Genomic DNA, 51629 nt, shown 5'->3' with positions numbered 1-51629 from the left:
TGGCAATCCGTTTCCCCGGCAAAAGGGACGGATTCCCACGAAAAACGGCCGCCCGGTGGGCGGCCGTTTTTCTCGGAATGACGGGTCTTTGTACGAGCTGCACATTTTGCAACAGCCCCATAAAATTTTTCCTCTTTTGGGGAACCTTTTTCAAAAAGTCCCGTCTATCCTTGTGACAACAAACTTGCAAGGAGGACCTTACCGATGAAAAAATTCGGCGCCGCCGCGCTGGCCCTGACTCTGGCCGGTTCCATGACCCTCCCCGCCCTGGCTGTGGAGACCCCCGTGCTTATCTCCGCCAAGGTGGGCTACTCCACCGCCATCACCCTCAACGGTGAGAAGCTGGATACCGCCGCTCTCCCCGCCGCCTCCGACTCCATGCTGCCCCTGCGCCTGGTGGCCGAGTCCGACCACGGCAACGTGTACTGGGACCAGGAGGGCAACGAGGCCTGGTTCAACTTCGGCCAGGACCGGATCACCGTGCAATTTGCCGATAACACCATTCTGGTCAACGACGAGCAGGTGAAGGGTCAGGCTGAGGTCACCGCCGGCGTGACCTATGTGCCCGCCAGCGTGCTGGCCATGCTGGACGGCTACACCGTCACCTGGGCCGACCCCACCGCTGTGGACATCACCACCCCCAACAACGACCCCATGGTCAAGCTGGCCTACTCCATCATGGAGAGCAGCGAGATGTTCGGCTCCCGCACCTATGAGGATATGCTGGCCGATGCCTACAAGATCCCTGTGGATGAATTTGAGCAGATCGTGGCCTTCTTCCCCATGATCACTTCCCCCGACACCGTCATCATCGGCAAGCTGGCGGATGGCGCCGACGAGAAGGCGGTCACCGACGCCCTGGAGGCCTACCGCAAGAGCCAGGAGGACACCTTCTCCTGGTACCTGTCTCAGCACCTGCCCAAGGTGCAGGACGCCCGCACCGTGATCGAGGACGGCTATGTGTTCTTCTTCATTGGTGAGAACGCCGATCAGGCCGAGCAGCTCTTCCACGACTTCGTGGCTGCTCAGGGCTGAACCTTCCAAGCACGAAACAAGGTCCCGGCTATGGCCGGGACCTTGTTTTTTGCACCGGCAGCGACTATAATGTGGAAAAAAGGAGGGATCCCCATGGAAGAACACACCCCCGTATCCGCCCCCCAGGCTCTGGAGGACCTGGAGGTCTGCTACCGGGATTTCATCGAGAAGCTGAAAAAGAGCAAGGCCTCCAGTGTGGGGGAGGTCATGGGCAATTTTTTCCGGTCCCAGGGCAATCCCCGGGTGTCCTATGCGGTGGAGGAGTTTGACGCCGCCATGACAGAGCGCCTGACCACCCTGACCGCCGTGCTGGAGACCTGTCCGGCGGAGGAGGCCTGCCGTCTGGCGGTCCAGGCCCTGGAGCTGATGCTCTTCTATCCCGTCCCCAAAGACAACACCGTGGCCTTTTCCCTGTCTGCCTTTGAAGGGCGGGCCATGGCCCTGCTGCCCTTCCTCCCCCCCGACAAGCAGCGGGAGATCGCCAGCCGCTATGCCAGGCGCACCACACCCCGGCAGATGCTGCCCAATCAGAAGAAGCTGTGGAAGGCCCTCTCCCAGTTCTGAGCAGTCGGAATATCTTCCAAAATTGAATTCATACAAGCCGCGCAAAATGCAGAAAAGCCCACTGCTTTGCGCGGTTTTTTCTGTTTCTCCCTGGATATCTTTCCACAAACACTATGCAGCCAGCAAATTGTTTTACCTTAAAAAAGAGTATATAGTTGTGATTGGAAAGAAGGTCCAGCAGGGCAGGGCGAGGAGGCGCCCCGCCCTGTTTGGCCTGAGCGCACCCTGAAGAGGAGGAAGAGATTGTATGAAAAAACGCATCTTGTCCCTGGCGCTGACCCTGGGGCTGGTGATGGCCCTCTGTCCCACTGCTCTGGCCGCAGGCAAGGGTCTGTCCAACTTCCAGAAGAGCGCCGCCTACACCGCCGGTACCTTTACCGACGTGCCTGCCAGCACCTGGTACACGGAAAACGTCAAGACCGCCTATGAGCTGGGTCTGATGAAGGGCACCAGCTCCGTTGCCTTCTCCCCCGACGGCAACATTACCGTGGGCTCCGCCATTGCTCTGGCCTGCCGGCTCCACAGCATCTATGAGACCGGCGGCGCCAACTTCATCCAGGGCAACCCCTGGTATCAGGTCTATGTGGACTATGCCCTCAAAAACGGCATCATCACCCAGGGCCAGTTTACCAACTATGACGCGGTGGCCACCCGCCGGCAGTTTGCCGCCATTCTGGCCAAGGCCCTGCCTGAGGAGGCTCTGGAGGAGAAAAACACGGTGGAGGACGGCACTATCCCCGATCTGACCGCCGGTTCCGCCAACTATGACGACATCTATCTTCTCTATCGGGCGGGCATCCTCACCGGCAGCGACTCCAAGGGCACCTTCGTCCCCGAGTCCACCATCACCCGCTCGTCGGTGGCCGCCATCGTCTCCCGCATGGCCATGCCCCAGCTGCGGCAGTCCGTCACCATGAAGGTGGTCCCCGCCACCAAGCTGACCATGAACCAGACCAGCCTGACGCTGGAGGAGGGCAAGACCTCCACCCTTACCGTTACCCCCTCCCCCGCTGATGCCACTGTCACCAACGTGACCTGGAAGTCCTCCAACACCAGCGTGGCTACTGTGGACAACGGCAAGGTCACCGCCGTGAAGAAGGGTTCCGCCACCATCACCGCCACCACCGCCAACGGGGTCAAGGCCACCTGCAAGGTCACCGTCACCCCCGCCCCCGTGGAGGTCACCGGCGTCTCCCTGAACAAGTCCACCATGAGTCTGGCGGAGGGCACCACCGGCCGCCTGACCGCCACGGTGAAGCCCAGCGACGCCACCAATGACAGCGTCACCTGGTCCTCCTCCAACACCAGCGTGGCCACCGTCAGCAGCGGCGGCACCGTCACCGCCAAGCGGGAGGGCACCGCCACCATCACCGTCACCACCTACAACGGAAAGACCGCCACCTGCAAGGTCACCGTCACCCCTGAGATCAAGGTCTCCAGCGTCACCGTGGACCCCAGCAGCCTGACGCTGGAGGTTGGGGACAGCGAGTACCTCAGCGCCTCGGTGTATCCCGCCAACGCCACCGACGACAGCGTGGAGTGGGAGTCCTCCGACACCAGCGTGGCCACCGTCAACTCCAGCGGCAAGGTCACCGCTGTGGCGCCCGGCTCCGCCCGGATCACCGCCACCTCCGAAAACGGCCGGTACGACTACTGCCGCCTGACCGTCAAGGCCTCCACCAAGCTGGACTTCTCCGTGCCTGAGCTGAACCACAACTACGGCCCCATGACCATCGTCTATCGTTCCGGCGGTACGGTCACCAACTTCCTGGTGAATGACTTCACCTTCACCAGCGGCAAGCTGCAGTTCGGCAAGGCCCGTCTGGAGGCCACCGCTCAGGGCAGCGTGGGCAGCGGCTCCCAGTACTTCTACGTCCGCATCAATCTGTACGACGCCAGCGGCAAGCTGCTGGACACCGACTACAGCTCCAAGAGCGTGGGCAACAATCAGGACTTCGCGGTAGAGATGACCTTCGATGTGGACCCCACCGCTCTGTCCCAGGCCGCCTCCATCGAGTTTGTCAGCTACTCCGGCGACAAGGCCGTGCCCGGCCTGGTGGAGCCCGAGACCCCCGATCCCGAGCCCGAGGTGGACCCGGAGAAGGAGGAGGCCATGGAGATCGGCGAGCGGATGGAGGGCTATTTCCAGAGCGGTATGAACCATCTGACTCCGGTGCAGGAGTACATGAGCAAGGTTCCCGCCTATTCGGAAAACCCCTACGGCGACTCCCAGTACGTCAAGTTCTCCATTGACGGCATCACCAGCTTCCAGTCCGACGTGGAGAAGGTCATCGAAAACTGCGGCGACAATTCCTATTGGTCCGGCGTCAAAACCCTGGCTGAAAATCTGTTGGAGGATGTGGAGGAGGCCGTCGCCCTGTTTGACCGGGTGGGCAACAGCTCCTCTCCCACCAGCACCGATATCTCCCAGGCCCGCAACTCCTACCTCTACATTCTCAAAGCCTGGAGCGGGGTCATGGACGCCTCCTCCAGCGTGGTCAGAGGTCTGTAATTTCAACATTTACTGAAAGGAGCTCTCTCCCATGAAAAAACGCATTCTGTCCCTGTTCCTGGCTGTGGGCCTGTCGGTATCCCTGCTGACCACCGGCGCCCTGGCCGCCGACGACGGTCTTTCCAACTTCAAGTCCGTCAACACCTACACCACCGGCACCTTTACCGACGTGCCCGCCGACACCTGGTACACCAGCAACGTCAAGACCGCCTATGAGATGGACCTGATGAAGGGCACCAGCGGCACCGCCTTCTCCCCCGACGGCAACATCACCGTGGGCTCCACCATTGCCTTGGCCTGCCGTCTCCACAGCATCTACAACACCGGCGCCGCCAACTTTGTCCAGGGTGATCCCTGGTACCAGGTCTATGTGGACTACGCCGTGAAGAACGGCATCATCTCCCAGGGCCAGTTCACCGACTACAACGCCGTGGCCACCCGCCGTCAGTTTGCCGCCATCCTGGCCCGTGCCCTGCCCGCCGAGGCCCTGGAGGCCAAGAACACCGTGGACGACGGCATGATCCCCGACGTGGCCGCCGGCTCCGACAACTACAACGACATCTACCTGCTCTACCGGGCGGGCATCCTCACCGGCAGCGACTCCAAGGGCACCTTCCAGCCCGAGACCACCATCACCCGCTCCTCCGTGGCCGCCATTGTCTCCCGTATGGCCAACCCCGCCCTGCGGCAGAACATCTCCCTCACCTATGTGAACCTGACCGGCCTGACCCTCACCGGCCTGAGCCTGGAGGCCGGCAAGACCGGCGCCATCTCCGTACAGACGGCCCCCTCCAATGCCACCGTCAAGTCCCTGACCTGGAGTTCCTCCGACGCCAGCGTGGCCAGCGTCAGCAACGGCACCGTCACCGCCCATAAGGCGGGCACCGCCACCATCACCGCCGTGGCCGACAACGGCGTCAGCGGCTCCTGCACCGTCACCGTTACCGCCGCCCCCGTGGCCGTCTCCTCTGTCACCCTGAACCAGACTACCATGACCCTGGACGTGGGCAAGACCGGCACCCTCACCGCCACCGTCCAGCCCGCCGACGCCGTCAACAAGAACATCACCTGGACCTCCTCCAACACCGCTGTGGCCACCGTGTGGAGCGGCACCGTCACCGCCGTGGCCCCCGGTACCGTTACCATCACCGCCTCCACCCCCAACGGCAAGAGCGCTTCCTGCACCGTCACCGTGAAGAAGCCCGCCAGCTCCGGTTACCAGTCCTACTCCCGGTTCGCCGGCGTGCCTGACTTCGGTCTGGTGATGGGCACCTACGCCATGGACAGCACCTATGATCCCTCCGACAACTCCGGCGGCTTCTTCTACTCCTACACCAGCATCAAGAACGCCGGTCATGGCGAGGACTTCGCCGAGCGTTATGACGCCGCCCTGGTGGCCAGCGGCTTCCGGTACATGGACAGCTTCGTCAATGACGACGGCGGCACCACCCTGATTTACACCAACGGCACCTACTTTGTTATGATGGGCGCCAGCGTGGCCGGCGGTGTTCCCGGCATTCTGATCGTAGTTACTCCCTAAGTTTACAATTCCATGCAAAAAGGCCCCGCTGCCAACGGCAGCGGGGCCTTTTGTGATTCATTACTTCATCAGGGAGCACACCAGCTCGGTGTAGCCCGCGGGGTCGGCCAGAGGCAGACCGGCAATGAGCTGGGCCTGGGCATACAGCAGCTGGGCGTACTTGGCGGCCAGGTCCTTGTCCTCGGCCACCGCCCGCTTCAGGGCGGCAAAGGCGTCCGAATCGGGGTTGAGCTCCAGCACCCGCTGGGCCTTCATGTTGTCGGCGTTGTCCGGGTCCATCCGCTGGAAGTACTTCTCCATCTCCAGAGTGATGGGGCCGTCGGTGGTGAGGCACACGGCGCCGCTCTTCAGGATCTTGGACAGGCGGGCTTCGTGGATGTCGCCCCCCAGGGTCTCCTTCAGGAAGTCCAGCACCGGCTTGTTCTCCTCCGCCTTCTGCTCCAGGGCGGCCTTCTCCTCGTCGGTCTCAGGCAGGGCGTCGTCGTCGTCCACCGACTTGAAGGCCTTGCCGTCCACCGCGCCCAGCACGTTGATCACGAACTGGTCGGCCTCGGCGGTGAGGTAGAGGATCTCGTAGCCCTTGTCCCGGATGCGCTCGGCCTGGGGCAGCTTGTCCAGCTTGGCGGTATCCTCGCCGCAGGCAAAGTAGACGTACTGCTGGTCCTCGGGCATCCGCTCCTTGTACTCGGCCAGGGTGGTCAGCTTGCCCTCCCTGGAGGACCAGAACAGCAGCAGGTCGCTGAGCAGGTCCTTGTGGACGCCGTAGTCGGCCACCACACCCATCTTGATCTGGGGACCGAAGGCCTTCCAGAAGGTCTCGTACTTCTCCCGGTCCTCCTTCTGGAGGCGGAGCAGCTCGGCCTTGATCTTCTTCTCCAGGTTGTTGGCAATAACCTTCAGCTGGCGGGTGTGCTGGAGCATCTCGCGGCTGATGTTCAGGGAGAAGTCCTGGGAGTCCACCACGCCCTTGACGAAGCGGAAGTGCTCGGGCAGCAGGTCGGCGCACTTGTCCATGATGAGCACGCCGGAGGAGTAGAGCTGCAGGCCCTTCTCATATTCCCGGGTGTAGAAGTCGTAGGGGGCGTGGGAGGGGATGTAGAGCATGGCCTTGTACTCCACGGTACCCTCGGCGGAGACGTGGATCACGCTCAGGGGGTCCTCCCAGTCGCCGTATTTCTCCTTGTAGAACTGGTTGTATTCCTCAGCCTTGACCTCGCTCTTGGGCCGCTGCCACAGGGGCACCATGGAGTTGAGGGTCTCCCACTCGTCATAGTCCTCCCACTCGGGCTTGTAGTCGTCGCCGGCGTCCTCCGGGCGAGGCTTCTAGCGGGACTTGTGCATGAGCATGACGATGGGGTAGTGGATATAGTCGGAGTACTTCTTCACCAGATCGGCGATGCGGTACTGCTCCAGATACTCGTCGTAGTGGTCGTCGTCGGTGTTGGCCTTGATGTGGAGCACGATGTCGGTGCCCACCTTGTCCTTCTCGCAGGGCTCGATGGTGTAGCCGTCGGCACCGTCAGACTCCCACTTCCAGGCCTGGCCGGCGCCGTAGGCCTTGCTGGTGACGGTAACATGGTCGGCCACCATGAAGGCGGAATAGAAGCCCACGCCGAACTGACCGATGATGTCGGTGGTATCCCCCTCGGCCTTCTCCTGCCTGGCCATCTCCTGCTTAAACTGGAGGGAGCCGCTGCGGGCGATGGTGCCCAGGTTCTGCTCCAGCTCCTCCTTGGTCATACCGATGCCGTTGTCGCTGATGGTGAGGGTACGGGCGATCTGGTCGGGGGTGAGGGTAATCTTCAGCTCCGACCGGTCCAGGCCCACCTTGTCGTCGGTGAGGGCCTTATAGGCCAGCTTGTCCATGGCGTCGCTGGCGTTGGAGATGATCTCCCGCAGGAAGATCTCCTTGTGGGTATAGATGGAGTTGATCATCAGGTCCAGCAGTCGCTTGGATTCCGCCTGAAATTCTTTCTTTTCCACGATGAATGCCTCCTGTATATGAAAGTGTTTTTAAAAACATAGCGTTAGCACTCAACTATCTTGAGTGCTAACGCTATCATAATCCTTCGTATGAAAAATTGCAAGGGGGTTCAAGAAATGTTTACAATTCCTCTCCCGGCGTCCACAGGGCGGCCCGGAGGGTCTCCACGCTGTCAAAGTGGCTCAGGGGGCCGTCGTCCGTCGGCTCTCCCAGCCAGAGCACTCCGGCGGGCTGGCCGCCGATGGTCACCAGATAGGTGGCCTGCCAGTCCAGGCCGTGGACCCGCAACTGGCTGTCCACATAGGCACCCCCGGCCAGCAGTTGGGGAGCCCGCTCGGGCGGATCGGTGCGGAAGGCCGCACCGATGGTGTAGGCCTTGGCATCCAGAGCAGAAGCCTGGTCCTCCTCCCGGAAGCAGGTCAGCTCCCAACTCACGAAGCCGCCTTCGCCGCCCACCTGCGCCAGTCGGGCATCGTAGTAGGCGTCGGTCAGTTCCCGGCAGGCGGCGTAGGCCTCCTGGTCGATGTCGTCCGGGGTATCACAGCTGGTGCGAATGAGCTGGTAGAGGGACTCATCCTCCAGGTGGACCTTGCTCCGGGGCAAATTGCTCCCGCCGAAGACCTCCACCACGTTTTCCTCCAGCTCCACCTGGAGATGGAGCGCATCATCCTCGGAGTAGGCCCCCTGATCCTTTGGGGCCAGGTAGCAATCCAGGGTCCATATGATGTCGGTGTCCGAACCATTGAGGGTGAGATCAGGATGGTCCACCGGGTGGGCCGCCGCGGCCCGGATAAGGTCGGCCAGCTGCTCCGCCTCCAGGGGATCGTTGGGCCCATACCAGCTCACAGAGCCGATATGCTCCCCCTCCAGCCCGGCCAGCAGCTCCAGCAGCTTGTCGGAGGCAGTATTCCGGTGGGACCGGATGTGCCAGTTCTCCCCGTCCTTTCCCAGGGCCAGTTCAATACGGGAGCCGTCCTCCCCCTCGTCAGTCCACAGCAGAGCGGTTCCGGCAGCCTCGTCCACCTGGCCTCCGGCGCACACAAAACAGCCAGGGCCAAAATCGCTGGTGAAGGTATACCAGGCGTCGAACTCCTCTAGATAGGGCACGCCGGAGGTGTCCAGATCGGCGGAGGTGATGCCGGCGTAGCGCTCCAGGGCCTGGTCCACCGAAGCGCGGAGGATGCGGTGGGTGGGCACGGAACCCGGCGAATTCCCCCAGGGGTAGCCGGGCAGGGCTTTCAGGGCATCGGACTCCGCCTCATCTTCGGCGCTCAATGTGCCGTCGCCGGGGAAGTAGTACAAAAAGTCAGCAAAGTCCAGATTTTTCACATCGTCATAATAACAGGTAAAGAAGCAGCTCACCGGGGCAACGTAGGTCACGCCGTCTTGCTCCACCAAGGGTGAGAAGGCCTCGTTGACCCGGTCAATCTCCTCCTGGGTTAGGGGGCGCGGCTCCGCCGCCGGAGAGGGGGATGCAGGGGGCGGTGTCTGTGCCGCGCAGCCGCACAGGGCAAGGGCCAGCAGCAGGGCAGGCAATACCGTGTGTTTCATAACAGTAACCTCCTTTTCTGCCTCCATCCTATCATGTTCCGTGGTACAGAGGGTTACAGGGCCGGTGCCAATGTGGAGACAAGGGGTTACAAAGCGCAAAAACGGAGCGGCCAAAGGCCGCCCCTATTTTCCAACACAGAACCGCTCGAAGATGCGGGCGGTGATGTCCTCCCGGATGTTGGCTCCGGTGAGCTCACCCAGGGCGGACAGGGCCTCCTCCACGTCGGTAAGGAGGGCGTCGGGGGTGATCCCCGCCTCCAGGCTCTCCTCCGCCCGGGCCACGCCCTCCAGAGCCCGCCGGGCGGCCTCCGCCTGCCGGGCGTTGGTGAGCAGTTCTCCCGCCCCTCCCACGCCCACCGTGGGGAAGAGTCCTTCCACCAGCTCTCCCAGCTTGTCCAGCCCCTGGCCGGTCTTGGCGGATACCGACACCACCGGTGGCATCTCCTCCACCCCCAGCACCGGCATGGGCTTGGAGGGCAGGTCGGCCTTGGTGCGCACCAGGATCACCGGCGCGTGGGCTCTGGCATCGGCCAGCAGGTCCCAATCCTCCTCCCCCAGGGCCGTGGAGCCGTCCCACAGCACCAGGGCCAGGGCGGCCTCCTCCAGAGCGGCACGGCTGCGTTCCACGCCGATGCGCTCCACGGTGTCCTCGGTCTCCCGGATGCCGGCGGTATCGATGAGCCGCAGGGTCACGCCTCCCAGCACGCACTTGGCCTCCACCGTGTCCCGGGTGGTGCCGGGGATGTCGGTGACGATGGCCCGGTCGTAGCCCACCAGGGCGTTGAGCAGGGAGGACTTGCCCGCGTTGGGCCGCCCCACCAGCACACAGGGCACGCCCCCGGCAATGTACTTGCCCCGCTGGTAGGTGGCCAGCAGGTCCTCCAGGGCGGTTCTGGCCCCGGTCAATCCGGCCTGGATGGTGTCCGCCCGGAAGGGGTCGATGTCCTCGTCAGGATAGTCCAGCACAGCGTGGAAGTGGGCCAGCAGGTCGGTAAGGCCGTCATAGATGGCCCCCACCCGGCGGCCCAGAGCGCCGGAGAGCTGACCGGCGGCCTGATGCACGGCGGCGGGGGTCTCGGCGTCAATGAGGTCGGCCACCGCCTCCGCCTGAGTCAGGTCCAGCTGCCCGTTGAGGAAGGCCCGGCGGGTAAACTCCCCCGGCCCCGCCTGCCGCACCCCCTGGGCAAAGAGGGCCTCCAGCCCCAGAGAGAGCACCGCCGGGGAGCCGTGGCACTGCACCTCCGCCGTGTCCTCCCCGGTATAGCTGTGGGGGCCGTGAGAGATGGTGGCCAGGGCCTGATCGATGACCTCGCCCCCCGGCCCCAGCAGCTCCCCCAGCACCAGATGCCGGTCCTCATATGCCGTCAGAGGTTTGCCCCCCAGGGGCCGAAACACCGCAGAGACCGCGGCAATGGCCTCCGGCCCGCTGAGACGGAGGATGCCGATGGCACTGGGAACGGCTGGTGTGGCGATGGCTGCGATGGTGTCGGACATGGTCTTTCCTTCCCGTCTCCCGCTGTGTGGAAACTTTGGCAATTCTGCCGTGGATTTTTCCCTTGACTACTTTTATGTCTACCGGAATATGCATAACGGTTGTTTTCCACCAGTGTGGACAAGTGTGGAAAACCCTGTGGATAATGTGGAAAACCCTGTGGGGCAACGCGCCTCCGCTTGCTTACCGTTTTTTTACATTGCATACCCGTCTGTATATGCCGTGTCAAAAGATTTTATGGCCCCATATTTTTTGTCAGGTTGTCAAAAAAATTGATTGGTTTTTGGGCAAGTCGGCACTTGCGCCGGGCAGGCGGGCATGATACCATTACCATATAGTAACCGTCTGCCGCGCATGGCCCCAGCCCTTGTGCGGCAGATCTTTTACGGTCTTTTTCCCACCAGACGGCGGGCCCGCTCCAGCAGCTTGGTGTACACCTCATCCATCTGCCATTCGTTGGTGATGGACAGCAGCTTGTCCGCCGGCAACCAGGCCACCCCTGTATTCTCCCCCTCCCGGTAATGGAGGGGGTCTGTCTCGTCTGCGGTCAACAGATAGGTGAGATTCAGGTGCTGATGGGAGGGCACCCACGCCCCCCGCTTCACATGGCCCCACACCGGCAGGATCTCCAGGGAGGCCAGCGCCGTGCTCAGGGGCCGGATGTGCTCCACCCCCGTCTCCTCCCGGGCCTCCCGCAGGGCCACCGACAGCAGGTCGGCTTCCCCGTCGGCATGGCCGCCGGTCCAGGCCCATACCTGATAGAGGTTGTGGTGAGCCATGAGCACCTTACTGGCGTCGGCGTTGACCACAAAGCCGGAGGCGGTAAAGTGGGCGATCCTGTTCTGCCGGGTCAGAAGGTCATCGGGGAACAAGCGCAGGTACTCCAGCATCATTTCCTTATCTCCAAGTTCCTGCTGGTTTTGTGGCACATAGGCCGCTATCTCCTCCCGGTACATCACTTCACCCTCTCATAGGTCACATAGCGGAAGGCCAGGCCCTCGTGGTCCTGCCACTCTCCCTCCTCGGTCACCTGCCACGCTGGGTCGGCGTCCAGGTCGGGGAAGAAGGCATCGGCGGGCCAGGCCCTGTCGATCTTGGTGATATAGGCCTTGTCACAGTAGGGCAGCAGAGCCTTGTACACGCTCTCCCCGCCGATGACGAAGGCATCCGCCGGGGCCGCCTCCAACAGGCTGTCCACATCGGCAAAGACCTCCGCCCCCTCGGGAGCGAAGGCGGCATTGCGGGACAAAATCAAGTTGCGCCGGTTCTTCAGGGGCCGGCCGCCGGGGAAAGTGGCCAGGGTCTTGCGGCCCAAAATCACGGCGTGGCCGGTGGTGAGGGCCTGGAACCGCTTCAGGTCGGCGGGGATGTAGCACAGCTGATCCCCGTCCTTGCCGATGGCCCAGTTCTGGTCCACCGCTGCAATGAGATTCATGGCATATCCTCCTTACACCGCCACCGGGATGGGCTGGTCCAGGGTGTGGAACTGGTAGCCCTCCAGCTTGAAGCTGTCCTTGGTGAAGGCATAGAAGTCGGTGACGGAGGGGTCCATCCACAGCTTGGGCGCCTGGTAGGGGGTGCGGGCGATGATCTCCTCCACCACCGGCACATGGCGGTCGTAGATGTGGGCGTCGGCAATGACGTGGACCAGCTCGCCGGCCTCCAGGCCGGACACCTGGGCCATCATGTGGACCAGGGCGGCGTACTGCATCACGTTCCAGCCGTTGGCGGTGAGCATATCCTGGCTGCGCTGGTTGAGGATGGCGTTTAGGGTCTTGCCGCTGACGTTGAAGGTCATGGAGTAGGCGCAGGGATAGAGGGCCATCTCGTGGAGGTCGTGGTGGTTATAGAGGTTGGTCATGATCCGCCGGGAGGCCGGGTTGTGCTTCAGGTCATAGAGCACCCGGTCCACCTGGTCAAACATCCCCTCGGTGTACTGGTGCTTCACCCCCAGCTGATAGCCGTAGGCCTTGCCGATGGAGCCGTTTTCATCGGCCCAGGCGTCCCAGATATGGCTGTTCAGGTCGTGGATGTTGTTGGACTTCTTCTGCCAGATCCACAACAGCTCGTCCACCGCGCTCTTGAAGGCCATTTTCCGGATGGTCTGGACGGGAAACTCCTCCCGCAGGTCATAGCGGTTGACGATACAAAATTTCTTCACGGTGTGGGCGGGGGTACCGTCCTCCCACCGGGGGCGCACCTCCTGATCGGTATCCCATACCCCATGGGCAAGAATGTCCTTGCAATTTTGAATAAACAGCTCGTCTGCTCTGCTCATCGCGTACCTCCCGTTTTTCAAAAACCTCGACTGATCTCAAAATCAAACATCAGGAGTGTGACCTCATCATGAAAGACGCCCCCGCCTCCGGCTCCGCCACCACAACCCACCATCTGCATCTGCACATCGGCCTGCGCAATCTGAAAACCGCCCTCTCCGCCTCTCTGTGCGCCCTGATCTACCACTTCTTTCTCAGTGAGCGCAACCCCACCTTCGCCTGCATCGGCGCCATCTTCGGCATGGGGGCCAATATGGACCACTCCAAACTCCACGGCGGCAACCGGCTCTTCGGCACCATCATCGGCGGCCTGCTGGGCATGGGGCTGTTCCGCATCTACCTGATCTTCTACCCCGACGGGGAGAACCGGCTGCTGCTGGTGCCTCTACTCTTTGTGGGCGTCATCATCCTGATCCTGCTGGCCCAGACCTTCTGGGTGGGAGCGGTACAGCCCGGCGGCGTGGTACTGTGCATCGTCCTGTTCAACACGCCGGTGGACACCTATGTGTCCTACGCCCTGGACCGGATGTTTGACACCGGCATGGGCGTGGCCATGTCCCTGCTCATCAACTATCTTCTTCCCCGGGAGCGTCTGGAGCCCTGGGTGGAGAAGTTCAAGACAAAGTTTCATCGCAACAAGTAACGCAGAGCGGGAGGCCAGCCCCCGCCCCGCAGTCCCCGTTACAGCACAAGCTCACCCAACAGGCCTTCTCCATGAAGGCCTGTTATTTTTACGTCTTGTATCACATTGTGTAATCCCTGGCCCGAAACAAAGACCTCGGTATAGTTGGGGGCGTGGCCCCGCCACAGGCCGTCCTTCTCCTCCTCGAAGAGAACGGGCAGAGTCTGGCCCACCCAGCTCTCCAGCCAGGCCTGGCGGAGCCCACGGGCCACCTCACCCGCCCGGTGGGCCCGCTCCTCCTTCACCGCGTTGGAGCACTGGCCGGCCATGGCGGCGGCAGGGGTGCCGGAGCGGCGGGAGTAGGGGAAGATGTGCATGGCGGAAAAGGCGCACTTTTGCACAAAGTCCAGAGTCTGGACAAACTCCTCCTCGGTCTCGCCGGGGAAGCCCACAATGAGATCTGTGGTGATTCCGGGCCGGTCAAAGTATTCCCGCAGGAATCTGACGCTCTCATAATACCGCGCGGTATCATATTTCCGGTTCATCCGCTTCAAAACGCTGTCGCACCCCGACTGCATGGACAGGTGGAAGTGGGGGCACAGGTTGGGGATAGCCGCCCCCCGACGGCAGAAATCGGCGGTAATGGTGCGGGGCTCCAGAGAGCCCAGCCGCACCCGGCACTCCGGCGCGGCGGCGCACACCGCCTCAATCAGGTCCATCAGCTCCGGCTTGCCCTCCAGATCCCGGCCCCAAGAGGAGATCTCGATGCCGGTAAGCACCAGCTCTTTGTAGCCCTCCTCTGCCAGCTTGGCGGCCTGGGCGGCGGCCTCGGCAGCGGGCAGGGAGCGGATGGGGCCCCGGGCGTAGGGGATGATGCAGTAGGTGCAGAAGTTGACGCAGCCGTCCTCCACCTTCAGCATGGCCCGGGTGCGGCCCTCCAGGCCGCCGGCGGGCAGCCGCTCGAAGGCGCGGCGGCGGAGGGCGTCGTCCACGTCCACCACCTGGCCCCCGTCTGGGCTCAGGGCCTCCAGCCGGTCCAGAAAGCCCATGCGGTCGTTGGTGCCCATCACCAGGTCCACCTCCAGAGCCTCCACCGCCTCGGGGTCGGTCTGGGCGTAGCAGCCACACACCGCCACAATGGCGTGGGGGGAGCGCTTACGGGCCTGCCGGATCATCTGGCGGGACTTCTTGTCGCTCACCGCCGTAACGGTGCAGGTGTTGATGATATAGGCGTCGGCCTCCCCGTCAAAGGGCACCAGAGTGTGGCCCCGGCGGGTGAGCTCGGCCTCCATGGCCTGGGTCTCGTACTGGTTCACCTTACAGCCCAGGGTATAGATCGCTGTACGCATACGCTTTCCTCTCTTTACAGGCGTTTTCCTGTTGAAAAACATCTGACTTGTCAGTATAATAAACAGGACAGAGTTTCGATATCCCCTATTATAATGCGTACTGAACAAAGTCACAAGCCTTGAAAACCAAGGTTTTCAAGGCCAAATGGCTTTGTTCAAGTGCAAGGGTTTTGGACGATCTGGTCCAAAAAACCTCGCACTTTCCGTTGGTGCGTTGAGACGCGCCAACGGAAATACGCATTGTAACAATGGCTGAATTTCATAAAAACAGCCACTTTGAGCTGTTTTTATGAAATTGCGCGGCTACCTTCGCGCGAATAAACCGCATCGCGGTTTATTCAGCAGACATTATTATACGGAATTCCAGTTTGATTGCAAGGATAATATTCGTTCAGGAGGTGCCCCATGTCTGAATTCCAGGTCTCTCTGGCCTCCATCGAGGAGGTCCGCCAGTTTGTCAACGCCGCCACCCGCTCTCCCTGCGAGGTGGACATTCTGTCCGGCCGCTATGTGGTGGACGGTAAGTCCATTATGGGGCTGTTTTCTCTGGACCTGTCTCACCCGGTGACAGTCCGCCTCCACGGCAGCGACGGCGATCAGGCCGCCTTCCGTCAGGCGGTAGCCGCCTTTGTCAAGTAAAGGAAAACAAGCTGGGGCGCTGCTGTTGCAGCGCCCCAGCTGTTTTTAATCCTCGATATAGGCCCGGATACGGAGGGTGACCCCCAGCTCCTCCGTGATGGCCCGGCAGCGGTCGATCTCCGCCGGGGTCTTGTCCTTGTCCACGATGGTCATCACCACATGGGGCACATGGGCCTTGGCCTTCCTGGCGAAGTCCAGCATGGCCTCCCAGGCCTTGACCCCGTCCCTGGGCTGGGTGACGGCACAGTATTCCTCCGGCGTGGAGCCGTTGAGGGAGATGGATACGGTGTCGATGCGGCCGGACAGCTCAGGCGTCACGTCCCGGCCCAGGATCAGGTTGGCGTGGCCGTTGGTATTGATGCGGATGGGAGGCAGGTTGGGCACCTTCTCCTTCAGCTGGTCCACCAGCCACAGGATGTCGTCGGTGCGGTACATGGGCTCGCCGAAGCCGCAGAACACCAGCTCCCGGTACTTGGAGTAGTCCCGGGCCAGCAGGTCGTCCAGGGCCTCCTGCCGGGTGGGCTCGTGGTCCAGCCACAGATCATCGGCATAGATGGAGCCCTTATGGCCGTTGTGTCGCAGGCAGAACACGCACCGGCAGTCGCACCGGTTGGTCAGGTTCACATAGAGGGCGCCTTCGTACTCATAGGAAATGGTCTCCATAAAAATACCTCCTTACTCACAGGCCGAAAAACCGTTTTCCATTCTCCAGGGTAATCTGTAATACTTCTTCGGTGGTCAGTCCCTTCAGCTGGGCCACCGTCTGGGCCATCAGGGGGATGAGGGAGGAGTCGCACCGGCGGCCCCGGTAGGGCTCGGGGGCCATGTAGGGGGCGTCGGTCTCCAGCATAATCCGGTCCATGGGCAGCCAGCGGATCACCTCAGGGGCCCGGCGGGCGTTCTTGAAGGTGATATTGCCGGTGAAGGAGAGCATCCACCCCTTGTCCACCAGCACCTTGGCGTCCTCAATGCTGCCGGCGTAGCAGTGGAACACGCCCCGGGCGTTGGGATGGGCACGGACCATGTCCACACAGTCCTTGTGGGCGTCCCGGTCGTGGACGATGGCGGGCAGGTCCAGCTCCTCCGCCAGGGAGAGCTGGGCGTCAAAAAAGTCCCGGGAGTTGGCCCGGTCCTCGGGGGTCTTGACCCAGTAGTAGTCCAGGCCGATCTCCCCCACCGCCACACATTTCTTGTGGGCACACAGGGCGCGGATCTCATCCAGCTGACCCATGGTCACACCCTCCAGGTTCTCCGGATGGAACCCGGCGGCAAAGTAGAGATAGTCGTAGCGCTCGGCCAGGGCCATGGACTGCCGGGAGGACTCCAGGTCGCAGCCGGGGCACACCACCAGGTCCACCCCCTTGTCCGGCAGCTGGGCCAGCAGGGCATCCCGGTCGGCGTCAAAGGCGTCGTCATAGTAATGGGCGTGGGTATCGAAGATCATAAAGGCCTCCTGTGGTCTTGTTTTTTTCATCATAATGTCTGCTGAATCAACCGCAACGCGGTTGATTGGCGCGGCAGGGCCGCGCAATTTCACAAAACGGCGTACTTCGCTGTTTTGTGAAATTGCGACATTGTGACAATGCGTATGTTCGCCGGAACGAAACACGTCCCGGCGAACGGCGCAAGGGGTTGGGGCAGTATCGCACAAGCCCCTTGCGCCGCAAAACCGAACGCCTTGGCCTGCTGTGCGTTCGGTTTTGCTCTGTACGCATTATCATACTCCCTTTTCCCACAGTTGACAAGGGGATCAGCCTGTGGTATACTGCCACCGAAATACGGGGATGAGGTCCGCCCGGGGCATTTGCCCGAACCGCCGTTTGGCTGATGACTTCTGCAATTTGTTGCAGGGGGCATTGGCTTTTTTGTTGCGCAAAAACGCAACAAAAAAGAGAGATGTGCCATTTCCTCGCCCCGTTGGGGCAACCGGAAATGATGCACAACCCTTCCTGTGCGGCAATGCCGCGCAGGAAGGGTGACGCCCTCTGGGAAGGATGATGTGTGTATGTTAACAAGTTTAGGCTTTGTGCTGCTGCTGGGCCTGGCCCTGGGCACCCTGGCCACCAGGCTGCGGCTGCCCTCCCTGGTGGGTATGCTGCTGGCGGGCATTCTGCTGGGGCCCTGCGTCCTCAATCTGCTCTCCCCCTCCCTGCTGGGGATTTCCGCCGACCTGCGGCAGCTGGCCCTGGTCATTATCCTCACCCGGGCGGGTCTGAGTCTGGATGTGGAGGATCTGCGCCGGGCGGGACGGCCCGCCATCCTCATGTGCTTCCTGCCCGCCGCCTTTGAGGTGCTGGGCATGGTGGTACTGGCCCCCCGGCTGCTGGAGGTGAGCACCCTGGACGCCGCCATCATGGGCGCGGTGGTGGGGGCGGTCTCCCCCGCCGTCATTGTGCCCCGGATGCTCAAACTGATGGAGGAGGGCTACGGCACCACCAAGGGCATTCCCCAGATGGTGCTGGCAGGGGCCTCGGTGGACGACGTGTTCGTCATCGTCCTCTTTACCTCCTTCACCGGCATGGCCCAGGGGGGCTCCTTCTCCCCCGCCGCCCTGGCCGGGGTGCCGGTGTCCATTGTACTGGGTGCGGCCTTCGGCCTGCTCATCGGCTTTGTGCTGGCAAAGTTCTTTGCCCGGTTCCATATGCGGGACTCGGTGAAGGTGGTCATTCTGCTCTCCCTGGCCTTCCTGCTGGTGGCCCTGGAGGATGCGGTGGAAGCCTGGGTGCCCTTCTCCGGCCTGCTGGCGGTGCTGGGGGCCGGTCTGGGCCTGCGGCGCTGGCGGCTGGTGGTGGCCCAGCGGCTCACCGCCAAGTTCGGCAAGCTGTGGGTGGGCGCTGAGATCATGCTCTTCGTGCTGGTGGGCGCCGAGGTCAACCTGCCCTATGCCGCAGCCGCCGGTCTGGCCGCCGTGGCCACGGTGCTGGGGGTGCTGTGCTTCCGGGCCCTGGGCGTGCTGCTGTGCATGGCAGGCAGCCGCCTCAACAAAAAGGAGCGGATCTTTGCGGTGCTGGCCTATCTGCCCAAGGCCACCGTCCAGGCTGCCATCGGCGGCGTGCCTCTGGCCATGGGCCTGGGGTGCGGGCAGATCGTGCTCACCGTGGCGGTCATTGCCATCCTGGTCACCGCCCCCCTGGGCGCTTTCGCCATCGACTTCACCTACAAACGGCTGCTCTCCAAAGACAAGTAGGGGCGACCTTTATGGTCGCCCGCAAAAAACCGCCTGCCAAATGGCAGGCGGTTTTTTCAGGGCTTCTTGCCCAGCTTGTGCTTGGTGCCGTCGGGCTCCACAATATAGGTGTTCTCCAGCTGGGCCACCAGATTGTTCCGGTAGGCGGCAATGTACTCCTGCCGCAGCAGGTCCCGCTCCACCATCTCTTCGGGGGTCAGGCCCTCCTCGCTCTTGGCCTTCTTGGCCAGCTCGTTGATACGGGCAATCTTTTTGTCATCCATTATACATATCGCTCCAATAAAATCATAATTCGCCCCTTTTTGGACGGGCCGCCCACCTCTTTCAGGACACATTTGCCCAGGCCCCGGCAGCTCATCACGTCTCCCGCCGCCACGGGGCGGTCGGGCTTGAGGCACTCCCGGTGGTTGAGCTGGAACTTTCCCGAGGCAATGAGATCGGCCGCCTTGCCCCGGGACAGGGAAAATCCGGAGGCGGCCACCGCGTCCAGCCGCAGGGAGCTGACGGTGTCCCGGATGGGCTTCACCTTCACCTCGGGGGGCTTCAGGTCGGCCAGCTCCATGGGGGCTGTCTTGAGGCGCACCCGGCCCGCCTGGTCCAGATTCATGGCCAGAAAGTCGGCCACGTCCTCCAGGGCCAGGATGTGGCACTCCCCGTCCCCCACCAGCAGGTCCCCGATCTTCTCCCGGTCCAGCCCCAGGCCCAGAATGGAACCCAGAAAATCCCGGTGGCTTAGAGTACCATTGGACCAGGTGCAGCGGACGGCCTTGATGGGGCAGTCGCTGTCCAGCCACACGTCCTCCTCCTGCCAGTCGGGGAGGAAGGCGCACACCGTCCGCTCCGCCCCCTCAAACCCGCCGTAGAACAGGCGCCGGGGATGGCCGCAGGCATTGAGCAGGTTTTCCACACTGGCCCGCTCCTGTGGGGATAAAAAGCCGGTATGGCCGGGCACCGACCGGGTACGGGCCAGCTCCAGCTTGTCCATAGCCCGGGCCAGCAGCAGCCGCTCCTCCCCGTCCCGGGCCAGCTTATTCAGCAGTTCGGTCTTGGTCATATCCTTCCTCCTGTTGTTCTCTACAGGATAACACAGTTTTTCTCCCCTGGCAACTGCCGCCGCCTTGACAGGAATGCTATACTGGTCATAACCATTACAAAAAGGGGGTGGGCGGATGCCCACATTCATTCTTCACCCGGAGCGGCTGGATCTGACCGGCCCCGACGGCACCGTGACCCACGGGGCGGATCAGGACTGGTTCCCCGATCTCTGGCAGCAGCGGGCGGGGTGCGGCCCCAACACCGCCGCCCTCATCTTCCACTATCTTGCCCAGCAGCGGCCCGAGTTTTCCCCATTGCGAGCCAAAATGGGGACAGACCGGGCGGGCTTTCTGGAGCATATGTGTCGGGTGTGGGAGTATATCACCCCCCGGAGCCACGGTCTCAACCGGCCGGAGTACATGGTGGAAGGCATGACGGACTACGGCAAAGCCGTAGGGGTACCTCTGGCCCCCTCCCTTTTTGCCTTCCCCACCCCCCGCACCAAGCGTCCCCCCTGGGAACAGCTGCGTTCCTTTGTGACCGCCAGTCTGGAGGCGGACTGTCCGGTGGCCTTTCTCAACCTGGACAACGGCAAGGTCAAGCAGCTCCACCGGTGGCACTGGGTGACCCTCATCGGGCTGGACGGCGACACTGCCTCCATTGTGGACAACGGCGAGGCCTTCACTATGGACCTGCACCTGTGGTACGACACCACCAAGACCCGGGGCGGCTTTGTGTCCGCCCTGGGCGCCGGGGAGGAATTTGCCTCATGCTGAAGTGGATCGCGCTGTGGGTGCTCTTCTGGAGCATCCTGGACTTTGTCCTCATGGGTGTGGACAAACGGAAAGCCAAAAAGCACCGCTGGCGGGTACCGGAAAAGGCCTTTTTCCTCATCGCCCTGGTGGGTGGCTCCCCCGGAGCCATTCTGGGTATGTACGCCTTCCGCCACAAGACCCGCCACTGGTACTTCAAGTGGGGCCTGCCCGCCATCCTCATCGCCCAGCTGGCCCTGGGCGGCTGGCTGTACTGGCGGTTTTTTCTGCCATAACCAAAACTACCGGGCTGCCGATAAGGCAGCCCGGTAGTTTGTTCAGCGCTGGTACTCGAACTCCAGGTTGTACAGGGACACGATATCCCCATCCTTGATGCCCATCTCCTCCAGCCGGTCGAAGAGGCCGGACTGGCGGAGCATCTTGTCGAACCAGTTGCGGGACTCGTAGTCGCCGAAGTTGACGTTGGCCATGAGCCGCTGGAGCCAGGGGCCCTCCACGATCCAGGTATCGTCCTCGTGGATGATGTTGAGGGGCTCGGAGGTATCCACCTCCGGGGGCCGCTCCACATAGGTGGGCTCGTACACCGTGATGGGGGGCAGGTGCTCCAGCTCCCGGGCGGCGGCGAACATCAGCTCCCGGGTGCCCAGCTGGGCGGCGGCGGAGATCTCGTAGAAGGGCATACCCAGCCCCTCCACATAGGCCTTCAGGGCCTCCAGACCGGTGCGGTGGTTGGCGATATCCACCTTGTTGCCCGCCACGATCATGGGCCGGGAGGCCAGATCGGGGCCGTACTGTTTCAGCTCCTCCTGGATGGCCTTGAAGTCCTCCACCGGATCCCGGCCCTCGCAGCCGGACACGTCCACCACATGGATGAGCAGCCGGCAGCGGTCGATGTGCCGCAGGAAGTCGTGGCCCAGACCGGCGCCGTCGGAGGCGCCCTCAATGATGCCGGGGATGTCGGCCAGCACGAAGGACACCCCCTCGTCCACATAGACCACGCCCAGGTTGGGGAAGAGGGTGGTAAAGTGGTAGTTGGCGATCTTGGGCCGAGCCTTGGACACCACGGAGAGCAGGGTGGACTTGCCCACGTTGGGGAAGCCTACCAGGCCCACGTCGGCCAGCAGCTTCAGCTCCAGGATGACCTGCCGGTCCTGACCGGGCAGGCCCGCCTTGGCAAAGCGGGGCACCTGACGGGTGGGGGTGGCGAAGTGCTTGTTGCCCCAGCCGCCGTTGCCGCCCCTGGCCAGCACGAAGCGGTCGGTCTCCGACATATCGCAGATGATCTCATTGGTCTCGGCATCCCGGACCACGGTGCCCCGGGGCACCTTGATGACCAGGTCCTCCCCGTCCTTGCCGGAGCAGCGCTTGCCCTGGCCGTCCATGCCGTTGCCCGCCACATACTTGCGCTTGTAGCGGAAGTCCATCAGGGTGGACATATGGGGGTTGATCTCCAGGATCACGTTGCCCCCCCGGCCGCCGTCGCCGCCGTCGGGGCCGCCGGCGGCCACGTACTTCTCCCGGTGGAAGGCCACCGCGCCGTTGCCGCCATTGCCCGCCTTAACGGTGATGCGGGCGGTATCTACAAAGGGTGCTGCCATATAAACCTCCTTGCCAAGGGGTGATTTGTCTCGTAGGGGCGACCCTTGTGGTCGCCCGGCCGTTCCCCTCATCCGTCTGGCCTTACGGCCAGCCACCTTCCCCCAGGGGAAGGCGATAGAAAAAGCCCCGGAACGGGAGTCCGTCCGGGGCTTAGTGTACCCATATTGCGGGCAATTACTGGGCGATCTCCACAATAGAGACCTGCTTGCGGTCCTTGCCCAGGCGCTCAAACTTCACGCGGCCGCTCTTGAGGGCGAACAGGGTGTCGTCGCTGCCCTTGCCCACGTTGACGCCGGGATGGATATGGGTGCCCCGCTGGCGGACCAGGATGTTGCCGGCCAGAACGAACTGACCGTCGCCCCGCTTCACGCCCAGACGCTTGGCCTCGGAATCGCGGCCGTTACGGGTGGAGCCCACGCCCTTTTTATGGGCGAAGAACTGAAGACCGATGTTCAGCATGGTGTCACACCTCCAAACTTGTGTGTTAAAAAGTCGCCGTACGGAGAGGTCAATCCTCCTCCAGTACGAGAATATTTTCGGGATACTCCTCGTGCAGGCTGGTAAAGTGGACCATAAGGGCAGTCAGAAGGGTCTGACAGGTGCTCTCGCTGGTCTGGCTCAGCCCGCCGGGGATGCGCAGGGAGATGGATGCGTCATGCTCCTTCACCTTTACGGTCGCCCCCAGGCCCAGCACGTCGTTGACGGCGCACTCGGTCAGGCGGACGGCGCTGGTGACGGCGGCGCATACAATGTCGCTCCCCGCCTCGGCGTAACCGCTGTGGCCCTTCACAGTGAAGCCCACGATGCGGTCCCCCTCCATGTGAAAAGAGACGGTAGTCATCTTACAGGGAGATGGCGCCGATGGTCACCTTGGTGTAGGGCTGACGATGGCCCTGACGCTTGCGGTAACCCTTCTTGGGCTTGTACTTGAAGACCAGGATCTTCTTGCCCTTGCCGTTCTTCACCACGGAAGCGGCCACCTTGGCGCCCTCCACCACGGGAGTGCCCACGGTGATCTTCTCGCCGTCGATGACAGCCAGAACCTTGTCAAAGGTCACGTTGTCGCCAGCCTCGTTGGGCAGCTTCTCGATGAAGAGGGTATCGCCCTCAGCCACCTTATACTGCTTACCGCCGGTCTCGATGATTGCGTGCATTACGTTTTCAACTCCTTCATTACGGGCTCGCTGTCGGGGGAGGGCCGAAGCGTGACGTCACATCAGTCACGTCGGTCACTTGGGTTCCCATTCAAAGCGGCTCTAGTAGTATATCAATGCAATCTTTAAAAGTCAAGCATTTTTCAACTTTTTTGCAGCTTTTTTGTCAGCTCAGCAGGGCCCAGCTGCCGGTATCCGTCCCCTGGGTCACAATGGGCACAATCTCCAGCCCCTCGACGGTGGGAACCGTCTCTCCCTCGGGCACCTGGACATAGACCCGGTCGGCATACTGCTTGAGCAGGTCCAGGGTGAGGCCGCTGCCGTCGGAGCCGCCGCCCAGCACCGTCAGGCTGGTCACCACCGATACCTTTATATCAGGATATTGGGCCAACGTCTGGTCCAGCGTCTGGAAGAAGGCCTCCATGGTCTGGGTCAGGGTGTTGGGATCGTAGTTGCTGTCGCTCTTGATATAGCTGACGGTGCCCCGGGTGGGATAGCCGCAGTTGTCCAGCAGCAGCTCGTCAAAGCCCAGCCCGGCCAGTTCGCCGCATACCTGAGCCACATAGGTCCGCACCGATTCCACCGCCGGGCTGCTCCAGCGGACGCTCTCGTCGTCCCGCCAGTTGCCCGAATTGCTGTGGATGCCCAGGTCCCGGTCGTTCCAGGGCAGGGCGTTGTCCCGGAAACAGGAGATCCGGGCCACGGTGTACAGCTCCCCTCCGTTGAGGGTCTGGATGGCCTCATTGATGCCCTCCTGATCGGAGGAGGTGCCCAAAGTAGTCTGGGACTGATAACCCAGGGTGCCGTCCGCCTCCTTCATGGAGAAGATGGCGGCGGTGCCGCGGTTGGCCTCCAGCTGGGTCTGAGCGGTACCGTCGGTAAGGGCGGCGGCAGGCAGCTGCACGCCCCGGAAATCCACCTCCGGCTCCGGCGTGGGGGAGGGGGTGGGCTCCGGCGTGGTGATCTGAATGGGAACGGTGCCGGCCGGCGGGTCAGGCTCGGTCTCCGTCTCGCTGCCGCCGAAGAAGGGCAGCTCCACCCGGACTCCATCGGCCGAGTAGTGAATATACGGCTCCAGGAAAAACAGCGCCGCCACCGACAGCACCAGAAGCACCAGCAAAACGCCGATGAGCACCTTTAACGCGGTGCGGCCACGGCTGCGCCCATGGTAAGATTCATAACCATTCCGCCTCACGGCAGGACACCTCACTCTTTCCTCTCAGATCAGGGATCACTTCCCCTTTTCCTCCACCTGGCTCAACGCCTCGTCCAGCTTCTGGAGGGCGGCAGCCACCAGCTTCCGGTCCTCCTCCGGCATATTCCCCATCAGGGCGGTAAAGTAGCTGTTCACATCGGTGACCGCCTTGTCCCGCAGGGCGGCGTACTTCTCGGTGGCGCTGACGTAGATCACCCGGCGGTCGGTCTCGCTGCGCTGCCGCTTGGCCAGCCCCAGCTTCTCCAGCCGGTCCACAATACCGGACACCGTGCTGTTGGCACTGCCGGTCCGCTCGGCCAGGGTGCTGATGGGCACCGGCCCATCCTCACCCAGTACGGTAAGTACCATGGCCTGGGGAAAGGTCAGGTCCATCCGGCCGAAGTGACTGCGAAACTGCTGGGACATATGCTGTGTAACCCGCAGGTAGGATACGAACAGATTGCTTTGCTCCATGTTGGGCGTTCTCCTTTCTCTTGCCCGTGCCGTAGGGGGCCGGTCAGCCCATGGCCTGGGTGTGCATCCGCTGCAAAATGACCGCCAGCTGGGCCCGGGTGGTGGTGCTCTTGGGAGAGAGTTTGCCGCCGTCTCCCTCCATCCAGCCCATGCCGATGGCGTGGGCCATGCCCTCCTGGGCCCAGGAGGCCACCTGGTTGGCGTCGCTGTAGAGGTTCAGGGACCCCTCCGCCAGGGTGAGGCCCTTGTATTCGTCATAGCGGCTGAGCATCACCGCCAGTTCCTGCCGGGTCACCACGCCGTCGCTGAAGGTGCCCTTGTCGGTGCCGTTGATAATGCGGGCCTCACAGGCCCAGTCGGCGGCGATGCCGTACCAGCTGTTGATCTGCACATCAGGGAAATGGCCCCGCCACACCGGGGTGGGCTCCCCCTCCATCCGCCACAGCACCATGGCTACGGTAGAGCGGGTCACCGTGGCGTTGGGAGAAAACAGGGTATCGGACACACCGGTCATCCACCCCTGCTCCACCGACTCCTTCACCGCCGATTCATACCAGGCTCCGGTGGGCACGTCGGTAAAATTCGCCGCGGAGGCGGGCAGCGCCAGACCGGCGCATAAAGTCAGGGCGCAGGTGAGCGCCGCAAGTCGTCTTTTCAAATGGGTCCACTCCTTATAATCGAGTATTATTTATTTTACGATACGAATTTTAAAAAACTATGAACACAAAAGGACCCAATTATAAATAATTTTACAAAAAGGACGCCGCACCTCCAGGCGGCGTCCTTTTGTCACACAGTCAGCATCCACTCCAGGGCCGCCAGCAGTCCGAACCCCGGCAGCCCCAGAAGCCCCAGTACCAGGGCGTTGGTCAGGTTGACCCCCAGCTGGAGGCCCAGGATGCCCCCGGCCCAGCGCAGGACCCACAGCACTCCCAGCCCCACTCCTGTCCGGGCCGCCAGACGGCCCAGCCAGCTCAGGGGCTTACGCAGCACTGCCAGCAGCAGCACCAGAAACAGTCCTCCCGCCACCCATGGCAGGGCGTTGAGCAGCGGTTCCACCGCCGCCACCTCCTTTCTGTGTGCCAGAACCTTGGCGGCGGGGCGGACCCCTCTTATCCGGTGCGGACGGTCTGCCCGCCCTCCAGTTCCTTGACCTGGCGCAGCAGGTAGGTGTACCGGGACTGAAGGGCGTTGATCTCAAAGACATAGGATTCGATGAGATCCGGGTCACAGGCGTCGTTGAAGCCCTGATAGGCCTGGGCGATAAGGGCCCTGGTCTGGCTCAGTCCCTCCAGCAGGACCCGGCGGGTCCCCTCCCGCTCGCTCTCCCGTCGGCGCAGGCTGAAGCGCTTGGTGGCTTCCGGCATACGATCCTCCTCCTTGCTCCGGGCTTTCCGGTTTTATCCTATGTCCAGTTTGGGCAATTATGTCCGGTTCTATACCGTTTTTTTCCTGTATTTCAGGCCGCCATTGGGGCATACTGATGCTGGACCGGATGACCGCTGGTTCTTGCATCTCCTTTTAAGCCGGTGCCGGGTGAGCTCACCCTCTGGCGAAAGGCGAAAGGAGTGGAATCAAACGAACTCCGATCCTGTAAGGGGCGCGGTGGAAACACCGCGCCCCGGTTTTATGCGTGAAAAAGGCGCGCCCTGCGGGCGCGCCTTTTTTTGCAATTAGTCCTTGCCCTTTTTCAGGTCGGCAATGACCTTGACAATCTGGATCACCAGAGTAGGCAGGAAGGCCAGGCCCACCATCTCGCCCAGATTCATCAAGCCGAAGGCGGGAGAGACCATAAAGAGGCTGGTGAGGCCGGGGGTGAAGAGCACCAGAGCCAGCAGCACCACGCCGGCGAAGAAGGCGGCGATGGAGGCCTTGTTGGTGGAAAGCTTCAGCCGGAAGATGGACTCGGCGCCCCGGCAGTTGAAGCCGTGGAACAGCCGGGCCAGGGTGAGGGTGGAGAAGGCCATGGTGGAAGCCAGCGCCGCGTCCCCGTTCTGGTAGCCCAGGTAGAAGGCGATCATGGTGACAATGGCGATGAGCAGGCCCTGCCCGCCGATGCGGGAGAGCAGGGGCTTGTTCAGGATGGGCTCCTTGGGATCTCTGGGCTTCTGGTCCAGCAGGCCCTTGCGGGCGGGCTCCATGCCGATGGCGATGGCGGGCAGAGAGTCGGTGAGCAGGTTGATGAACAGCAGATGCACCGGCTGGAAGGGCACCGGCAGCCCCATCAGGGAGGCGTACAGCACACAGAAGATGCCGGCGGTGTTGCCGCTGAGCAGGAACTGGATGGCATTTTTAATATTGGCGTACACGCTGCGGCCGTTGACCACCGCCCGGACGATGGTGGCGAAGTTGTCGTCGGCCAGGATCATGGAGGCGGCGTCCTTGGATACCTCGGTGCCGGTGATGCCCATGGCCACGCCGATGTCCGCCTTCTTCAGGGCGGGGGCGTCGTTGACGCCGTCGCCGGTCATGGACACGATGTTGCCCCGGCGCTGCCAGGCGTTGACGATGCGGATCTTGTGCTCGGGGGACACCCGGGCGTAGACCGAGATCTTGGCCAGCCGCTCATCCAGGTCGGCGTCGCTCATCTGGTCCAGCTCCAGGCCGGACACCGCCTCATCCCCGTCCTGGAAGATGCCCAGCTGGCGGGCAATGGCGGAGGCGGTGACCTTGTGGTCGCCGGTGATCATGATGGTGCGGATGCCGCCCCGCTTGGCGTCGGCCACCGCCTGGATGGCCTCGGGCCGGGGCGGGTCAATCATGGAGATGAGGCCGATAAAGGTAAAATCGTTCTCGTCCTCCAGGGTGAGGGGCCGGACCGCGTCCACCTCCCGGTAGGCAAAGGCCAGCACCCGCAGGCCCTCCATGGACAGCTCCATGTTGACCCGGGCGATCTCCTCCTTGCGCTCGGGGGTCATCTCCACTCTGCCCTGCCGGGTGAGGAGCCACTTGGACCGGTCCAGCAATACGTCGATAGCGCCCTTGGTGAACATGGTGGGCGTCCCGTCGATGTCGTGGAGGGTGCTCATCAGCTTACGGTCGGAGTCAAAGGCCAGCTCGCCCAGACGGGGATGCTGGGACCGGTAAACCTCCTCGTCGATGCCGAACTTCTCGCCCAGCATCACCAGGGCTACCTCGGTGGGGTCGCCGATGGAGGTGCCGGTCTCGGCGTTGTTGGTAGCGTCGCTGGCCAGCAGGGCTGCCTTGAGGAGCAGCCGCTGCACGTCGTTGACCAGCTCCAGGTCGTCGCCCTCCAGCAGGGAGCCGTCGGCGTACACCTTCTGGGGGGTCATTTTGTTCTGGGTCAGAGTGCCCGTCTTATCCGAGCAGATCACGGACACGGAGCCCAGGCTCTCCACCGCCTTCAGGTCCTTGATGATGGCGTTCTGTTTGGCCATCTTCTGGGTGCCCATAGCCAGCACGATGGTGACGATGGAGCTGAGGGCCTCGGGGATGGCGGCCACCGCCAGGGCCACGGCGAACATGAGGGAGTCCAGCACTCCCATGTGGGTGCGGAAAATGGACAGGGCAAACACCACGGCGCAGATGGCCATGATGACGATAGCCAGCTTGGCGGAGAAGTTGTCCAGGCTCTGCTGCAGGGGGGTCTTGCGCTGCTGGGTCTGGTTCATGAGGGCGGCGATCTTGCCCAGCTCGGTGTTCATGCCGGTGCCGGTGACCAGCACGGTGGCACGACCATAGGTCACCAGGGAGCCGGAGAACACCATGTTCTTCTGGTCGCCCAGGGCCACCTGGTCGGCTTCGATCACGTCGGCGGTCTTATCCACGCCCTCGCTCTCGCCGGTGAGGGAGGACTCATTGACCTTGAGGGAGAAGTTCTCCAGCACACGGCCGTCGGCCACCACCATGTCGCCGGCCTCCAGCAGCACGATGTCGCCGGGGACCACGTCGGCGGAGGGGATCTCCACCCGCACGCCTCCGCGCAGCACCTTGGCGGCGGGGGAGGACATGGCCTTCAGACTCTCCAGTGATTTTTCCGCCTTCAGATACTGGACGGTGCCCAGAATGGCGTTGAGGATGAGCACGGCAAAGATGACGATGGTGCTCTCCACGTTCTCCGACACCGCGGAGATGATGGCCGCGATGATGAGGATGATGACCAGCAGGTCCTTGAATTGCTCGGCAAAGACCTGGATGGCGCTCTTCTTTTTCCCTTCGGACAGCTTGTTGGGGCCGTACTGTTCCCGCCGCCGGCCAGCCTCCTGATCGCTGAGGCCGGACATCCCAGCCTGCTGGGCCTCCAGCGCCTGCTGGGCGGTTTTCCGGTAATAAGCCTCTGTCATACCTTTCATTCCCTTACAGTTTACTTTCGGCGAAGAGCAAATAAAAAAAGACCCTCCGCCAACCGCCGGGCATAGCACGGCAGTTGTCGAAAAGTCTTGTTACCCATGGGGTGCACACAGCCAGGCTGGTGACAGCCGTGATTGTTGGCAGTGTGACTTTAAACTACTCCCTTTTCAACTGCGGCCATCATAGCACAGTTTGACCGGCAAGTCAATCTCATTTTGATAGGATACCCGAATTTTTCCACCCTATACCTCCCGGCGTTGACGGCGCATGGCTCATCCGTTATAATTTTATGATAGAAGGCACACAGGAAAGGAGCGCCCTCCATGAAAGGAACCGTCATAAAATTCCTTCTGAAAACCGCCTGGGTTCTGGAACTGGCCATTGCCCTGTTTATTTTGGTGATTACAGTGGTGCAGATGGTTCTGACGGGAATGGATTCCCTGGACTATCTGGCCCTGGGGCAATTCAGCCTGGACGAGTTTTTGGCCAATACCATGAACATCGTGGTATGCCTGGAGTTTGTGAAGATGCTCATTCTCCACACCCCCCGGGCGGTCACCGATGTGCTGCTCTTTGCCATCGCCCGTCAGCTGGTGGTAAGCCACTCCAGTTCCATGGATACCCTGCTGGGGGTGGCGGCAGTGGCCCTGATCTTCATTATCAAGAAGTTCCTGCTCAGCCGGGAGGACTCGGTGCCGCCCAAGGATATGCTGGCTAAATTCTCCCAGGAGTTTATTGCAAAAAAAGAGGAGGAGTCCCATCATGAATGACCTTCATTGGATTTCTGCCGTGTTCAGCCCCACCGGCGGCACCACCGCCATCGCCAAGGCCATTACCGGAGGCCAGGGCCATGTGGTGGATCTGGCCGTCCCCGCGCCGTCCACGCCGGTGGCGGGCAACACCGTGCTGCTGGCCGCCGCGCCGGTGTTCGGCGGGCGTATCCCCGCCGTGGCCCTGGAGCGGCTGGCCGCCCTCAGCGGCAGCGGCCCCGCGGTCGCCGTGGCGGTGTACGGCAACCGGGACTATGAGGACGCCCTGCTGGAGCTGTCCGACGCCCTGAAGGCGGGCGGCTTTCAGATGATCGGAGCGGCAGCCTTTGTGGCCCAGCACTCCATCGCCCCCACCATTGCCCAGGGCCGCCCGGACCAGGCCGATCTGGAGGCCGCCGCCAGCTTCGGCCGGGCGGTGCTGGACAAGCTGGCCGGACCCAATCCTCTTGCCCCGGTAACTGTGCCGGGAAACACCCCCTACAAGGACTGGAAGGGGGTCCCCTTCCACCCCGCCGCCGGGGAGAGCTGCATCTCCTGCGGCCTGTGCGCCTCCCGCTGCCCGGTGGGCGCCATTCCGGCGGGCAGCCCCAAGGAGACCGACCCGGAGCGGTGCATCACCTGTATGCGCTGCGTCTCCCTCTGCCCCCGTGGGGCCCGGACCATCCCCGCCCCTGCCCTCCAGGCCACTACCGCCATGCTGACGGAAAAGGCAGGCGTCCCCCGTCAGCCGGAGTTCTTCCTGTAACCGCAAAAATACCCTCCGCCTAAGGCAGAGGGTATTTTTTATGGACAATATCGGATGGGCAGGCGGCTTCCCAGCCGGGAGAGCAGCTCGTTGGTGATGGTGCCGCACCGGGCGGCCACCTCCTCCGCCCGGATCTCCGCCCCGCCGTCCCGGCCGATGAGGGTAACCACGTCGCCGGGAGCGGTCTGGGGTACGCCGGTCACGTCCACCAGCAGCTGGTCCATGCACATCCGCCCCACCATAGGGCAGCGCACCCCCCGGATCAGCACTTCCCCGCCCGCCTGAGCCAGCATCCGGGGCAGGCCATCGGCGTAGCCCACGGTGACCACCGCCAGCTTAGTATCCCCCCTGGCCCGGAAGGCCAGTCCGTACCCGGCCCCTTCCCCGGCGGGCACGGTACGCAGGGCGGCCACCCTGGCCCGCAGGGACAGGGCGGGACGCAGAACGTCGGAATCTGGCCGGTCCTCCTCCCGGCTGTACACGCCGTACAGGGCGATGCCCGCCCGGGCCCAGGCGCAGGGCTGGTGCGGCAAATTCAGGATGCCGTAGCTGGCCTGGATATGGACGGCCCCCGGGTCCAGACCGGCGGCGGCCATCCGGGCCACCGCCCCGTAAAACCGGTCCAGCTGGGTCTGGGTGAAAGCCTGGTCCTCAGGGCTGGCGCCGTCCGACACGCACAGGTGGGAAAAGGTGCCGGTAAACTTGAGGTTGGGCAGGGTCCGGGTGCGGGCAATGGCCCCATGGTCCTCTGCCGGGATGCCCAGCCGGTGCATCCCGGTGTCCAGAGCCAGGTGGACCTCCAGAGGCACCCCCGCCGCCGACAGGGCTCTGCCGTGGGCCTCGTCAGCCACACACTGGGTCAGCCCCCACCGGGCCAGCTCCGCCGCCTCCTCCGGCGGGGTATAGCCCAGGATCAGAATGAGCCCCTCCACTCCCTGCCGCCGCAGGCTGATCCCCTCCGACAGGCAGGCCACCGCGAAGGCCTTCACCCCCTGCTCCTCCAGGCATCGGGCCACCGGCCCGGCCCCGTGGCCGTAGGCGTCCGCCTTGACCACCGCCATCAGCCTGCAGCCGGGGCCTATCCGCCCCTGGAGCCATGCGGCGTTGTGGGCCACGGCTCCCAGGTCCACCTCCCGCCAGGCCCGGGCGGTCATTGCTCCCTCGTACTTCATACCCTCTGCTTCCTTTCCAAGATCCGGGGCGGCGGGGCCACCACGGTGCTGCCGTCAGGGATGTCCCGACAGACCACCGCCCCCGCGCCGACGCGGACACCCTGCCCCACCCGGATGTCTCCCACCAGCACCGCCCCGGCGCCGATGAGGCAGTCCGGACCGATCACCGGGGCCTTTCCGTCCACCTCACCGATGGTCACATTCTGATAGATTTTGCACCCTGCCCCCACCACCGCGTAGCGGGAAATGAAGACCCCGTGGAGGCCGTGGGGGAGGACCGGTTGGGACGCAAACTCCGCACCCGGCCCCACATAGCCCCCGTGGCGGTGGGCGCTGCGGCACATCAGGTAGGTACACAGGCTCCGCACCAGCCGGTGCTTTGTGTTCCGACGCAGCCGGTACAGCCGCCAGAACCAGCCCAGTCCATCCCCTCTGGACCGGGCAACCAGCCTGTCCTTTCCCATGTCCTCACCCCCCTGTGCTCCGCCAGGAGGCGGCCACCACGCCCCCGCAGTTGTCGCCGGAGCACAGCAATCCCTGCTGGCCCGCCAGCCGGAAGGGCTCTCCCGCCCCGCCGGGGAGGTAGGTAAGCGCGCACTCCCACTCCGCCGCGGCAAAGCGGAAGGGAGCCCCACCGGCTGGATAGTTCCGCAGCTCCTCCAGATACTCCTCCAGGGTAAGGTCCAGCCGGGCCATGATCTCCCCGTGGATGGAACCCACATAGCGGAAGTGCCAGGGCTCATGGGCGATGCCTGTGACGGCCTCCCGCCCGGCGGGATAGCGCAGCACGAAGCCGTACCGGGGGGCTGCCAGCCGGAAGGCCCGGCACACCCCCTTGTCTGGAAAGCTGGGGCGGATGAAATCCACATTCTCCTGCCGCCGGCCTAGGTCAATGGCCAGACCGGTCTGGTGCTCGCTGCAATCAGGCATGGCCACATAGCTTTGGGTGAAGACCAACCCCTCTTTGGCCAGGGTGTCGTCCCAGATGGCCTGCTGCTCCGCCCGGCTGCGCCAGCCGGACACGGGGAGGATGCCCACCGTCCCCCCTATCGCCCGGAGGCAGGCCCTCAGGGCCGCCGCCGCCCGGCGCTCCAGCAGTACCCCGTCCTCCAGCTCCGCCAGCTCCGGATTGGCCAGAGTTCTCAAAGGATGGGCGGCGTTGACCAAAATCAGCGGTCCGGTGGCGGTCAGGTCCCGGACCGTCCCCTCCCCCCTCACGGCTCCAGCCCCAGGGCAATGAGGCGGCTCACCAGGGCGGAAAAGTCCAGGCCGATCCCCTTCATCATATTGGGGTAGCGGCTGTGGGCGGTAAAGCCGGGGATGGTGTTGACCTCGTTGAAGTAGATCTCCCCCTCCAGGGTGAGAAACAGGTCCACCCGGGCAAACACCCGGCAGTCCAGGGCTCGATAGATGGTCCTGGCCGCCGCCTGGATGGCCGCCGCCTGCTCCGGCCTGATGCGGGCGGGACAGTGGATGGCAGAGGTCTTGAGGGTGTACTTCTCCTCGTAGTCAAAAAAGCCCTGGGACAGCTGGATCTCATCCACCAGCCCCACCGTCAGTTCCTCGTTGCCCAGCACGGCGCACCCCACCTCAAAGCCGGGCACCGCCTCCTCCAGCAGGGCCTCCCGGTCGTGCTTCAGGGCCTCCTTTACCGCCCCCGTCAGGGCCTCCGGCCCGGTCACCCGGGTAATGCCGAAGGAGGAACCGGCCCGCACCGGCTTGACGAACAGGGGATAGCCCAGGTCCTGGGCGGCCCTCTGGAGGTCGTCCTCCCGCCAGCTCCGGTCCACCACCGTCCCCCGGGGGACCTTCACCCCCGCCAGGGCGGCCAGCTTGTGGGCCCGGTCCTTGTCCATACACAGGGCGCTGGCCAGGGTGCCGCAGCCGATCACCGGCACCCCCGCCAATTCCAACAGACCCTGGAGGGTGCCGTCCTCCCCGTTTTTCCCGTGGAGCACCGGGAAGGCCCCGTCAAAATGAAGCCGCGTTTCGGTACCGTCCAGCAGCAGAAGCGCTCCCCGGCCCCGGTCCAGGGAGAGGGTGCAGGGGGTACAGTTTTCCTGCTGCCAGGTGTCGGCCTCCATCCGGTCCAGAGGGCCGGTGTAGTACAGCCACTGTCCCCAGCGGGTAATACCCACCAGCAGAGGCGTATAGGCCTCCCGGTCCATATGGCTCACCACGGCATAGGCCGATTGGAGCGAGACGGCATACTCCGTGGAGCAGCCGCCGAAAAGTACCAGAATGGTTTTCATTGCAGATTCCTCCCAACAGGCAAAAAACGCCTTGCTTTGATACCCATATGGTACCAAAGCAAGGCGTTTGATGTTTTTGCTTTTTCTTTCCCGCACCCTACAAGTTTCCGAACATTTCTTTCAGTTTTCTTACAGGGTCAGCTCTCCCCCAGCACCACGGCGTACACCGCCTCCTGCAGGTCCACCACCTGGCTTCTGGGCACCAGGGCGGTGGGCTGGCCGTCCACCACGGCCAGACAGTAGGTGCCGTCATAGCGGTAGAACTGGATGCTCACGGTGGGCTCCCCCTCCAGGGACAGGTGGAGGGTGAAGGAGATCTCCTCCTGTCCGGTGGGCTCCTCCCCGGTAAAGCTGTCGGCGGTCAGGGCCTGGAGGGCATCCGGCAGGTCGCTGGTCTCCAGCTCCTGCTCTCCGTAGGACCAGATCCGCTCCTCCTCCTCGCCGCTGGCGGTGACGGTATAGGAGGTGCCGTCCAGGGTCACGTCCACCTGGGACACATTCTCCAGGTCGGCGGGCAGGATCTCCTTGTGCCGCAGGGTGTCGTAGGAGGCGTCCATCAGGGCCCGGTATTCCTGGGTGGTGATCTTGTAAATGATGGGGGAATCATCCACCCGGGCGTAGGCGGTGACCTCCTCTTCCTCGCCGGTTTCCGTTTCGGCGTCGGCCTGGGTGTCGTCCCACCGCTCCGCCGGGGCGCGGCTCACCGCCAGAGACACGGTGTGGGCGGTCTCATTGCCGTCCTCGTCCTCAGTGGTGTAGTCCAGCGTAATGGTGCGCTCCGGGTCGTCCAGGCCGTAAGTGGCCAGATCGTCCTCCCCGGCGTTGTAGGTCATATACTCGGTCAGATCCTGAGAACTCAGGGTATACAGGAAGTCCTCCACCAGGCCGGTATCCAGGGGCTGGGCCTCTCCGTCCACTGTGACGAAGTAGTGGTCCTCCTCCCGGTAGCTGGTGCTCTCCTCCTGCCAGGTGATCTGGAGGGAATTTTCACCCTCCACGGTGATCTGGTCCGCCGTCCTCACATAACGCGGCTCATCAACAGTAAATGAAATTGAACCTGCCGGACGACGGCAAAGAAAAAAAGCCGTCGTACAGCAGTCCTTTTAACACGCCCATCCCACCAGCGGCGGCTTTGAACAATCAAGGCCGCCGCTCTTATTTTACATGAAGGAGAGTGATACCAGGAGCGGCGGCCCACGGAGGGAGCCGCCATGATAGCAGCATTTAGGCAAAATCATAGAGGCTTTACATTATCAAAAAAAGCCTTCCTTTATCGCCGGGATGCTGCGGCTATGAAAATGAATACACAATTCATGTAAATACCTCTTATAATTCCTTAACGCCTGTCCGCATCTTGCGGGCGGGCGTTTTTTGTCGTTTTTTCTGTTTTTCCGTCGGCTGCCGTTCTCCGCCCTTTCGCTTCGATCCAGCCATTGACCACACGAAGCGAAAGGAGCAATCATGGAGAACAAAATTTTTTCTGATAAACACGGTTTAGGGCTGCCAAAAGACCCCTTTGGTGAACGAGTAGTAGGCGAAAGGGGACAAAAAGACCTGCCTCCTGGCACGGAGGGAGGTGAGAAATTGAGACCTGACCGCCACTACGAGCACAAACAGCACGCCTTTGATAGCTATTGCAAGAAGGTGTTGAAATGCGAAGCGTATAACGGCTATCGAGAGATCAGCCGCCGCCAGAAGCGTGAAACACCGTTCAGTGAGTTGTCGGAGGAAGAATTGGCCCAGCTTGCGGTCTATGACCGCTATCCCTGGGAATACACCGCTTTCCCCGTGGGAGGCGATGTCATTCTAATCAAGGATGACCGGCTGGCCGAGGCGTTGAACGCGCTGCCTCCGGATAATCGGGACATCTTCCTGATGTACTGGTTCTTGGGAATGGCAGACCGTGAGATCGCTGAACATCTGCACATGGTTCGCCGGACGGTCAATGCCCGCAGGCAAAGTGCCTATCGGCTGCTGAAGGAGCTGATGGGAGGTGAAGCGGATGACTAAATCTGCAAACATGCGGGTGGCGCTGCTCCCTTACCCTGTCATTGCCGCTGCGGTGGGAGGAAATCCCGACGCAATAGCAAGGGTAATCCGGCACTATTCCAGTTACATAGCCGCATTATCTATGAGGACAAGCTATGATGCAAATGGCTTTCCCCACTTCCAGGTGGATGAAGATTTACGCAAGCGGCTGGAAACAAAGCTCATCGTTTCTATTCTGGGATTTGATCTGAACTGATTCGGGACAAGCTGTATGAACCCCTTTCCATACAGCTTCCCATCCCCACCTTGACAAAGAAAGCCTTCGGGCAGCATAAGGCAGACGGATACAATCTGTCTGTGTGGAGCCGGTCGGCCGGTGCGCCATGACCCTGTTGCAAGTCCGCAGGACGGGCCCCCTACCAAACAGGTGAGCGACAAAACCAGGCCATAAAACAGGTGTGGCAGCCTGTGGGTGAGGATGCACAGACAGGATAATGAGACTCCCGCGTTGAACGCCCTCAAAGCATTGCGCGGCGCACCCATCAGCATGGGCCGGGGTGAGATTCCCGTGGAGCTGCTTGCCGACAGCCATCCGTTTTTTGCCTCTTTAATTTTCAGATAAATCTTCTGCTTTTCTGTTTACGGATAGTTCGTAAACTTTCCATTAGCAGCAGACAAACCCGAAACGGCGCGTTACAATGAGGGTGGAAGTTATGAATGAACACCCTTTTGCGTGCCGTTTCCGATTAGAAAGGGGGCAGCCATGTCACAAACATGGAACGGTACGAAGAAGGAGCCTCCAGAACGAAGGACTTATACGGTTGAGGACATTGCTCATATCCTGGGCATTGGTCGGACTTCCGCCTATCTTCTCGTGAAGGAAGGACACTTTAAAATCGTACGAATTGGTAACGCCATACGGATTTCCAAGCGGTCATTTGACGAGTGGCTGGAGTCACTCGATTTGTGACAGAAGAAAGGAAGTAACGCTAAGCTCTATGTGGCTATGAACCTCTCTTTTGCCTGCTCATTGCGTATGGGCGAGATTCTGGGACTGACCTGGAGCAACGTCCACATCTCTGATGAAGAAATTGCTGCCGACAATGCCTATGTCTACATCGACAAGGAACTGACGCGGGCCTCCAAACGGGCCATTGAGATGCTGGGACAAAAGGACATCTACCATGTGTTCACGCCCTTATTTCCCAACACCAGCACCAGAGTCATCTTGAAAAAGCCAAAGACCGATTCCAGTATCCGCAAGGTGTGGCTGCCCAAGACCTTGGCTTACATTTTGCGAGAATGGAAAGACTCCCAAGATGAACTTCGGGGATTTCTTGGTGACGAATATCAGGACTATGATTTAGTGGTGGCACTGCCAAATGGTCGGCCTTGTGAGGATCGTATCATTCTGAAGGAATTTGAAAAGCTGCGTGAGAAAGCTGGTCTGCCCAGAGTCGTCTTTCATTCCCTACGACATTCCAGCACGACCTACAAGCTGAAACTCAACCACGGCGATCTGAAGGCCACTCAGGGCGATACGGGACACGCAGAGATCGACATGATTACCAGCGTGTATGCGCATATTCTGGACGAGGACCGCAAGATCAACGCCCAAAAGTTTGAGAGTGCCTTCTATGCCAATCCTGACCTTCGTTCGGTTCGTCCCCCGGAGGAACCAAAGGAACCGGCACCCGCTGCATTGGATTTGGAAGCCCTGGTGGAACAGCTTCGCAAGTCGCCGGAACTGGCAAATACTCTGGCGGCGCTGCTCTCGGCAACACCCAGCGGCAAATAAGTCCGAAAAATCGAATTAGCAGGGACGTAATTTTTCTTAGCAAGCGCGTGTAAACCGTTCAAATCCAATTAGCAAGCATACAACAAAATTGAATGGAAACCCTCCCTTTGCTATACGCTTTTTAATTAAAACAAAAACCGCTGTAAACCAGCGAAAAACGGCTTACAGCGGTTGTTTTGGCACCCCCGGCGAGACTCGAACTCACTACATTCCGCTTAGGAGGCGGACCCTCTATCCTGGTGAGGTACGGGGGCTTATACAACAAATATTCAATTTTCGGGCTCAACAGGATTCGAACGAACTGCCGCTTAGGAGGCGGTCGCTCTATCCTGCTGAGCTACAGGCGCATCTAACTTTGTCAGCGGAACAAAAATCCGCCTATGCCGCATTATTGTAACCCAATTTCCGGGCGGTGTCAACGCTGAGGGCGGGAAAGATGCGGGTTTTTGTTGGTTTTTTTGCGGAAAGCTGTTGCATGGCCCGTAAGGTATGCAGTATAATTAAGAGTCGAGCTGATTATGATCTTATGCGGCGGAGGATGGACGCCCCGCCGCTGAAGGAGAAGGAATATGCAGAACGAGAAATTACGCAACGTAGCCATCATCGCCCACGTCGACCATGGCAAGACCACCCTGGTGGACGAAATGCTCAAGCAGGGCGGCATCTACCGTGAGAACCAGGCCACGGTGGAGCGCGTCATGGACTCCAACGACCTGGAGCGTGAGCGCGGCATCACCATTCTGGCCAAGAACACCGCTGTCCACTACAAGGACGTGAAGATCAACATCGTGGACACCCCGGGCCACGCCGACTTCGGCGGCGAGGTGGAGCGTATCCTGAAGATGGTCAACGGCGTCATCCTGCTGGTGGACGCCGCTGAGGGCCCCATGCCCCAGACCCGCTTCGTGCTGTCCAAGGCCCTGGAGCTGGGCCACAAGGTCATCGTGGTGGTCAACAAGATCGACCGCCCCGACCAGCGCATCCACGAGGTCATGGACGAGGTGCTGGAGCTGCTGCTGGACCTGAACGCCACCGACGAGCAGTTTGAGTCCCCCACCCTGTTCTGCTCCGGCCGTCAGGGCACCGCCTCCTACTCCCCCGACCAGCCCGGTACCGACCTGGTGCCCCTGTTCGAGACCATCGTCAACTATATCCCCGCCCCCGAGGCCGATGTGGACGCTCCCTTCCAGATGCTGGTGTCCTCCATCGACTACAACGAGTTCGTGGGCCGGATCGCCATTGGCCGCATTGAGCGTGGCACCGTGAAGCAGAACCAGGAGATCGTGGTGTGCAACTACCACGACCCCGACGCCGTTCCCAAGAAGGCCAAGGCCACCGCTCTGTACCAGTTTGACGGTCTGGGCAAGGTGCCCGTCACCGAGGCCGACGCCGGCAACATCATCGCCATGAGCGGCATCGGCGAGATCACCATCGGCGACACCATCTGCGCCCCCGACGCAGTGGAGCCCATCGAGTTCGTCAAGATCTCCGCCCCCACCATCGAGATGACCTTCTCCGTCAACGACTCCCCCTTCGCCGGCAAGGAGGGCAAGTTCGTCACCTCCCGCCAGCTGCGTGAGCGTCTGTTCCGGGAGACCATGAAGGACGTGTCCCTGCGGGTCACCGAGACCGACTCCACCGACGCCTTCAACGTGGCCGGCCGCGGCGAGATGAGCCTGTCCATCCTCATCGAGACCATGCGCCGTGAGGGTTACGAGTTCCAGGTGTCTCCCCCCCGCGTGCTCTTCCAGGAGATCGACGGCAAGAAGTGCGAGCCCATCGAGCGCCTGGTGGTGGACGTGCCCTCCGACAGCGTGGGCGCCGTCATCGAGAAGATCGGCTCCCGCAAGGGCGACCTGCTGGAGATGACCCCCGTGGGCGAGCGTATGAAGATCGAGTTCCTGGTGCCCTCCCGCGGCCTGTTCGGCTACCGCAACGAGTTCCTCACCGACACCAAGGGCGAGGGCATCATGGCCTCCGTCTTTGAGTGCTACGCCCCCATGAAGGGCGAGATCCAGCGCCGCAACTCCGGCTCTCTGGTGTCCTTCGAGACCGGCGAGAGCGTGACCTACGGCCTGTTCAACGCCCAGGAGCGCGGCGTGCTCTTCATCGGCGCCGGCGTGCCCGTCTATGCCGGCATGGTGGTGGGCGAGACCCCCAAGCAGGAGGACATCAGCGTCAACGTCTGCAAGAAGAAGCAGCTGACCAATATGCGTGCCTCCGGCTCTGACGACGCCCTGCGCCTCACTCCCCCCCGCCAGATGTCTCTGGAGCAGTGCCTGGAGTTCCTGGCCGACGACGAGCTGCTGGAGGTCACCCCCCAGTCCCTGCGTCTGCGTAAGCGCCTGCTGGACCATGCGGCCCGGATGCGCGAGGCCTCCAAGAAAAAGGCCTGATCATAAGAACAACACCGCCCCCGGCGTGCCGGGGGCGGTGTTTTATGCTAAATACAACAGGCCCCGGAACCGCAGGGTTCCGGGGCCTGTTTTTTATGCCGGGATGGTTTTCCGCTTTTTTCTCCGATGGATTGCCAGCGCCGCGATGAGCAGTACAGCCGCCCCGGCGCAGCACAGCAGCACCACAGGCAAAACATTGGGCGTGGTGCGGTCCAGCAGCACCACCTGCCCGCTGGCCGGGCCGTCAAAGACCAGATAGCTGCCGTCCTGGCTGGCCTTCACCACCTGCCAGCTGCCGTCGGACTGCAGGATGGCCGCCGCCGGGTGATCGGCGTCCGCCGCCCGCAGCCGGAGGGTCACCGTATCTCCCTGGCTGCCTTCCACGGTATAGGACCAGCCCTCCACGCTCCGGTAGCCCGACAGGTCGGGCAGCTCGGTCAGCCCTTCCGCCTTCAGACCAGCGCCTGGCTCAAAAGTGCCCTCCACCAGCAGGGCGGGATGCTCCTCGCCGGAGGAGAGGGTGGCGGTAGGCTGGGTAAACTGGGCCTCCAGCACCATGGACCGGGTCAGCCCCTTGACCGGGAAGTCGGGCCACACCCCATACTCCCCGTCCCGGGCAGGCGGCTCGGGCACCAGGCTCTGGTCCAGGTCGTCCCCGTAGGCAAAGGGGATCTCGGCCACAGTCTTGCCGTCGGCCACAAAGCGGTAGGAGAAGGTGAGGAAGTCCTCGGGGATGCCGCTCAGCACCGAGAAGGCGTCAAACTCCAGCCCCTCCGCCTGACCGGCCACATCCACCCCGTCCAGCCCCGCCAGCTCCTCCAGCAGGTAGCGGTTGCCGGTGAGGGGATCGTCGGACTGACCGGCAATGGCCCCCCGGTACTCCCCGTCTCCCTGGGCCCGCACCATGGCCCGGCAGTCGGTGAGGGTGCCGCCCAGACCGGCGATGCCGCCCAGCCAGCTGCCGCCGTCCAGATCCACCAGGGCGGCGCACCGGATCACCGAACCGCCGGTGCGGCCTGCAATGCCGCCGCAGTAGTCGGTGCCCGTCTCCACCGTGCCCCGGGCGGCGCAGTCCAGGATGGAGCCGGTGGTACACCGACCGGCGATGCCGCCGCCGCAGTCGTTTCTCACGGTAACGGCGCCGTCAAAGCGGCACTGCCGCACTGCCGCCCGCAGGGTGGCGTACACGTCGGAGAGCAGTTTGATGTCCTCCATGTCAAAGGTAGCCTCGGGGTCGTCCCCCACCTCGGCCCCCATGGCCCCCACAATGCCGCCCACGTTGGAGTCACCCTCCACGGTGCAGGCGGCGGTACAGGCCATGACCAGGCCGGGGCCTTCTGTAATGTCCCCCGAAAGGTCCTGGGTGGTGAGTTTGGGCTCCCGGCCCATGTCGTAGATGGCCTGACGCACCTGGTCCAGAGCCCCGATCACCCGCTGGGCGGAGGCGTGGAGGGCGGTGTTGTCCGCCCCGGCAGCCTGGGTCATCTGGTCCACCCGGTGCTCGATCACATCCAGCTGGTCCCCGATATCGTCTGCCGCCGCCTGGGTCTGCTCCCCCAGCTGGTCGGAATAGTCCTTCAGCAGGGTACGAATGGCGGAGGCCTCGTTGCTGACGGCGTCCAGATCCTTCTTACTGTCCTTGGACAGGGCGCTGCCCGCCCCCACCAGATGGCTGGCGGCGCTGTGGATGGCCTTGGCAGCCTGATCCGCGTCCTTCCGCGCCTCCTCCATCTCTTTTGAGGTATCGTGGCTCAGCGTTTCCCACCGGCCGGTGAGATCGCTGACCAGGCCGGGCAGCTTGCCCAGGGCCTTGGAGATGGCGGACAGGTGTCCCGCCGGGTCCACGCTGGGGAAGGGTACTGCCAGGGCTCCCTTCAGATCCAGCTTTTTCAGGCAGTCGGTCACCTGGGTGAGATAGCTGCCCAGGCTGTCCAGCTCACGGGACATGGCCTGGAGGTGGGTGCGGATGGTATTGGCCTGCTTCTCAATGCCTTCGGCGGCATCATCCAGGGCCTCCACCCCTTCCACCAGGGCGCTGTCGGCGCTGTCCAGCATCTTGCTCAGGCTGCGGCGCAGCTGGGCGGTGCCGTCCAGCAGATCATCCAGGTCGTCCCCGGCCTCATTGGAAAAGGTATCCACATGACCCCGCAGGCCGTCCAGGGCATCCCCCAGGGCGGCGGCATGGCTGTCCAGCTGGTCGGTCATATCGCTGTAATCAGTGAGACCCTGGTCCCCGGCCTGCTGGGCCCGGTCCCGGATCTGACCCACCGCCTCATGGATGACCTGGGCGTCCTCCACTCCCTGGCCCACCATGCCGCTGAGCTGGTCGGCAAAGCCCTCCATCTCATCAAAGAGGACCCCCAGACTGTCGTTGAGGCTGTCGGCGGGAGAGTCGCCGTAGCGCACCTCCACATTGGGTTCGAACTGGCCCACGATGCCCCCCACGTCCTTCCGGCCCAGAATATGTCCGGTATTGGAGCAGTTGGTGATGGAGCCGGACTGGAGTCCCGCAATGCCGCCGGTGTTGTAGCCCAGGTGCTGATAGCCCACAGTTCCGGAATTGGAACAGCCGTCAATGTTGCCCCGGGACAGCCCGGCGATGCCGCCGGAGTTGGAGGGTATATCCTGATCGGAGGCGGTATTGATCTCCCCGGCATTGGTGCAGCCGGTGATGGTACCCAGATTCTGCCCGGCGATGCCGCCGGCGTTGCTGGGGGCGGAGATTGTGGCCTGGTTGGAGCAGTCCGTCACGGTGCCGCTCTCCCCGTTAAGGCCTACCACGCCGCCCACATCCGCCTGACCGGAGGCGGAGCCCTTGACGGTACAGTTACGCACGGTGCCGTAGTTCTCACCGGCCACCAGACCCACCTGGCCTCCGGTGCCGCCGGGTGTGAGGGTGCCCTCCACCGTCAGGTCCTCCACCACTGCGCTCTCGGTGAGGGTGCGGAAGAGGCCCACCTTGGACCCTTTGTCGGAGAAGGACAGACCGGTGATGGTATGGCCATTGCCGTGGAAGGTACCCTGGAAGATGGGAATGGAGGTAAAGTCTGTGCCGCTGAGATCCAGATCGGCGGTCAGCTCCGCCGTCACCCCCACCGACCAGGTGTCCTTGGTACAGCTGCGGGCAAAGTCCAGGAAGGCGGACTCGTCCCCGATGGTCACCGTGCCCGCCGCCCGGGCGGGAAGCAGCAGGGAGCAGAGGAGGGCAGCCGCCAGCAGCAGGGCGGTTACGGGTCTGTTGTGCTTCATGGCTGATCCTCCTGTTCCTGCTCCTCGATTTGGAGTTCCTGATACTTGCTCTCAATGAGGGCGTCCACACTGCCGTGGATGACCCCCTTGAATTCGCCGTCCACAAAGCCGGATACATGGCCCCGGACGTGACCGTCCAGCCGCATGGTGCCCTTGTTGAACCGCTGGGACCGGTCCCGGTTGAGGGAGATGGCGGTGCGCTCGATGATGGCGTCGCCCAACAGCAGCAGCTGGGGCAGCACGGTCATCACCAGGAAGATGGAGGTGACGGTGCCCCGTCCCAGGGTGAGGCCCACCGAGCCGATGGTGGCGTCGGTGGAGATGCCGCCGATAAGGAAGCCTGCCACCGCCATGATGGTGCCCGAAGTGAGGATGGTGGGGAAGCTCTGGCTCAGGGCCTCCACCACCGCCTTCCGGGGCTCCATGCGGGTCTTCAGCTCCAGATAGCGGTTGGTGATGACGATGGCGTAGTCGATGGTAGCGCCCATCTGGATGGAGCTGACCACCAAGTAGCTGAGGAAAAACAGATTGGTGCCGGTAAGTACCGGGAAGGAGAAGTTGATCCAGATGGAGCCCTGGATGGTGAGCACCAGCAGCACCGGCAGACCGGCGGACTTGAAGGTGAACAGCAGGATCACGATGACAAAGAGGGCGGTGAGTACGCTGATCTTCAGGTTGTCGCCGGAGAAGGAGCTGGCCAGGTCAAAGGCGTTGGTGGAGTTGCCCACCAGCACCACGTCGTTATAGTAGTCCTCACCGATGGCGCGGATCTCATCCAGCAGGGCGTAGGTGTCGTCCCCCTCGGTGGGCACGTCAGCCACAAAGACCAGCCGGGACCACTCCGTACCCTGGAGCTGCTTGAGGCCCACGTCCAGCTGCTCCTGCAAATCCTCCACCTTCTGGGCCTGGTCGCCGGTGAGGCTCACCACGCCCTTGTCCTTCTGCTCCAGCAGGAACTGGAAGATATCCAGCAGAGGCACCGAGTAGTCGTCCGGGTTCTGGAAGATGGAGCCGTACTCCTCCACACTCAGGCCGTAGGCCTGGAAGAGCAGCCGGGCCAGCTCCACGTCCACCCCGGCCAGCTCGGCAAACTGCCGGGGGGTGATATCGTCGGTGAGCATCCGGCCCGGTTCCACCTCGATGTTGGCAAGGCCGGTGACCTGGGTCACCTGGGGCAGGGCCTCCACCCGCTCCAGGATGCGGCCCTCCTTTTGATAGTCCCCCCGGGGCACCAGCATGGCGATGGTATTCTTCTTGCCAAAGGTATCGGTCACCTTTTCGGCAGCCAGCTGCCAGTCTGGCTTGTTGGAAAAATCGGCGTCGTTGGTGTCAAAAACGTAGGCGCAGTGGCTGGACAGAATCGCCCCGGCAATGACCACCACCAGGAAGATGGGGGGGAGCACAAAGCGCAGCTTGACCACCCCTTTGCCCCAGAAGTTGATCTTGGGCACCAGATTTTTGTGGCGGGTGCGGTCGATGGGCCCCTGGAACACCATCAGCAGGCCGGGCATCAGCAGAAAGACGCACAGCATGGAGCATACGATGCCCTTGGCCAGCACGATACCCATATCAAAGCCGATGCGCAGCTGCATGAGCATCAGAGCCACCAGGCCGGAGATGGTGGTCAGGCTGGAGGAAGAGATCTCCACAATGGCCTTGCTCAGGGCGGCAATGTCCGCCTCCCGGGCATCCAGGCCGTTGTCCCGCTCCTCCATGTACCGGTGGCAGAAAATGATGGCGTAGTCGATGGCCAGAGCCAGCTGGAGCACCACGGCGATGGAGTTGGTAATAAAGGAGATGGTGCCGAAGATGAAGTTGGTGCCCATGTTGAGCACCGCCGCCGCCACAAACACGATGAGGTAGACGGGCACCTCCATATAACTCTTGGAGGTAAAAAGCAGCACCACCACAATCACGGCGGCGGCGATGGCCAGGATGACGGTCATCTCCTGCCGCAGGGAGGCGGAGGTGTCCCGGCCCACCTCGGTGGACAGGGATACGTCGTACCCCTCCAGCAGATCCTCCACCCGGTGGAGGGCCGCCACCGTCTCCTCATCCCCGGTCTCCCCCTCAAAGGAGATGGAGAAGAGGGCGGCGGAGTCCTTGTAGTGGTCGGCGGTGTCGTCAAAGGCCACCTCCGACACCCCCTCCACCCCCTTCAGCCGTTCGGCCAGGGCGGCGGCGGTGTCGTAGGTCACGTTGGACACCATCACGTCGGCGGTGCCCAGGGTGACAAATTGCTCCTCCATCAGGGTCAGGCCCCGCCGGGTCTCGGTTTCCGGCGGCAGATAGGAGGTGATGTCGTTGTTGATCTGTACCTTATTGATGGAAGCCCCGCAAAAGATGAGGGCGGCGATAAAGACCAGAAAGAAGGCCTTCCGTTTATCCACAATAAAGCGGGCCAGTTTGGTCATAGGTGTCTCGGTTTTTTTGTCCGTTACCATAGGCAGATTCCTCTCAATGGTTGGGGATAAAGCGGGCCAGATGGTCCAGCAGGACCTCCTCCGGCACCAGGTCGGGGCTGATCAGCCACCAGTGCAGCAGGGACAGCATGGCCCCCACATAGAAGCGGGCGGCGATCCGGGGGTCCACCCCCGGCAGTGCGTCCGGGAAGGGCGGGCGGCTCATCCGCAGGCACAGCTCGTTGGCCGCCGCGTCCTCCAGCAGGCGGGTCTGGGTGTCGGCGCCGCTTTCCAGGCAGGCCCGGTACAGGGCCCTTCTCTCCTTAAAAAAGGCCAGGGTGCTGCGGGCCGCCTCCAGGAAAAACTCCCTGGGGGTGGGGGCGTCCTGGGGGATGCAGGCGTCAATGCACTCCCGCTCCAGCTGGGTCAGCAGGTAATGGAGCAGCTCCTGCTTGTCGGTAAAATGGGCATAGAAGGTGGTGCGGTGGACCATAGCCCGCCGGCAGATATCGGTCACCGACAGCTCCTGAAAGGGCCGCTCCTCCATCAGTTCCACCAGAGCCTGAGTCAGCTGCCGCCGGGTCTTGCGCTGACGCAGATCCAGATTGTCCTTTTGTTTCTCCTCCACAGGGACCCCTCCTTTCGTTGGCCGGAACAGCATATCACTTTACGCTACACTTGTCAAGATAAAATACAAATGTCGATTAGCCAGAGGGAAAGGCTGCGGGATTTATAGGTTGCTTTTTTTAAAAGGGGACAGTATAATGAAGGCGTCTAATTATGGAAACCTTTACGGCAACGGAGGGAAATGTATGAAAGCAAAGCGATTTGCCGCCCTATGGCTGGCACTGTTTCTGATGCTGTCTCTGCTGGTAGTACCCGCCGGGGCAGTAAGCTTTACGGATATGCAGGGCCACTGGGCCCAGGAGGACGTGGAGTATCTGGCTGGTCTTGGCATTGTCAAGGGTACCAGCGCCACCACCTTCGCCCCCGCTCAGAAGATGACCGCCTGCGAGGCCCTGCTGTTCTGTTCCCGGGCCACCGGCGTGTCCGCCGCGGATAAAAAGCAGATCGCCGCCGACCGGGCCGACCAGCTGAAGGAGATCCTGCCCGAGAACGTCTACAGCTGGGCGGAGGAAGAAATGGCCGTCTGTCTGGAGACCGGCATCATCAGCGTCAGCGAGCTGGAGGCCATGTGCGACTCCGGGGCCCTGCTCAAGTCCATCACCCGCGAAAACCTGTCCATGTATCTGGTGCGGGCCATGCAGCTGGAGCCCATGGCCAAAAACCTGACCAACTATTCCATGAGCTTTGCCGACACCGCCTCCATCTCCCAGGTGCTGCGGCCCTATGTATATCTGCTCAATACATACGGCATTGTCCAGGGCAACACCGCCAATGAGTTTATGCCCCAGGGCAGCCTGACCCGGGCGGAAATGGCCACCATGCTCCGCCGTGCCATCGACTTTATGGATGAGCAGGGCATCTATGCCGAGCTGCCCGCCTACACCGACTACCAGTGGGTGGGCGGCGTCATCGACGCGGTGAGCTCCACCAGCAACGGCGCCACCCTGCTCACCATCACCGGCAATCTGACCGATACCTTTGGCATTTCCGTGCCCGCCAACGTGCCCATCTATGAAAACAACATCCGCACCACCCCCAACTCCCTGCGTGCGGGCCAGTATGTCCGGGTGAACCTGGACGACAAGGGGGCGGCTCAGGCGGTCCGTCTGGGCGGGACCCTGACCAGCCTCAGCGGCAGCATCACTGAGGTATCCCAGGACAGCATCACCATCAGTGTCAGCGGCACCAGCAAGCGGCTGGACATTGACCGCTTTACCAGAGTCCAGGTGGGCCAGCTGGTGGGCGATCCCTCCCTGATTGAGCCCGACGCCGGTTATACCCAGGCCCAGTGCTGGGTGGACGGCATGGGCCATCTGGCCGAGCTGAAGCTGTCCGGCGGCACCCGTTCCGCCGAGGGCTTCCTCACCAGCGTGGAGAACACGTCCGGCGGCCAGACCATTACCGTCTCCGCCTTTGACGGCCAGCGCGCCCAGTACACCCTGGTGTCCGGCGCCGCCGTCACCGTCAACGGCAAGGCGGGCTCCATTACCGTGTCCAACAGGGGGGACTATGTGAGCCTGCGGGTGTCCAACGATAACGCCGGCACCGTGGTGAGCGCCGCGGTGGATACCGTGTCCGACTATGTCCAGGGCCCCATCAAGAGCATCAGCTTCACCAAGGACCCCTACGAGATCACCGTGGAGGACAGCCTCACCGGCCGCTCCCGCACCTACCCCATCGCAAGCAACGCCATTGCCCGCTATGACGGAGAGGAGATCACCGTCAAGGAGGTGGCCCGCAACAACTTTGCCACCCTTCAGATCTCCGGCGACCAGGTGGTGCTGCTGGACACCTACCCCGCTTCCACCACCACCCAGGGCGTGATTGAGAGCATCACCTACGCCAGCCCCACCACCCTGGCGGTGCGCACCCCCCAGGGCACCACCGCTACCTTCTCCATTGATCTGACCAACCTGCCCGACATTGAGCGGGACGGCAAGACCAGCTCCATTGACAAGCTGCGCAGCGGCGACAGCGTCACCGTCACCGTCCGCTACAACGAGGTGTATGAGATTGAGGCCACCTCTCAGAACGCCACCCTGTCCGGCACCATCACCCGGGTGATTCAGGATACCACCGGCGTCAGCATCGACGTGCGCTTCTCCGACGGCTCCACCGACACCTACCAGGTGTCCGAGGGTGTTTCGGTGACCCAGAAGGGCTCCGTCATCTCCCTCTACTCCCTCAAGCCCAATGACGCGGTGGATTTGACCCTCAGCGGGGATGAGATCGTGGCCATCGAGGTCACCGGCAGCTCCTCCTCTTCCACCCAGATCACCGGCTCGGTGCTGGTGGTCAACACCAAGGACGACACTCTGATGATCAGCCTGGAGGACGGCACCCCCCTCACCGTGGATGTGGAGGACGCCAGCTTCGTTACCATCTCCGGCTCCTCCACCAGCCTGAGCAAGCTGGCGGCGGAAGATCGGATCCAGCTGTACGGACAGTACTCCGGCAATCTATTCGTTGCCACCCTGGTGGTCAAACTGTAATTGTTCAAATTTTGCGGGGCCCGACTCATCTGAGCCGGGCCCCGATTTGTCAAACTGTTTTGACAAATCGGGGCGTTATTGACTGGACGCGAAAGACAACCCTGACGGTTTTCTTTCACACTATCTTTCCCTCCGAAGCCTCGGCCTGGAGCGCTTAATTCGTTAAAGCCCGGCTTTTATGCGCCGGGCCCTATACTTGACTTGACTTTTGGGCCGCAAATGAATAAAATAAGTAGCACCCATGCGTATTTTGATAAAAAAGGATTGAGATAGATATGGCACAGGACAAAAAGCAGGTGGAACAGATCACCGATATGGAGGTGGACTTCGCCAAGTGGTTCACCGACGTGTGTAAGAAGGCGGAGCTCATCGACTACTCCTCCATCAAGGGCGTGTTTATCTACCGCCCCTACGGCTACGCCATCTGGGAAAACTTCCAGAAGATTCTGGATGAGAAGTTCAAGGAGACCGGCCACGAGAACGTGTACCTCCCCCTGCTCATCCCCGAGTCCCTGCTCCAGAAGGAGAAGGATCACGTGGAGGGCTTCGCCCCCGAGTGCGCCTGGGTCACCATGGGCGGCTCTGAGAAGCTGGAGGAGCGCTACTGCATCCGGCCCACCAGCGAGACCCTGTTCTGTGAGCACTACAAGAACATCATCCACTCCCACCGGGACCTGCCCAAGCTGTACAACCAGTGGTGCTCCGTGCTGCGTTGGGAAAAGACCTCCCGCCCCTTCCTGCGTCACCGGGAGTTCCTGTGGCAGGAGGGCCACACCATGCACGCCACCGCCGAGGAGGCCATTGCCGAGACCGAGCAGATGTTCAACATCTACGCCGACTTCTGCGAGAACTACCTGGCCATGCCCGTGGTGAAGGGCCGCAAGACCGACAAGGAGAAGTTCTCCGGCGCCGAGGCCACCTACACCGTGGAGTGCATGATGCACGACAAGAAGGCCCTCCAGGCCGGTACCTCCCACTACTTCGGCGACGGCTTCGCCACCGCCTTCGACATCACCTTTACCGGTGAGGACAACAAGCCCCACCACCCCTTCCAGACCTCCTGGGGCGTGTCCACCCGCCTCATCGGCGGCGTCATCATGACCCACGGCGACAACAACGGTCTGGTGCTGCCCCCCCGCATCGCCCCCACCCAGGTCATCATCATCCCCGTGGCCCAGCACAAGGAGGGCGTCATCGAGGCCAACCAGGCCGTCATGAACCGCCTGAAGGCCGCCGGTATCCGGGTGAAGATGGACGCCTCCAAGCAGTCCGCCGGCTGGAAGTTCGCCGAGTACGAGATGAAGGGCGTGCCCCTGCGTCTGGAGATGGGTCCCAAGGACATGGAGAAGAACCAGTGCGTGCTGGTCCGCCGGGACAACGGCGAGAAGAGCTTTGTCTCCCTGGACAACATCGAGGAGACCGTCCAGACCATGCTGGACGCGGTGCAGCAGGGCCTGTACGACAAGGCCAAGAAGAACCTGGACGAGAACACCTATGCCTGCTCCACCGTGGAGGAGGTCAAGGAGAAGATGTCCACCCAGGGCGGCTTTGCCAAGACCATGTGGTGCGGCGACGAGGCCTGCGAGCTCAAGATGAAGGAGATCGCCGGCGTGTCCTCCCGCTGCATCCCCCTGGAGCAGGAGCACCTGGGCGACGTGTGTCCCGTCTGCGGCAAGCCTGCCAAGCACATGGTGTACTGGGGCGTGGCTTACTAATCACCCAAAACCATACGACAAAAAAGGACCCGGAGCATGGCTCCGGGTCCTTTTATTTTATTCCTCTACGCCGTACCAGGCCAGCAGGGATTCCACCATGCCGTCCACGATCTTGGCCTGATACTCCGGGGTCTCCATGAGAGCGTCCTCCCGGGGATTGGTCATAAAGCCCATCTCAATGAACACGCAGGGCATGGTGGAGAAGTTGAAGGCGGTCAGGTCGGACCGCTGGACGGTGCCCAAATTCTTGGCCCCCGTGTGCTCGCACACCGCCTCGATCATCAGCTCTCCCAGCCGGGCGCTCTCCTCCACGATGGAGGGGGTGCCCAGCAGGTCCCCGTAGGGCACCAGCACCATGGCCCCGTTGTAGTCCGGGTCGGTCCAGCCGTTGGCGTGGATGCTGATGTGTACATCGGCTCCCGCCTCCTGGGCGATCTTGCACCGGTCGATGCCGCCCAGGGTGATCTCGGACACCTCCCGGGTCATCACTACCTCGGCTCCCAGCGCCTCCAGGGCGTCCCGGAGCTGGAGCCCCACCGCCAGGTTGAGCTGCTCCTCGGTCTGATTGGCTCCGGCGGTGCCGCCGCCAAAGAGGTACTTGGTCTCATCGGACAGGGGAGAGACCAGCTCCCGCTGGCCGGTGCCGGTCAGCGGGGTGACGCAGTGGCCGGGGTCCACGCAGATCACCGCCCCCTCCAGGGGCAGCGGGGTGGGAGTGGGCTCCGGCGTG

General features: G+C 62.4%; 47 protein-coding genes, 1 tRNA gene, 1 pseudogene and 1 riboswitch. Of the genes and pseudogenes, 18 read left to right on the top strand and 31 right to left on the bottom strand.

The genetic code is table 11. The annotated features are described in order from the left end of the window. Positions 1–204: 204 nt before the first annotated feature. The 4 genes from B5E56_RS12360 to B5E56_RS15015 all read left to right on the top strand — a co-directional run bounded on the left by B5E56_RS12360 (position 205) and on the right by B5E56_RS15015 (position 5651). Positions 205–1035: a DUF4358 domain-containing protein gene (locus B5E56_RS12360; RefSeq protein WP_087390594.1), complete on the top strand. Its 831-nt coding sequence runs from the start codon at positions 205–207 to the stop codon at positions 1033–1035. Between the two features lie 93 nt (positions 1036–1128). Continuing rightward, positions 1129–1599, top strand: coding sequence for a hypothetical protein (locus B5E56_RS12355; RefSeq protein ID WP_087390591.1), 471 nt, complete (start codon positions 1129–1131; stop codon positions 1597–1599). A 247-nt stretch (positions 1600–1846) separates the two neighbouring features. Beyond that, positions 1847–4111, top strand: a complete 2265-nt coding sequence (locus tag B5E56_RS12350) for an Ig-like domain-containing protein (RefSeq protein WP_087390588.1) — start codon at positions 1847–1849, stop codon at positions 4109–4111. Positions 4112–4142: 31 nt separating this feature from the next. Then, positions 4143–5651 (top strand): Ig-like domain-containing protein, encoded by a 1509-nt coding sequence (locus B5E56_RS15015; RefSeq protein WP_087390584.1) that lies wholly within the window; start codon positions 4143–4145, stop codon positions 5649–5651. A 60-nt stretch (positions 5652–5711) separates the two neighbouring features. Here B5E56_RS15015 and htpG read toward each other — a convergent pair. The 6 genes and pseudogenes from htpG to thyA form a co-directional block, all read right to left on the bottom strand. Then, positions 5712–7634: pseudogene (gene htpG / locus B5E56_RS12340) on the bottom strand (molecular chaperone HtpG). A gap of 121 nt (positions 7635–7755) precedes the next feature. Then, positions 7756–9186 (bottom strand): hypothetical protein, encoded by a 1431-nt coding sequence (locus B5E56_RS12335; RefSeq protein ID WP_087390581.1) that lies wholly within the window; start codon positions 9184–9186, stop codon positions 7756–7758. Between the two features lie 123 nt (positions 9187–9309). Continuing rightward, positions 9310–10680, bottom strand: coding sequence for a tRNA uridine-5-carboxymethylaminomethyl(34) synthesis GTPase MnmE (gene mnmE, locus B5E56_RS12330; RefSeq protein ID WP_087390578.1), 1371 nt, complete (start codon positions 10678–10680; stop codon positions 9310–9312). A 381-nt stretch (positions 10681–11061) separates the two neighbouring features. Further along, positions 11062–11634 carry an NUDIX hydrolase gene (locus tag B5E56_RS12325; protein WP_087390575.1) on the bottom strand — a complete coding sequence of 191 codons (573 nt, stop codon included), beginning with the start codon at positions 11632–11634 and terminating at the stop codon, positions 11062–11064. Beyond that, positions 11634–12113, bottom strand: coding sequence for a dihydrofolate reductase (locus B5E56_RS12320; RefSeq protein ID WP_087390572.1), 480 nt, complete (start codon positions 12111–12113; stop codon positions 11634–11636). The genes B5E56_RS12325 and B5E56_RS12320 overlap by 1 nt, the downstream gene beginning before the upstream one ends. A 12-nt stretch (positions 12114–12125) precedes the next feature. Next, a complete protein-coding gene (thyA, locus tag B5E56_RS12315) occupies positions 12126–12956 on the bottom strand; it encodes a thymidylate synthase (protein WP_087390568.1) in 831 nt (276 codons plus the stop codon). Positions 12957–13024: 68 nt separating this feature from the next. Here thyA and B5E56_RS12310 point away from each other — a divergent pair, with 68 nt between their 5' ends. Beyond that, the gene (locus B5E56_RS12310) at positions 13025–13597 is read left to right on the top strand and encodes an FUSC family protein (RefSeq protein ID WP_087189459.1); all 573 of its coding nucleotides are present in this window, start codon (positions 13025–13027) and stop codon (positions 13595–13597) included. A 38-nt stretch (positions 13598–13635) separates the two neighbouring features. On the opposite strand, the gene mtaB is transcribed toward B5E56_RS12310, so the two are convergent. Then, positions 13636–14925: a tRNA (N(6)-L-threonylcarbamoyladenosine(37)-C(2))-methylthiotransferase MtaB gene (gene mtaB, locus B5E56_RS12305; protein WP_087390566.1), complete on the bottom strand. Its 1290-nt coding sequence runs from the start codon at positions 14923–14925 to the stop codon at positions 13636–13638. A gap of 405 nt (positions 14926–15330) precedes the next feature. Between mtaB and B5E56_RS12300 the strand changes: the two genes are divergently transcribed. After that, a complete protein-coding gene (locus B5E56_RS12300; protein WP_087268375.1) occupies positions 15331–15564 on the top strand; it encodes an HPr family phosphocarrier protein in 234 nt (77 codons plus the stop codon). 45 nt (positions 15565–15609) lie between these two features. Here B5E56_RS12300 and B5E56_RS12295 read toward each other — a convergent pair whose 3' ends face one another. Together B5E56_RS12295 and B5E56_RS12290 are read right to left on the bottom strand one after the other, a co-directional pair. Further along, positions 15610–16227 (bottom strand): TatD family nuclease-associated radical SAM protein, encoded by a 618-nt coding sequence (locus B5E56_RS12295; RefSeq protein ID WP_087390563.1) that lies wholly within the window; start codon positions 16225–16227, stop codon positions 15610–15612. A 16-nt stretch (positions 16228–16243) separates the two neighbouring features. Then, positions 16244–17008, bottom strand: a complete 765-nt coding sequence (locus B5E56_RS12290; RefSeq protein ID WP_087390560.1) for a TatD family hydrolase — start codon at positions 17006–17008, stop codon at positions 16244–16246. 327 nt (positions 17009–17335) lie between these two features. Then, a riboswitch (Fluoride riboswitch) is annotated at positions 17336–17408 on the top strand. A 161-nt stretch (positions 17409–17569) separates the two neighbouring features. On the opposite strand from B5E56_RS12290, the gene B5E56_RS12285 reads away from it, so the two are divergent. Next, positions 17570–18751: a cation:proton antiporter gene (locus tag B5E56_RS12285; RefSeq protein WP_087390557.1), complete on the top strand. Its 1182-nt coding sequence runs from the start codon at positions 17570–17572 to the stop codon at positions 18749–18751. 56 nt (positions 18752–18807) lie between these two features. Here the strand turns inward: B5E56_RS12285 and B5E56_RS12280 are convergent, their stop codons facing one another. Both B5E56_RS12280 and B5E56_RS12275 read right to left on the bottom strand, forming a co-directional pair. Then, entirely contained in the window at positions 18808–19014 is a 207-nt protein-coding gene (locus tag B5E56_RS12280) for a DUF896 domain-containing protein (protein ID WP_087188870.1), read from the bottom strand. Continuing rightward, the gene (locus B5E56_RS12275; RefSeq protein ID WP_087390555.1) at positions 19014–19805 is read right to left on the bottom strand and encodes an RNA-binding protein; all 792 of its coding nucleotides are present in this window, start codon (positions 19803–19805) and stop codon (positions 19014–19016) included. The genes B5E56_RS12280 and B5E56_RS12275 overlap by 1 nt, the downstream gene beginning before the upstream one ends. Before the next feature lie 115 nt (positions 19806–19920). On the opposite strand from B5E56_RS12275, the gene B5E56_RS12270 reads away from it, so the two are divergent. After that, positions 19921–20562 carry a hypothetical protein gene (locus tag B5E56_RS12270; RefSeq protein ID WP_242955437.1) on the top strand — a complete coding sequence of 214 codons (642 nt, stop codon included), beginning with the start codon at positions 19921–19923 and terminating at the stop codon, positions 20560–20562. Further along, positions 20556–20834 (top strand): DUF1294 domain-containing protein, encoded by a 279-nt coding sequence (locus tag B5E56_RS12265; RefSeq protein WP_343214251.1) that lies wholly within the window; start codon positions 20556–20558, stop codon positions 20832–20834. Before B5E56_RS12270 ends, B5E56_RS12265 begins: the two co-directional genes overlap by 7 nt. Positions 20835–20876: 42 nt before the next feature. Here B5E56_RS12265 and obgE read toward each other — a convergent pair whose 3' ends face one another. The 10 genes from obgE to B5E56_RS12215 form a co-directional block, all read right to left on the bottom strand. Then, positions 20877–22157, bottom strand: coding sequence for a GTPase ObgE (gene obgE / locus B5E56_RS12260; protein ID WP_087188872.1), 1281 nt, complete (start codon positions 22155–22157; stop codon positions 20877–20879). Between the two features lie 175 nt (positions 22158–22332). Further along, positions 22333–22617, bottom strand: a complete 285-nt coding sequence (gene rpmA / locus B5E56_RS12255) for a 50S ribosomal protein L27 (RefSeq protein WP_087268353.1) — start codon at positions 22615–22617, stop codon at positions 22333–22335. 49 nt (positions 22618–22666) lie between these two features. After that, the gene (locus B5E56_RS12250) at positions 22667–22999 is read right to left on the bottom strand and encodes a ribosomal-processing cysteine protease Prp (protein ID WP_087188874.1); all 333 of its coding nucleotides are present in this window, start codon (positions 22997–22999) and stop codon (positions 22667–22669) included. A 1-nt stretch (position 23000) separates the two neighbouring features. Then, positions 23001–23312, bottom strand: a complete 312-nt coding sequence (gene rplU / locus B5E56_RS12245; RefSeq protein WP_087188875.1) for a 50S ribosomal protein L21 — start codon at positions 23310–23312, stop codon at positions 23001–23003. 166 nt (positions 23313–23478) lie between these two features. Beyond that, positions 23479–24507 carry a putative glycoside hydrolase gene (locus B5E56_RS12240; RefSeq protein WP_087390553.1) on the bottom strand — a complete coding sequence of 343 codons (1029 nt, stop codon included), beginning with the start codon at positions 24505–24507 and terminating at the stop codon, positions 23479–23481. A 36-nt stretch (positions 24508–24543) separates the two neighbouring features. Then, positions 24544–24981, bottom strand: coding sequence for a MarR family winged helix-turn-helix transcriptional regulator (locus B5E56_RS12235; RefSeq protein WP_087390550.1), 438 nt, complete (start codon positions 24979–24981; stop codon positions 24544–24546). A gap of 43 nt (positions 24982–25024) precedes the next feature. After that, positions 25025–25639, bottom strand: a complete 615-nt coding sequence (locus B5E56_RS12230; RefSeq protein ID WP_087390547.1) for an S-layer homology domain-containing protein — start codon at positions 25637–25639, stop codon at positions 25025–25027. A 131-nt stretch (positions 25640–25770) separates the two neighbouring features. Further along, positions 25771–26040: a pro-sigmaK processing inhibitor BofA family protein gene (locus B5E56_RS12225; RefSeq protein ID WP_087390545.1), complete on the bottom strand. Its 270-nt coding sequence runs from the start codon at positions 26038–26040 to the stop codon at positions 25771–25773. Positions 26041–26093: 53 nt separating this feature from the next. Then, the gene (locus tag B5E56_RS12220) at positions 26094–26348 is read right to left on the bottom strand and encodes a DUF2508 family protein (RefSeq protein WP_087188880.1); all 255 of its coding nucleotides are present in this window, start codon (positions 26346–26348) and stop codon (positions 26094–26096) included. Positions 26349–26654: 306 nt separating this feature from the next. After that, positions 26655–29285 carry a cation-translocating P-type ATPase gene (locus B5E56_RS12215; RefSeq protein ID WP_087390542.1) on the bottom strand — a complete coding sequence of 877 codons (2631 nt, stop codon included), beginning with the start codon at positions 29283–29285 and terminating at the stop codon, positions 26655–26657. Positions 29286–29615: 330 nt separating this feature from the next. Between B5E56_RS12215 and B5E56_RS12210 the strand changes: the two genes are divergently transcribed. Continuing rightward, positions 29616–30062 carry a hypothetical protein gene (locus tag B5E56_RS12210; protein WP_206404984.1) on the top strand — a complete coding sequence of 149 codons (447 nt, stop codon included), beginning with the start codon at positions 29616–29618 and terminating at the stop codon, positions 30060–30062. Beyond that, a complete protein-coding gene (locus B5E56_RS12205) occupies positions 30055–30807 on the top strand; it encodes a 4Fe-4S binding protein (protein WP_087390541.1) in 753 nt (250 codons plus the stop codon). The genes B5E56_RS12210 and B5E56_RS12205 overlap by 8 nt, the downstream gene beginning before the upstream one ends. 38 nt (positions 30808–30845) lie before the next feature. Here the strand turns inward: B5E56_RS12205 and vanT are convergent, their stop codons facing one another. The 5 genes from vanT to B5E56_RS12180 all read right to left on the bottom strand — a co-directional run bounded on the left by vanT (position 30846) and on the right by B5E56_RS12180 (position 35253). Beyond that, positions 30846–31979 (bottom strand): serine racemase VanT catalytic subunit, encoded by a 1134-nt coding sequence (gene vanT, locus B5E56_RS12200; RefSeq protein ID WP_206404983.1) that lies wholly within the window; start codon positions 31977–31979, stop codon positions 30846–30848. Next, positions 31976–32443, bottom strand: coding sequence for a serine acetyltransferase (locus B5E56_RS12195; protein WP_087390538.1), 468 nt, complete (start codon positions 32441–32443; stop codon positions 31976–31978). The genes vanT and B5E56_RS12195 overlap by 4 nt, the downstream gene beginning before the upstream one ends. A 4-nt stretch (positions 32444–32447) precedes the next feature. Next, positions 32448–33197, bottom strand: a complete 750-nt coding sequence (locus B5E56_RS12190) for a D-alanyl-D-alanine carboxypeptidase family protein (RefSeq protein WP_242958967.1) — start codon at positions 33195–33197, stop codon at positions 32448–32450. Continuing rightward, complete coding sequence (gene vanG / locus B5E56_RS12185; RefSeq protein ID WP_087390535.1) at positions 33194–34231, bottom strand: D-alanine--D-serine ligase VanG; 1038 nt, start codon at positions 34229–34231, stop codon at positions 33194–33196. The genes B5E56_RS12190 and vanG overlap by 4 nt, the downstream gene beginning before the upstream one ends. 137 nt (positions 34232–34368) lie before the next feature. Next, on the bottom strand, positions 34369–35253 hold the full coding sequence (locus B5E56_RS12180) for a DUF4340 domain-containing protein (protein ID WP_158098720.1): 885 nt from the start codon (positions 35251–35253) through the stop codon (positions 34369–34371). 439 nt (positions 35254–35692) lie between these two features. On the opposite strand from B5E56_RS12180, the gene B5E56_RS12175 reads away from it, so the two are divergent. From B5E56_RS12175 to B5E56_RS12160, 4 genes are all read left to right on the top strand, one after another. Beyond that, complete coding sequence (locus tag B5E56_RS12175) at positions 35693–36241, top strand: sigma-70 family RNA polymerase sigma factor (RefSeq protein WP_087390529.1); 549 nt, start codon at positions 35693–35695, stop codon at positions 36239–36241. Then, a complete protein-coding gene (locus B5E56_RS12170; RefSeq protein ID WP_087181656.1) occupies positions 36234–36476 on the top strand; it encodes a helix-turn-helix domain-containing protein in 243 nt (80 codons plus the stop codon). Before B5E56_RS12175 ends, B5E56_RS12170 begins: the two co-directional genes overlap by 8 nt. 507 nt (positions 36477–36983) lie before the next feature. Then, positions 36984–37190, top strand: coding sequence for a helix-turn-helix domain-containing protein (locus B5E56_RS12165; protein ID WP_087390526.1), 207 nt, complete (start codon positions 36984–36986; stop codon positions 37188–37190). Between the two features lie 30 nt (positions 37191–37220). Further along, the gene (locus B5E56_RS12160; protein ID WP_343214250.1) at positions 37221–38018 is read left to right on the top strand and encodes a site-specific integrase; all 798 of its coding nucleotides are present in this window, start codon (positions 37221–37223) and stop codon (positions 38016–38018) included. Between the two features lie 177 nt (positions 38019–38195). Here the strand turns inward: B5E56_RS12160 and B5E56_RS12155 are convergent. Next, positions 38196–38272: transfer RNA gene (locus B5E56_RS12155), tRNA-Arg, on the bottom strand. Positions 38273–38587: 315 nt separating this feature from the next. Here B5E56_RS12155 and typA point away from each other — a divergent pair. Further along, on the top strand, positions 38588–40414 hold the full coding sequence (gene typA / locus B5E56_RS12150) for a translational GTPase TypA (protein ID WP_087272531.1): 1827 nt from the start codon (positions 38588–38590) through the stop codon (positions 40412–40414). 93 nt (positions 40415–40507) lie between these two features. Here the strand turns inward: typA and B5E56_RS12145 are convergent, their stop codons facing one another. Genes B5E56_RS12145 through B5E56_RS12135 form a run of 3 tightly spaced genes read right to left on the bottom strand, consistent with a single transcriptional unit; the run spans position 40508 to position 46693 of the window. After that, on the bottom strand, positions 40508–43663 hold the full coding sequence (locus tag B5E56_RS12145) for a hypothetical protein (RefSeq protein WP_087390523.1): 3156 nt from the start codon (positions 43661–43663) through the stop codon (positions 40508–40510). After that, the gene (locus tag B5E56_RS12140) at positions 43660–46107 is read right to left on the bottom strand and encodes an efflux RND transporter permease subunit (protein ID WP_087390520.1); all 2448 of its coding nucleotides are present in this window, start codon (positions 46105–46107) and stop codon (positions 43660–43662) included. The genes B5E56_RS12145 and B5E56_RS12140 overlap by 4 nt, the downstream gene beginning before the upstream one ends. A gap of 13 nt (positions 46108–46120) precedes the next feature. Next, entirely contained in the window at positions 46121–46693 is a 573-nt protein-coding gene (locus B5E56_RS12135; protein ID WP_158098719.1) for a TetR/AcrR family transcriptional regulator, read from the bottom strand. A 184-nt stretch (positions 46694–46877) separates the two neighbouring features. Here B5E56_RS12135 and B5E56_RS12130 point away from each other — a divergent pair, with 184 nt between their 5' ends. Both B5E56_RS12130 and proS read left to right on the top strand, forming a co-directional pair. After that, positions 46878–49184 (top strand): S-layer homology domain-containing protein, encoded by a 2307-nt coding sequence (locus B5E56_RS12130; RefSeq protein ID WP_087390514.1) that lies wholly within the window; start codon positions 46878–46880, stop codon positions 49182–49184. Between the two features lie 275 nt (positions 49185–49459). Next, the gene (proS, locus tag B5E56_RS12125; protein ID WP_087390512.1) at positions 49460–50899 is read left to right on the top strand and encodes a proline--tRNA ligase; all 1440 of its coding nucleotides are present in this window, start codon (positions 49460–49462) and stop codon (positions 50897–50899) included. Between the two features lie 57 nt (positions 50900–50956). Here proS and B5E56_RS12120 read toward each other — a convergent pair. Continuing rightward, positions 50957–51629: N-acetylmuramoyl-L-alanine amidase family protein (locus B5E56_RS12120; protein ID WP_087390509.1), on the bottom strand; the 673-nt coding region annotated here is incomplete at its 5' end.

This window comes from Flavonifractor sp. An112 (genome assembly GCF_002161085.1).
Taxonomy (GTDB): domain Bacteria; phylum Bacillota; class Clostridia; order Oscillospirales; family Oscillospiraceae; genus Flavonifractor; species Flavonifractor avicola.
This window is presented reverse-complemented; position numbering and strand designations above follow the sequence as displayed.

Excerpts from the sequence above, each read along its gene's own strand:
- B5E56_RS12360 (WP_087390594.1), top strand. The coding sequence starts at position 205 with ATGAAAAAATTCGGCGCCGCCGCGCTGGCCCTGACTCTGGCCGGTTCC.
- B5E56_RS12355 (WP_087390591.1), top strand. The coding sequence starts at position 1,129 with ATGGAAGAACACACCCCCGTATCCGCCCCCCAGGCTCTGGAGGACCTG.
- B5E56_RS12350 (WP_087390588.1), top strand. The coding sequence starts at position 1,847 with ATGAAAAAACGCATCTTGTCCCTGGCGCTGACCCTGGGGCTGGTGATG.
- B5E56_RS15015 (WP_087390584.1), top strand. The coding sequence starts at position 4,143 with ATGAAAAAACGCATTCTGTCCCTGTTCCTGGCTGTGGGCCTGTCGGTA.
- B5E56_RS12335 (WP_087390581.1), bottom strand. The coding sequence starts at position 9,186 with ATGAAACACACGGTATTGCCTGCCCTGCTGCTGGCCCTTGCCCTGTGC.
- mnmE (WP_087390578.1), bottom strand. The coding sequence starts at position 10,680 with ATGTCCGACACCATCGCAGCCATCGCCACACCAGCCGTTCCCAGTGCC.
- B5E56_RS12325 (WP_087390575.1), bottom strand. The coding sequence starts at position 11,634 with ATGTACCGGGAGGAGATAGCGGCCTATGTGCCACAAAACCAGCAGGAA.
- B5E56_RS12320 (WP_087390572.1), bottom strand. The coding sequence starts at position 12,113 with ATGAATCTCATTGCAGCGGTGGACCAGAACTGGGCCATCGGCAAGGAC.
- thyA (WP_087390568.1), bottom strand. The coding sequence starts at position 12,956 with ATGAGCAGAGCAGACGAGCTGTTTATTCAAAATTGCAAGGACATTCTT.
- B5E56_RS12310 (WP_087189459.1), top strand. The coding sequence starts at position 13,025 with ATGAAAGACGCCCCCGCCTCCGGCTCCGCCACCACAACCCACCATCTG.
- mtaB (WP_087390566.1), bottom strand. The coding sequence starts at position 14,925 with ATGCGTACAGCGATCTATACCCTGGGCTGTAAGGTGAACCAGTACGAG.
- B5E56_RS12300 (WP_087268375.1), top strand. The coding sequence starts at position 15,331 with ATGTCTGAATTCCAGGTCTCTCTGGCCTCCATCGAGGAGGTCCGCCAG.
- B5E56_RS12295 (WP_087390563.1), bottom strand. The coding sequence starts at position 16,227 with ATGGAGACCATTTCCTATGAGTACGAAGGCGCCCTCTATGTGAACCTG.
- B5E56_RS12290 (WP_087390560.1), bottom strand. The coding sequence starts at position 17,008 with ATGATCTTCGATACCCACGCCCATTACTATGACGACGCCTTTGACGCC.
- B5E56_RS12285 (WP_087390557.1), top strand. The coding sequence starts at position 17,570 with ATGTTAACAAGTTTAGGCTTTGTGCTGCTGCTGGGCCTGGCCCTGGGC.
- B5E56_RS12280 (WP_087188870.1), bottom strand. The coding sequence starts at position 19,014 with ATGGATGACAAAAAGATTGCCCGTATCAACGAGCTGGCCAAGAAGGCC.
- B5E56_RS12275 (WP_087390555.1), bottom strand. The coding sequence starts at position 19,805 with ATGACCAAGACCGAACTGCTGAATAAGCTGGCCCGGGACGGGGAGGAG.
- B5E56_RS12270 (WP_242955437.1), top strand. The coding sequence starts at position 19,921 with ATGCCCACATTCATTCTTCACCCGGAGCGGCTGGATCTGACCGGCCCC.
- B5E56_RS12265 (WP_343214251.1), top strand. The coding sequence starts at position 20,556 with ATGCTGAAGTGGATCGCGCTGTGGGTGCTCTTCTGGAGCATCCTGGAC.
- obgE (WP_087188872.1), bottom strand. The coding sequence starts at position 22,157 with ATGGCAGCACCCTTTGTAGATACCGCCCGCATCACCGTTAAGGCGGGC.
- rpmA (WP_087268353.1), bottom strand. The coding sequence starts at position 22,617 with ATGCTGAACATCGGTCTTCAGTTCTTCGCCCATAAAAAGGGCGTGGGC.
- B5E56_RS12250 (WP_087188874.1), bottom strand. The coding sequence starts at position 22,999 with ATGACTACCGTCTCTTTTCACATGGAGGGGGACCGCATCGTGGGCTTC.
- rplU (WP_087188875.1), bottom strand. The coding sequence starts at position 23,312 with ATGCACGCAATCATCGAGACCGGCGGTAAGCAGTATAAGGTGGCTGAG.
- B5E56_RS12235 (WP_087390550.1), bottom strand. The coding sequence starts at position 24,981 with ATGGAGCAAAGCAATCTGTTCGTATCCTACCTGCGGGTTACACAGCAT.
- B5E56_RS12220 (WP_087188880.1), bottom strand. The coding sequence starts at position 26,348 with ATGCCGGAAGCCACCAAGCGCTTCAGCCTGCGCCGACGGGAGAGCGAG.
- B5E56_RS12215 (WP_087390542.1), bottom strand. The coding sequence starts at position 29,285 with ATGACAGAGGCTTATTACCGGAAAACCGCCCAGCAGGCGCTGGAGGCC.
- B5E56_RS12210 (WP_206404984.1), top strand. The coding sequence starts at position 29,616 with ATGAAAGGAACCGTCATAAAATTCCTTCTGAAAACCGCCTGGGTTCTG.
- B5E56_RS12205 (WP_087390541.1), top strand. The coding sequence starts at position 30,055 with ATGAATGACCTTCATTGGATTTCTGCCGTGTTCAGCCCCACCGGCGGC.
- vanT (WP_206404983.1), bottom strand. The coding sequence starts at position 31,979 with ATGAAGTACGAGGGAGCAATGACCGCCCGGGCCTGGCGGGAGGTGGAC.
- B5E56_RS12195 (WP_087390538.1), bottom strand. The coding sequence starts at position 32,443 with ATGGGAAAGGACAGGCTGGTTGCCCGGTCCAGAGGGGATGGACTGGGC.
- vanG (WP_087390535.1), bottom strand. The coding sequence starts at position 34,231 with ATGAAAACCATTCTGGTACTTTTCGGCGGCTGCTCCACGGAGTATGCC.
- B5E56_RS12175 (WP_087390529.1), top strand. The coding sequence starts at position 35,693 with ATGGAGAACAAAATTTTTTCTGATAAACACGGTTTAGGGCTGCCAAAA.
- B5E56_RS12170 (WP_087181656.1), top strand. The coding sequence starts at position 36,234 with ATGACTAAATCTGCAAACATGCGGGTGGCGCTGCTCCCTTACCCTGTC.
- B5E56_RS12165 (WP_087390526.1), top strand. The coding sequence starts at position 36,984 with ATGTCACAAACATGGAACGGTACGAAGAAGGAGCCTCCAGAACGAAGG.
- typA (WP_087272531.1), top strand. The coding sequence starts at position 38,588 with ATGCAGAACGAGAAATTACGCAACGTAGCCATCATCGCCCACGTCGAC.
- B5E56_RS12145 (WP_087390523.1), bottom strand. The coding sequence starts at position 43,663 with ATGAAGCACAACAGACCCGTAACCGCCCTGCTGCTGGCGGCTGCCCTC.
- B5E56_RS12140 (WP_087390520.1), bottom strand. The coding sequence starts at position 46,107 with ATGGTAACGGACAAAAAAACCGAGACACCTATGACCAAACTGGCCCGC.
- B5E56_RS12130 (WP_087390514.1), top strand. The coding sequence starts at position 46,878 with ATGAAAGCAAAGCGATTTGCCGCCCTATGGCTGGCACTGTTTCTGATG.
- proS (WP_087390512.1), top strand. The coding sequence starts at position 49,460 with ATGGCACAGGACAAAAAGCAGGTGGAACAGATCACCGATATGGAGGTG.